Annotated in this window: 53 protein-coding genes (1 of these 53 cut by a window edge); 29 read left to right on the plus strand and 24 right to left on the minus strand. The window is 74.4% G+C overall.

Annotated elements, in window-relative coordinates; all coding sequences use genetic code 11:
* Positions 1–125: 125 nt before the first annotated feature.
* A complete protein-coding gene (locus ACFV4F_RS18195) occupies positions 126–902 on the minus strand; it encodes a glutamate racemase (protein WP_380503574.1) in 777 nt (258 codons plus the stop codon).
* A 57-nt stretch (positions 903–959) separates the two neighbouring features.
* Between ACFV4F_RS18195 and ACFV4F_RS18200 the strand changes: the two genes are divergently transcribed.
* Positions 960–2,111 carry a glycosyltransferase gene (locus tag ACFV4F_RS18200; protein ID WP_359970735.1) on the plus strand — a complete coding sequence of 384 codons (1,152 nt, stop codon included), beginning with the start codon at positions 960–962 and terminating at the stop codon, positions 2,109–2,111.
* Positions 2,112–2,452: 341 nt separating this feature from the next.
* Entirely contained in the window at positions 2,453–3,199 is a 747-nt protein-coding gene (locus ACFV4F_RS18205) for an SAM-dependent methyltransferase (protein WP_380503577.1), read from the plus strand.
* A gap of 18 nt (positions 3,200–3,217) precedes the next feature.
* On the opposite strand, the gene ACFV4F_RS18210 is transcribed toward ACFV4F_RS18205, so the two are convergent.
* From ACFV4F_RS18210 to ACFV4F_RS18220, 3 genes are all read right to left on the minus strand, one after another.
* A complete protein-coding gene (locus ACFV4F_RS18210; RefSeq protein WP_380445616.1) occupies positions 3,218–4,093 on the minus strand; it encodes an alpha/beta fold hydrolase in 876 nt (291 codons plus the stop codon).
* Positions 4,094–4,192: 99 nt separating this feature from the next.
* Positions 4,193–4,939: a thiol:disulfide interchange protein DsbA/DsbL gene (locus tag ACFV4F_RS18215; RefSeq protein ID WP_380503580.1), complete on the minus strand. Its 747-nt coding sequence runs from the start codon at positions 4,937–4,939 to the stop codon at positions 4,193–4,195.
* A gap of 186 nt (positions 4,940–5,125) precedes the next feature.
* On the minus strand, positions 5,126–6,535 hold the full coding sequence (locus tag ACFV4F_RS18220; protein ID WP_380503583.1) for a glycosyltransferase family 4 protein: 1,410 nt from the start codon (positions 6,533–6,535) through the stop codon (positions 5,126–5,128).
* Positions 6,536–6,870: 335 nt separating this feature from the next.
* Between ACFV4F_RS18220 and ACFV4F_RS18225 the strand changes: the two genes are divergently transcribed.
* The 6 genes from ACFV4F_RS18225 (at position 6,871) to ACFV4F_RS18250 (ending at position 15,239) form a co-directional block, all read left to right on the plus strand.
* Positions 6,871–8,007 carry a glycosyltransferase family 4 protein gene (locus ACFV4F_RS18225; RefSeq protein ID WP_380503586.1) on the plus strand — a complete coding sequence of 379 codons (1,137 nt, stop codon included), beginning with the start codon at positions 6,871–6,873 and terminating at the stop codon, positions 8,005–8,007.
* A gap of 318 nt (positions 8,008–8,325) precedes the next feature.
* Positions 8,326–8,775 (plus strand): large conductance mechanosensitive channel protein MscL, encoded by a 450-nt coding sequence (gene mscL, locus ACFV4F_RS18230; protein WP_380503589.1) that lies wholly within the window; start codon positions 8,326–8,328, stop codon positions 8,773–8,775.
* A gap of 436 nt (positions 8,776–9,211) precedes the next feature.
* The gene (locus tag ACFV4F_RS18235) at positions 9,212–10,006 is read left to right on the plus strand and encodes a DUF6643 family protein (RefSeq protein ID WP_380503592.1); all 795 of its coding nucleotides are present in this window, start codon (positions 9,212–9,214) and stop codon (positions 10,004–10,006) included.
* Positions 10,007–10,331: 325 nt separating this feature from the next.
* Complete coding sequence (locus ACFV4F_RS18240; RefSeq protein WP_380445624.1) at positions 10,332–11,225, plus strand: MOSC domain-containing protein; 894 nt, start codon at positions 10,332–10,334, stop codon at positions 11,223–11,225.
* A 280-nt stretch (positions 11,226–11,505) separates the two neighbouring features.
* The gene (locus ACFV4F_RS18245) at positions 11,506–13,968 is read left to right on the plus strand and encodes a right-handed parallel beta-helix repeat-containing protein (RefSeq protein WP_380503595.1); all 2,463 of its coding nucleotides are present in this window, start codon (positions 11,506–11,508) and stop codon (positions 13,966–13,968) included.
* 74 nt (positions 13,969–14,042) lie between these two features.
* Complete coding sequence (locus tag ACFV4F_RS18250; protein ID WP_380503597.1) at positions 14,043–15,239, plus strand: hypothetical protein; 1,197 nt, start codon at positions 14,043–14,045, stop codon at positions 15,237–15,239.
* Positions 15,240–15,346: 107 nt separating this feature from the next.
* On the opposite strand, the gene ACFV4F_RS18255 is transcribed toward ACFV4F_RS18250, so the two are convergent.
* Positions 15,347–16,501 (minus strand): PLP-dependent cysteine synthase family protein, encoded by a 1,155-nt coding sequence (locus tag ACFV4F_RS18255; protein ID WP_380503600.1) that lies wholly within the window; start codon positions 16,499–16,501, stop codon positions 15,347–15,349.
* 167 nt (positions 16,502–16,668) lie between these two features.
* Positions 16,669–17,946 (minus strand): ROK family protein, encoded by a 1,278-nt coding sequence (locus ACFV4F_RS18260; protein ID WP_380503603.1) that lies wholly within the window; start codon positions 17,944–17,946, stop codon positions 16,669–16,671.
* 17 nt (positions 17,947–17,963) lie between these two features.
* Here ACFV4F_RS18260 and ACFV4F_RS18265 point away from each other — a divergent pair, with 17 nt between their 5' ends.
* Positions 17,964–19,190, plus strand: coding sequence for an MFS transporter (locus ACFV4F_RS18265; protein WP_380503606.1), 1,227 nt, complete (start codon positions 17,964–17,966; stop codon positions 19,188–19,190).
* 129 nt (positions 19,191–19,319) lie between these two features.
* Complete coding sequence (locus tag ACFV4F_RS18270; protein ID WP_380503609.1) at positions 19,320–19,973, plus strand: HutD family protein; 654 nt, start codon at positions 19,320–19,322, stop codon at positions 19,971–19,973.
* Positions 19,974–20,005: 32 nt separating this feature from the next.
* On the opposite strand, the gene ACFV4F_RS18275 is transcribed toward ACFV4F_RS18270, so the two are convergent.
* A complete protein-coding gene (locus ACFV4F_RS18275) occupies positions 20,006–20,761 on the minus strand; it encodes an acyltransferase (RefSeq protein WP_380445632.1) in 756 nt (251 codons plus the stop codon).
* Between the two features lie 258 nt (positions 20,762–21,019).
* Between ACFV4F_RS18275 and ACFV4F_RS18280 the strand changes: the two genes are divergently transcribed.
* The gene (locus ACFV4F_RS18280; protein ID WP_380503612.1) at positions 21,020–21,814 is read left to right on the plus strand and encodes a maleylpyruvate isomerase family mycothiol-dependent enzyme; all 795 of its coding nucleotides are present in this window, start codon (positions 21,020–21,022) and stop codon (positions 21,812–21,814) included.
* A gap of 69 nt (positions 21,815–21,883) precedes the next feature.
* Here the strand turns inward: ACFV4F_RS18280 and ACFV4F_RS18285 are convergent, their stop codons facing one another.
* Positions 21,884–22,657, minus strand: coding sequence for an enoyl-CoA hydratase family protein (locus ACFV4F_RS18285; protein ID WP_380445634.1), 774 nt, complete (start codon positions 22,655–22,657; stop codon positions 21,884–21,886).
* 289 nt (positions 22,658–22,946) lie between these two features.
* Here ACFV4F_RS18285 and ACFV4F_RS18290 point away from each other — a divergent pair, with 289 nt between their 5' ends.
* The 5 genes from ACFV4F_RS18290 (at position 22,947) to ACFV4F_RS18310 (ending at position 28,322) form a co-directional block, all read left to right on the plus strand.
* Complete coding sequence (locus ACFV4F_RS18290; RefSeq protein WP_380503615.1) at positions 22,947–23,795, plus strand: ATP-grasp domain-containing protein; 849 nt, start codon at positions 22,947–22,949, stop codon at positions 23,793–23,795.
* A gap of 114 nt (positions 23,796–23,909) precedes the next feature.
* A complete protein-coding gene (locus ACFV4F_RS18295) occupies positions 23,910–24,317 on the plus strand; it encodes a RidA family protein (RefSeq protein WP_380445636.1) in 408 nt (135 codons plus the stop codon).
* Positions 24,318–24,623: 306 nt separating this feature from the next.
* On the plus strand, positions 24,624–26,927 hold the full coding sequence (locus tag ACFV4F_RS18300; protein ID WP_380503618.1) for a glycosyl hydrolase family 18 protein: 2,304 nt from the start codon (positions 24,624–24,626) through the stop codon (positions 26,925–26,927).
* A 247-nt stretch (positions 26,928–27,174) separates the two neighbouring features.
* Positions 27,175–27,390: a hypothetical protein gene (locus tag ACFV4F_RS18305; RefSeq protein ID WP_380445638.1), complete on the plus strand. Its 216-nt coding sequence runs from the start codon at positions 27,175–27,177 to the stop codon at positions 27,388–27,390.
* 197 nt (positions 27,391–27,587) lie between these two features.
* The gene (locus ACFV4F_RS18310; protein WP_380503621.1) at positions 27,588–28,322 is read left to right on the plus strand and encodes a hypothetical protein; all 735 of its coding nucleotides are present in this window, start codon (positions 27,588–27,590) and stop codon (positions 28,320–28,322) included.
* Positions 28,323–28,386: 64 nt separating this feature from the next.
* Here ACFV4F_RS18310 and ACFV4F_RS18315 read toward each other — a convergent pair whose 3' ends face one another.
* Positions 28,387–29,598: a geranylgeranyl reductase family protein gene (locus tag ACFV4F_RS18315; RefSeq protein ID WP_380498556.1), complete on the minus strand. Its 1,212-nt coding sequence runs from the start codon at positions 29,596–29,598 to the stop codon at positions 28,387–28,389.
* 376 nt (positions 29,599–29,974) lie between these two features.
* Here ACFV4F_RS18315 and ACFV4F_RS18320 point away from each other — a divergent pair, with 376 nt between their 5' ends.
* Entirely contained in the window at positions 29,975–31,339 is a 1,365-nt protein-coding gene (locus ACFV4F_RS18320; RefSeq protein ID WP_380503624.1) for a dipeptidase, read from the plus strand.
* Here ACFV4F_RS18320 and ACFV4F_RS18325 read toward each other — a convergent pair.
* The 8 genes from ACFV4F_RS18325 to ACFV4F_RS18360 all read right to left on the minus strand — a co-directional run bounded on the left by ACFV4F_RS18325 (position 31,290) and on the right by ACFV4F_RS18360 (position 40,743).
* Positions 31,290–32,303: a DUF4184 family protein gene (locus ACFV4F_RS18325; RefSeq protein WP_380503627.1), complete on the minus strand. Its 1,014-nt coding sequence runs from the start codon at positions 32,301–32,303 to the stop codon at positions 31,290–31,292. The genes ACFV4F_RS18320 and ACFV4F_RS18325 overlap by 50 nt on opposite strands.
* 174 nt (positions 32,304–32,477) lie before the next feature.
* The gene (locus tag ACFV4F_RS18330; protein WP_380503630.1) at positions 32,478–33,545 is read right to left on the minus strand and encodes an NUDIX domain-containing protein; all 1,068 of its coding nucleotides are present in this window, start codon (positions 33,543–33,545) and stop codon (positions 32,478–32,480) included.
* 557 nt (positions 33,546–34,102) lie between these two features.
* Positions 34,103–34,987, minus strand: coding sequence for a C40 family peptidase (locus ACFV4F_RS18335; RefSeq protein WP_380445644.1), 885 nt, complete (start codon positions 34,985–34,987; stop codon positions 34,103–34,105).
* Positions 34,988–35,213: 226 nt separating this feature from the next.
* Complete coding sequence (locus tag ACFV4F_RS18340) at positions 35,214–36,668, minus strand: acyl-CoA synthetase (protein ID WP_380503633.1); 1,455 nt, start codon at positions 36,666–36,668, stop codon at positions 35,214–35,216.
* Between the two features lie 213 nt (positions 36,669–36,881).
* Entirely contained in the window at positions 36,882–37,844 is a 963-nt protein-coding gene (locus ACFV4F_RS18345) for an electron transfer flavoprotein subunit alpha/FixB family protein (protein ID WP_380503636.1), read from the minus strand.
* A gap of 48 nt (positions 37,845–37,892) precedes the next feature.
* Entirely contained in the window at positions 37,893–38,678 is a 786-nt protein-coding gene (locus ACFV4F_RS18350) for an electron transfer flavoprotein subunit beta/FixA family protein (protein WP_380503639.1), read from the minus strand.
* Positions 38,679–38,873: 195 nt separating this feature from the next.
* Positions 38,874–39,719 (minus strand): family 1 encapsulin nanocompartment shell protein, encoded by an 846-nt coding sequence (locus ACFV4F_RS18355; protein ID WP_380437359.1) that lies wholly within the window; start codon positions 39,717–39,719, stop codon positions 38,874–38,876.
* Between the two features lie 16 nt (positions 39,720–39,735).
* Positions 39,736–40,743 carry a Dyp-type peroxidase gene (locus ACFV4F_RS18360; RefSeq protein ID WP_380503642.1) on the minus strand — a complete coding sequence of 336 codons (1,008 nt, stop codon included), beginning with the start codon at positions 40,741–40,743 and terminating at the stop codon, positions 39,736–39,738.
* Positions 40,744–41,009: 266 nt separating this feature from the next.
* Between ACFV4F_RS18360 and ACFV4F_RS18365 the strand changes: the two genes are divergently transcribed.
* Positions 41,010–41,771, plus strand: coding sequence for a PP2C family protein-serine/threonine phosphatase (locus tag ACFV4F_RS18365; RefSeq protein ID WP_380437363.1), 762 nt, complete (start codon positions 41,010–41,012; stop codon positions 41,769–41,771).
* Between the two features lie 72 nt (positions 41,772–41,843).
* Here ACFV4F_RS18365 and ACFV4F_RS18370 read toward each other — a convergent pair whose 3' ends face one another.
* Entirely contained in the window at positions 41,844–42,413 is a 570-nt protein-coding gene (locus tag ACFV4F_RS18370) for a DoxX family protein (protein WP_380437365.1), read from the minus strand.
* A gap of 185 nt (positions 42,414–42,598) precedes the next feature.
* Here ACFV4F_RS18370 and ACFV4F_RS18375 point away from each other — a divergent pair, with 185 nt between their 5' ends.
* Entirely contained in the window at positions 42,599–43,195 is a 597-nt protein-coding gene (locus ACFV4F_RS18375) for a TIGR03086 family metal-binding protein (protein ID WP_380503645.1), read from the plus strand.
* Between the two features lie 95 nt (positions 43,196–43,290).
* The gene (locus ACFV4F_RS18380) at positions 43,291–43,764 is read left to right on the plus strand and encodes a hemerythrin domain-containing protein (protein ID WP_380496940.1); all 474 of its coding nucleotides are present in this window, start codon (positions 43,291–43,293) and stop codon (positions 43,762–43,764) included.
* Here the strand turns inward: ACFV4F_RS18380 and ACFV4F_RS18385 are convergent.
* Positions 43,748–44,536: a VOC family protein gene (locus ACFV4F_RS18385; protein WP_380496938.1), complete on the minus strand. Its 789-nt coding sequence runs from the start codon at positions 44,534–44,536 to the stop codon at positions 43,748–43,750. The two genes, ACFV4F_RS18380 and ACFV4F_RS18385, sit on opposite strands and share 17 nt — an antisense overlap.
* Before the next feature lie 297 nt (positions 44,537–44,833).
* On the opposite strand from ACFV4F_RS18385, the gene ACFV4F_RS18390 reads away from it, so the two are divergent.
* From ACFV4F_RS18390 to ACFV4F_RS18400, 3 genes are all read left to right on the plus strand, one after another.
* Positions 44,834–45,517: a TetR/AcrR family transcriptional regulator gene (locus tag ACFV4F_RS18390; RefSeq protein ID WP_380496936.1), complete on the plus strand. Its 684-nt coding sequence runs from the start codon at positions 44,834–44,836 to the stop codon at positions 45,515–45,517.
* A 159-nt stretch (positions 45,518–45,676) separates the two neighbouring features.
* Positions 45,677–47,206: an MFS transporter gene (locus tag ACFV4F_RS18395; protein WP_380503648.1), complete on the plus strand. Its 1,530-nt coding sequence runs from the start codon at positions 45,677–45,679 to the stop codon at positions 47,204–47,206.
* A gap of 267 nt (positions 47,207–47,473) precedes the next feature.
* Positions 47,474–47,914, plus strand: coding sequence for a PPOX class F420-dependent oxidoreductase (locus tag ACFV4F_RS18400; RefSeq protein ID WP_380503651.1), 441 nt, complete (start codon positions 47,474–47,476; stop codon positions 47,912–47,914).
* A 277-nt stretch (positions 47,915–48,191) separates the two neighbouring features.
* On the opposite strand, the gene ACFV4F_RS18405 is transcribed toward ACFV4F_RS18400, so the two are convergent.
* Complete coding sequence (locus ACFV4F_RS18405; RefSeq protein WP_380437379.1) at positions 48,192–48,461, minus strand: DUF1876 domain-containing protein; 270 nt, start codon at positions 48,459–48,461, stop codon at positions 48,192–48,194.
* Positions 48,462–48,672: 211 nt separating this feature from the next.
* On the opposite strand from ACFV4F_RS18405, the gene ACFV4F_RS18410 reads away from it, so the two are divergent.
* The 4 genes from ACFV4F_RS18410 (at position 48,673) to ACFV4F_RS18425 (ending at position 51,480) form a co-directional block, all read left to right on the plus strand.
* On the plus strand, positions 48,673–49,548 hold the full coding sequence (locus tag ACFV4F_RS18410) for a YndJ family protein (RefSeq protein ID WP_380503654.1): 876 nt from the start codon (positions 48,673–48,675) through the stop codon (positions 49,546–49,548).
* Between the two features lie 13 nt (positions 49,549–49,561).
* Positions 49,562–50,071: a DUF1990 family protein gene (locus tag ACFV4F_RS18415; RefSeq protein ID WP_380503657.1), complete on the plus strand. Its 510-nt coding sequence runs from the start codon at positions 49,562–49,564 to the stop codon at positions 50,069–50,071.
* A gap of 100 nt (positions 50,072–50,171) precedes the next feature.
* The gene (locus ACFV4F_RS18420; RefSeq protein WP_380503677.1) at positions 50,172–50,792 is read left to right on the plus strand and encodes a hypothetical protein; all 621 of its coding nucleotides are present in this window, start codon (positions 50,172–50,174) and stop codon (positions 50,790–50,792) included.
* A gap of 25 nt (positions 50,793–50,817) precedes the next feature.
* Positions 50,818–51,480 carry a hypothetical protein gene (locus ACFV4F_RS18425; protein ID WP_380437385.1) on the plus strand — a complete coding sequence of 221 codons (663 nt, stop codon included), beginning with the start codon at positions 50,818–50,820 and terminating at the stop codon, positions 51,478–51,480.
* Between the two features lie 44 nt (positions 51,481–51,524).
* Here ACFV4F_RS18425 and ACFV4F_RS18430 read toward each other — a convergent pair whose 3' ends face one another.
* Genes ACFV4F_RS18430 through ACFV4F_RS18440 form a run of 3 tightly spaced genes read right to left on the minus strand, consistent with a single transcriptional unit; the run spans position 51,525 to position 53,485 of the window.
* On the minus strand, positions 51,525–52,256 hold the full coding sequence (locus ACFV4F_RS18430; RefSeq protein WP_380503660.1) for an anti-sigma factor family protein: 732 nt from the start codon (positions 52,254–52,256) through the stop codon (positions 51,525–51,527).
* Positions 52,253–52,825, minus strand: coding sequence for a sigma-70 family RNA polymerase sigma factor (locus ACFV4F_RS18435; RefSeq protein WP_380437389.1), 573 nt, complete (start codon positions 52,823–52,825; stop codon positions 52,253–52,255). Before ACFV4F_RS18435 ends, ACFV4F_RS18430 begins: the two co-directional genes overlap by 4 nt.
* A 33-nt stretch (positions 52,826–52,858) precedes the next feature.
* Entirely contained in the window at positions 52,859–53,485 is a 627-nt protein-coding gene (locus ACFV4F_RS18440) for a hypothetical protein (RefSeq protein ID WP_380503663.1), read from the minus strand.
* Positions 53,486–53,696: 211 nt separating this feature from the next.
* Between ACFV4F_RS18440 and ACFV4F_RS18445 the strand changes: the two genes are divergently transcribed.
* The gene (locus ACFV4F_RS18445) at positions 53,697–54,086 is read left to right on the plus strand and encodes a thioredoxin family protein (RefSeq protein WP_380437568.1); all 390 of its coding nucleotides are present in this window, start codon (positions 53,697–53,699) and stop codon (positions 54,084–54,086) included.
* Positions 54,087–54,094: 8 nt separating this feature from the next.
* Here the strand turns inward: ACFV4F_RS18445 and ACFV4F_RS18450 are convergent, their stop codons facing one another.
* The gene (locus ACFV4F_RS18450) at positions 54,095–55,060 is read right to left on the minus strand and encodes a helix-turn-helix transcriptional regulator (protein WP_380503680.1); all 966 of its coding nucleotides are present in this window, start codon (positions 55,058–55,060) and stop codon (positions 54,095–54,097) included.
* A gap of 308 nt (positions 55,061–55,368) precedes the next feature.
* On the opposite strand from ACFV4F_RS18450, the gene ACFV4F_RS18455 reads away from it, so the two are divergent.
* A protein-coding gene (locus tag ACFV4F_RS18455) for an alpha/beta fold hydrolase (protein WP_380503665.1) crosses the window boundary here: on the plus strand, positions 55,369–55,467 show its beginning. It continues 636 nt past the right edge of the window; the window shows 99 of its 735 coding nt (coding positions 1–99); the start codon lies at positions 55,369–55,371; the stop codon falls past the right edge of the window.

The following is a 55,467-nucleotide window of genomic DNA, read 5'->3' on the forward strand; positions in this document are numbered from 1 at the left end:
TTTTTTTTGTCCGCTCGCCCCGCCCGGAGGGCCCGCGCCGGCGGCGGGGGCCGCGCGCCGGTTTGCCTGCGCGGCCGTCCCCCCCCCCCCGCGGCCCCCGGGCCCTGGCGGGCCCGCGTGCGGAGCTACACCGCGAGGGTCGGGGCCACCAGCGCGCGCGACTCGGCGTAGAGGGCGGCGGCCGGCGGGAGGACGGTGGGGACCCCCGCGTGGAGGACCGTCGTCGTGCCCGTCCCGATGCGGCCCGGGTCCGCGACACGGCGCAGCGCCTGGGCCGCGACCGCGTCGGCGGAGCCGTAGAAGGTGAAGCCCGGGGCCACCGTGGCGGCGACGGCCGCGCGGATGCGGTCCTCGACCAGCTCGTAGTGGGTGCAGCCGAGGACGATCGCCGACGTGCCGGCGGGCGTCCGGGCGGCGGCGTCCGCGATCGCCGCGGTGATCGCGTCGTCGTCGCCGTGCTCGACCGCGTCCGCCAGCCCCGGGCAGGCGACCTCCGTCACGTCCGCCGTGCCCCCGAAGTCGCGGATCAGGCCGCGCTGGTAGGCGCTGCCCGTGGTGGCCGGGGTCGCCCAGATGGCGACCGGCCCGCCGAGCGCCGCCGCGGGCTTGATGGCCGGGACGGTGCCGATGACGGGCAGCTCCGGTTCGAGCTCGGCCCGCAGGGTGGCGAGCGCGTGGACGGAGGCGGTGTTGCAGGCGATCACGAGCGCGTCCGGCCCGAGCGCCGCCGCGGCCCGGGCGCAGCCGAGCGCGAGCTCGGTGATCTCTTCGGGCGTGTGCGGGCCCCACGGCATCGACGCGGGGTTCGACGACAGCACGAGGTCGACGTCCGGGCGCAGCTTCCGCAGCGCGGCGGCGGCGGCCAGCAGGCCGATTCCGGAGTCCATCAGTGCGATCTTCACGGGACGAGACTTTAGTCGATCCCCCCTTCCGGGCCCGTTCTGCGGCAGACTGCCGGAGTGACCGTCCTGCTGTGGATCGCCGCGTCCTCCCTGCTGGTCTGGCTCTGGCTGGCGTGCTGCCACGGGTCCTTCTGGCGCACCGACGTGCGGCTCCCGCCGCGCCGGCCCCCGGCGCGCTGGCCGCAGGCGGCCGTCGTGGTGCCGGCCCGGGACGAGGCGCGGGTGCTGCCGGTCAGCCTGCCGACGCTGCTGGCGCAGAAGTACCCGGGGCGCGCGCGGGTGATCCTGGTGGACGACCACAGCTCCGACGGCACCGGCGCCCTCGCCGCGGAGCTGCGGACGATGGACGGCCTGGAACTGACCGTCACCACCCCTCCCCCGTTGCCGCCCGGCTGGACGGGCAAGCTGTGGGCGCTGCGGCACGGCGTCGAACTGGCCGGCCCGGACGCGGAGTACCTCCTCCTGACGGACGCGGACATCGCGCACGGCCCGGACTCGCTCGCCGAGCTGGTGGCCGCGGCCGAGAGCAACGGGCTGGACCTCGTGTCCCAGATGGCCCGGCTGCGGGTCCAGACCGGCTGGGAACGGCTCATCGTGCCCGCGTTCGTGTACTTCTTCGCACAGCTGTACCCGTTCCGCCGGAGCAACCGCCCCGGCGGACGGACGGCGGCCGCGGCGGGCGGCTGCTCGCTGGTGCGGCGGGAGGCGCTGGAACGGGCGGGCGGCGTGGCCGCGATCCGGGGCGCGGTGATCGACGACGTGTCGCTGGCCCGCGCGGTGAAGGCGACGGGCGGGCGGACCTGGCTCGGCCTCGCCGGGGAGGTCGACAGCGTCCGGCCGTACCCACGACTGGAGCAGCTGTGGCGGATGGTCTCGCGGAGCGCGTACGCCCAGCTGCGGCACTCGCCGCTGCTCCTGCTCGGGACGGTGCTCGGGCTGGCGCTGGTGTACCTGGTCCCGCCGGTGGCGACGGTGACCGGCCTGCTCGCGGGGGCTCCGGCGGTCGCCGTGGCGGGCGGGGCGGCGTGGGCGCTGATGGCCGGCACGTACCTGCCGATGGTCCGGTACTACGGGCAGCCGGCTCCGGCCGTGCTGCTGCTCCCGTTCACGGCGGCGATGTACCTGCTGATGACGGTGGACTCGGCCGTCCAGCACTGGCGCGGGCGGGGAGCGGCCTGGAAGGGCCGGACGTACTCGCAGCAGGCCTGACACCCGGGCTCCGGGTTGGCGGGTTGGTGGGTGTCCGGGTTGGTGGGTGTCCGGGTTGGTGGGTGTCCGGGTTGGTGGGTGTCCGGGTTGGTGGGTGTCCGGGTTGGTGGGTGTCCGGGTTGGCGGGTGTCCGGGTTGGCGGGTGTCCGGGTTGGCGGGTGTCCGGGTTGGCGGGTGTCCGGGTTGGCGGGTGTCCGGGTTGGCGGGTGTCCGGCTCTGGGACCGGCGCGGGCTGACGTGGTTCGGCGCGGGAGCCGGGGCGGGAAGCCGGGCGGGGATCCGGCTGGGATTCCGCGCGTGATTCCGCGCGCGACCGGCTGTCGCGGATCCATACTGCTCGAATGGACCGTCAACGGCTCTCCCGTCTCGCCCATGCCCGCCACCCGGTCGCCGCGCCGCTCGCGGACGAGTCGGTGGCCCGACTGCTGGAGCGCGCCACCGGGCACGCCGAGGCCGGCCGGATGCTGGACCTCGGCTGCGGGGAGGGCGCCTGGCTGGTCCGAGCGCTGGCCGCGCGCCCGCGGTGGCGAGCGGTCGGGGTCGACCTCGACGCGGACGCGCTGACCCGGGCCCGGGAGACGGCGACCGCGCTGGGCGTGGTGCGACGGATCGGCCTCCACCACGTCGACGCACGGGAGTTCGACTCGGCGGAACCGTTCGACCTGGTCCTGAACGTCGGTGCGACGCACGCTTTCGGCGGGCTGCTGCCGGCATTGGCCGCCGTCCGCGATCAACTCGCGCCGGGCGGGCGGGTACTGGTCGGCGAGGCGTTCTGGGAGCGCGAGCCGTCCCGGGCCGCGCTGGAAGGGCTGGGCGCGGACCGGGACGACTACGCGGACCTGGCGACCACCACCGACCGCCTGATCGCCGAGGGCTGGACACCGGTGGACGGGCACGTCAGCAGCCAACAGGAGTGGGACGCCTACGAGTTCTCGTGGACGGGCACGCTCGCCGAGTGGGCGCTCGACCACCCGGACGACCCCGGCGCGGCCTCCGCCCGCGAGGCCGCCGACCGGCACCGCGCCGCATGGCTGCACGGCTACCGGGGCGTGCTCGGGTTCGTCACCTACCTGCTGCGGCGTGGCTGAACCCTCCTACCACGCAGGTCACTTCTGGGTGCGCGCGAGGAAGTCGTCGATCAGCGGGGCGATTTCGGGCAGCTTCTCCTCCAGCGCGAAGTGCCCGGTGTCGAGGACGTGCAGCTCGGCGCCGGGGAGATCGCGCAGGTAGGCGCGGGCGCCGGCCTCCGTGAAGAACAGGTCGTTGCGGCCCCAGACGATCAGCGCCGGCGGCTGGTCGGCGCGCAGCCACTCCTGCCAGACCGGGTAGAGCTCGACGTTGGAGTGGTAGTCCAGGGCGAGTTCGACCTGGATGTCCTTGCGGCCGGGCCGGTCGAGGAAGTGCTGGTCGAGCGTCCAACCGTCGGGGGCGACGAGGGTCGGGTCGCCGGTGCCGCCCTCGTACTGGCCGCGGGTGATCTCCAGGGTGAGGATCGCGCGGGCCCGTTCGCCGGCACCCTCGACGCCGTGCCGGTTGGCGATGAACTCCCGCGCCTGGTCGGAGAGTCCCTCCTCGTAGGCGTTGCCGTTCTGGACCACCAGACCGGTGATCCACTCGGGCCGGCGGGTCGCCAGGCGAAACCCGACGGGGGCGCCGAAGTCGAAGACGTACAGCGCGAAGCGGTCGAGGCCGAGCGCGAGGCAGAACCGCTCGACGACGTCGGCGAGGGTGTCGAAGCGGTAGTGGAAGGCGTCCGGCGCGGGGCTGTCGCTGTGGCCGAAGCCGGGGTAGTCGGGGGCTATCAGGCGGTAGCGGGTGCCGAGCGCGTCGAACAGGCGGGCGTACTGGTGCGACGCGGACGGGAAGCCGTGCAGCAGGAGGAGAACGGGGGCGTCGGCCGGGCCGGTCTCGCGGTAGAAGACGCGCAGGCCGTCGAGATCGACGTGGCGGTGGTGGACGTGCGGGATCGTCAGCTCGCTCATGCTAACCATTAAACAGCATTGAGATGGTTAGTTGGCAAGGGTGAGCTCACTGATTCCATGTCACTGACTCCACGTCACCGGCCCGACCGGGCCCGGGCATCAGTGCTTGCGCTGCTGCTCCTGCTGGACCAGGTAGTCCAGCACCTCGGGCATCGCGTCGACGCTGCCGGCCTTGCTCGGCGAGGTGCGGTACTCGCCCTGGACGACCACCGTGGGCAGCTCGTTGACGCCGTAGCGGACGAACTGCGCGGCCGCGTCGTCGACCGACCGCGCCACCTCGGCGGACCGGTAGGCCTCGCGGAACCGCTGCGGGTCGACGCCGTGGCGCGCGGCCCAGTCGGTGGCGGCGACCTCGGTGGTGAGGTCGGCCTTGTCGTTGTGCACCGAGCGGAACGCGCTCACCTGCAGTCTCTCGACCAGGCCGAGGCGCTCCAGCGTGTAGTACAGGCGCGCGTGGCCGCGCTGCACGGCCTCCTCCGGGCCGCCCTGCCAGATCGCGGGGATCCGCCGCAGGGCGACGTCCGAGCGGTGCTTGTCCGACCAGGCCTGGAGCGGCTGTTCGAGCTGCTGCGAGTGGCCGCAGTCGTACCAGAAGAACTCGACCGCCTCGGTGCGGGCGGACTCGCGCACCGGCTGCGGGTGGTCGAGCTTCACGTACTGGACGCCCTCGGCGGGCTGGCGGTGGACGGCCGCGCCGGCCTGGACGGGCGACGCGGCGATCCCGGCGGCGACCGCGAGCAGGACGGTGGACCTCAGCAGCGCCTTCGACTTCGCGGGCTTCACGGGCTTGACGGGCTTGAGGGGCTTCGCCGGCGCCTCGGGCTTCTCGGACTTCGCAGGATTCACATCGGGCAGTCTGGCCGTGACGGTTCGTTACCGGCGAGTCGTCGCAGGGCGGGTAGGGCCCGATTCGCCCGATCGGCGTACCGGGGCGTACGGGTGGTGACGTGCGACGGTGGACCGGCGACGGGCGACGGGCGACGGCGGACAACTAACAGATGACAGATGACAGATGTTGAAATCTGTCATCTGTCATCTGTTCGCCGTCACCCGTCTCGCCCGCCCCCGGCTCTCCGCCCACACCTCGGCGACCAGCCGCTGCCAGGCGTCCACGACCGCGCCGAGCTCGAAGTGCGCGAGCGCGTGCTCCCGGGCCGCCGCGCCGAGGCCCGCTCGGTTGCAGGCCAGCACCTTGGCCAGCGCCTCCGCGAGGGCGAGCGGATCCCCCGGGGCGACCAGCGCGCCGGTCGCCCCGTCCCGGACCACCTCCCGCACCCAGCCCACGTCCGTCGCCACCGCCGGCACCCCGGCCAGCGCCGCCTCGATGAGCGCGCCGGGCACGCCCTCGCTGTCACTCGTCAGCAGCACTGCGTCGGCGGCCCGGTAGAGCGGAACGGGGTCGGGCAGCGCACCGAGGAAGTGGGCCCGGGCCGCGGCCGGGTGCCGGGCCAGGACCTCCCGCAGCGGGCCGTCCCCGGCGACGGCGAGGCGGACGTCCGGCAGCCGGTCGAGCACGTCGAGCGCGAGGTCCAGCCGCTTCTCGGGCGCAATCGCGCCGATCCACGCCACCAGCAGGACGTCCACGGGCAGCCCGAGCGCGTGCCGGGCGGCCCGCCGCTCGTCCTTCCCCTCCGCGGGCGGATAACTCTCGGCTGCACGGGAGTTGGGGATCACCCGCACCTTTCCGTCGGGCAGCCGGAAGTGCTCCTCCAGGACGGTCCTGGCCTCGTCGGTGAGCGTGGTGACGGCCGCCGCCCGGTGCAGGAGGGTGCTGCCGCGGACCCGGCGCAGCGCCGTCCCCGTCCAGTAGCGGGGGTGGCCGACGGACACGTAGACGAACGGCGTGCGGGTCCCGGCCAGGGCGAGGGCGCAGGCGGCGAGGGTGTCGGAGCCGTGGGCGAGGACGACGTCGGCGGCGCGGGCGGCGGAGCGCAGGGCCAGCAGCGTGGAGGGACGCAGCCGGCCGGGGCCGAGGACGGTCGCGGTGCGCGCGCCGGGGGCGTCAGGCGCGAAGGGCGAGTGCTCCGAGTGCTGCGGGTACTGCGGGTACTGCCGGTACTGCGAGGGGAGCGACACGGGCGAGGACGTGGACGAGGACGTGGACGTTGCGCCCGGTTGGTCCGGCGCCAGGGGCTCGTGGGCCGCCGGCGACGTCTGCGGACGCGCCCCGGGCGGTATCGCCCGCGCCGCGGGGCCGTGGTCCGGCCCGCCGTCGGGCTGCTGCTCGATACGCTGCCCCGACCGCGAGCCCGGGGAGGAGCGTGAGCCGGGGTTCGGCGCGAGGGCCATCAAGGCGGAGGACTGGCCCCGCCGGCGCATCTCGTGGTGGAGGTCCCGGGCGAAGTTCTGGGCGCCGCTGCGGCGCGAATCGCTGATCAGGTGCAGGATGCGGGGACGGGTTTCGGCCGGGTCGGCCGACGTATCGCACGTGTCGTCGGGCATGGCAACGACCTTGGCACAGCGTCACGCGCGCGACAGCCCCTTCGCACCACCCGGTGGTGGTCCGTGCGCCCGCGCTGATACCCCCGGCGTGCGCTGGCAGCCCGCCGTCGTGCGCCGGATGCGACCGCTGTGCGCCCCGGTTCGCCCCACCGTTCGGCCCTGTTCCACCCCGGTCCGGCCCGTTCCCCGCCACACGGCGCCGGTCGGCACCGTGTGGCGTTCCCCTCGCGCGTAATCCCTGGCGGGCCGCGCGGGCCACCTGCGATGCTGATCGGCAGTCAGGGCGCGTCCGGCACGGGAGAACGGACGCACCCGGTGAAGGGCGGGGGTGGCCTGTGCACGTGCTTCAGGTGATCGACGACGTCAGCCGGCTCGGTGCGGCCGGGCGGGCCCTGCTCGCGATGACGCCCCAACTGGTGCGCGCGGGCGTCGGTTTGGACGTCGCTTACCTCCACGACGTGCCCGGCGGCTGTCAGGCCGAGCTCACCGAGGCGGGCGCCGCCGTGTTCGCCGTCGGCCGCCCGGGCCGGGCCGCCACCGCGGCCGCGCTGCACCGGCTGATCCGCGAGCGCCGCCCCGACCTCGTCCACACCACCCGCCACGCCGGGGCCCGGCGCTCCGACCTGCTCGCCCGCGCCGCCGCGCTGGCCGCCCGGACGCCGGTGGTCACCAGCCTGGCCGATCCGCCGTCCGGCGCGGCGGGGGCGGCCGGGCTCGGCCCGTCCCAGGCGCTGGACGCCGCGACCGCCCGGGGCACCCGCCGCTTCCACGCCCTCACCCGGTACGTCGCCGCGGCGACGGCGCAACGCCTCCGGGTGCCCCGCCGGCGGATAGACGTCGTCCCGCGCGGACGGGACCCGGAGTTGCTCGGCACCGCGACCCCCGAGCGCCGGGCCGCCGTGCGCGGGGCGCTGGCCCTGCCCGGGGACGTGCCCGTCGTGCTCGTCGCCGCCGGCCAGTACCACCGCAAGGGCCTGGACGTGCTGCTCGACGCCTGGCCGGTGATCCGGTGCGCGGAGCCGACGGCCGTCCTGTTGCTCGCGGGTGCCGAGGGCCCCGAGACGGCGCGGCTGCGCGCACTCGCCGACGCCGCCGGGAACGTCCGTTTCCTCGGGCCGCGCGAGGACGTCGCCGATCTGATGGCCGCCGCCGACGCGGTCGCGGTGCCCGCGCGGCGGGACGGCCAGGGCGGTGCGGCGATCGAGGCGATGGGCATCGGCACGCCCCTGGTCTGCACGGACCTGCCCGGTCTGCGCGAGACCGTCGGGTCCGGGGACTACGCCCGGCTCGTCCCGCCGGAGCGGCCGGCCGACCTCGCGGCGGCCATCGCCGACACGCTCACGGACCGGTCGGCGGCCCGCGCGCGGGCGACGGCGGCCCGGGCGCGCTTCCTCACCTCGTTCACACTGCACCAAGTGTCCGCCCAGATGGTCGAGTTCTACGAACGCTCACTGCGCGTGCGACCGGTGTGAGGGAGGGCGGAGCCCGGACCACGAGGTCACGCAGCCGCCCCCCGGTCAGCCGCGAACGGCACCGAACCGGACCGGACCGAACCCGCCGAACCGCACCACACCACACCGAACAACACCGGACGACACCGACCCCGCCGGATCGCCCCGTACGCGGAGCGCCCGGGCGCCGACTGCGTACGGCCTGCTCCCCTCCGAGGCCCGTTACGCGAATCGGGTGAACGCGGTTGGACCTCAGCCCCGACCGGTCGGCAGGATGTCCGGCCGGGGCGCCTCCGTGTACCCCATCTCCCCCTCCCCCGTACGGATTTGGAGTACTCGGTGTTCAAGGGATTCCGCAGCTTCCTGCTGCGCGGAAACGTGGTGGACCTCGCGGTCGGCATCGTGATCGGCGCGGCCTTCACCGCCGTCGTCACCGGGTTCGTCACCGCCTTCCTCACTCCGCTCATCGGGGTCGCGACCGGCGCCGTCGGCGACTTCACCCAGAAGACCTTCGACGTCGCGGGCACCCGCTTCCCCTACGGCGTCTTCGTCAACGCGCTGATCGGCTTCGTCCTGGTCGCCGCCGTCATCTACTTCGTCGTGGTGGTGCCGGTCGGCAAGCTGCAGGCCCGGTTCGAGGAGGGCAAGCCGGCGCCGGCCGCCAAGGTCGACTGCCCGGAGTGCCTGAGCGCGATCCCGGCCGCGGCGCGGCGCTGCTCGTTCTGCACCTCCGAGGTCACCGGCCACCCCGGCCTCCCGGCCCAGGCCCAGGCCCTGCAGTCACACTGACGAGGCACACCAGCTGAGCGCCCCGGCGGGCGCGCCGACCGGGCCCACTGCCCGGCCCGGCCTCGCACAAGTCGGGCCGCACGGGCGAGAAGTCGGCCCGCGCACACGCTGACGGGGACTTTATCCCCGAAACATTCACGAGCCCCCGTCGCACCCTCGGCGGGGGCTCGAACGCGCCCGCGCACGCCCCGTCCGTAAAAGTTTCTCCGCCAGGTACCCGGGCCGTCACCGGCCAGTCACCACAAGGCCCCGCAGGTCGTGCGTCCGGGCGCTGTTCGATCACTGACGGGGTGTCGAGGTTGTCCGGATCTGAACGCCGGTATGTCCGTTCTTCCTACTTTCGAAACCTTTGTGCGAGCGAAGACTGTGTAAACACTCGAACTGCTCCCCCTCCCGCTCTCCTCAGCAGGCGCATTGTGGGCTTACCGTATGCCCCATGACCTCGCCCCGCTCCTACGACGGAGTCGGCTACCCCTCTCCGTCCTTCTCCTCCGGCACGCCGATTTACGACAGCCTTGTCGCCGAACGCGGTGTCCCGCAGATCGCCCCCATCAATGTGCCGGCCGCCCTGCCGCCGGCCATGTCGTCCGGGTACGGATCAAGCCTCGGCCCGTCCTACGACAACCGCTACGGCGCCGGCTACGAGAGCGCCGCCTCCAACCTCCCCGCCCTGCCGCCGGCCCGCCTCGCCCTCGGTCCCGGCCCGAGCAGCGCCCCCTCCGCCAGCCCCGCCACGGCGTACATCCCGGCACAGTCCGCGCCGGCGTACGCCTCCGCGCCCCAGCCGCCCGTTCCCGGCTACGGCGGCCAGCAGGCGTACCAGCGTCCGCAGCCGTCGGCACCCGGCTTCGCCCAGACCGCGAGCGGCGGTTACCAGCCGTCCGGCGGCCAGAGCTTCGGCGGCCAGAACACCTTCGTCGGCGGCCAGGGCGGCCAGCAGTCGTTCGGTGCGCAGCCGATCGGCGGCCCGGGCGCGTTCGGGCCCGGCCAGCCGGGCCAGCAGCACGGCGGCCCGCAGAGCTTCGGCGGCCAGCAGTCGTTCAACGGCGCGGGCCAGGCCGGCCCCGGCTTCCCCGGCCAGGGCGACCAGTCCTTCGGCGGCGGCCAGCTGCGCCCGGCCATGGCCCCGGTCGCGCCGGTGCGCCCGATGCAGCCGCAGCGTCCGGGCCCGTACGGCGAGCCCGGTCAGTTCCAGCAGAACGGCTACCAGCCGCAGGGCCAGGGCTACTGAGCCACTGACCTCCCAGGGCCGAATCCCCACCCGGCCCGCACCCGCACCACCTGAGTACCACCCGGCGCCCCCTGAACGCCGGGCGAACGGAGAAACGGGTCATCCACGGACCGCCCGGAACGCCCCCCACGGCGTCCGGGCGGTCCGTGCGCGTTCAGGGGTCCGTGCGCCATCAGAGGTCCGTGCGCGTTCAGGGGGCACACACAAGGGGCGCGAAGGGGCGCACGCTTTGGCGGGTACGCGGACCGCCCGGCGCGCCCGCGGAAGTGCGCGCACGCACGGGGGGCGATCCGACCGGCGCGATCGCGGCTGGCAGGATGGAGGGATGCAGCTCTCCGGACTCCACGTCTACCCCGTCAAGTCCATGTACCGCGTGAGCCCCGACAGCGCCCCCGTCGAACCCTGGGGCCTCGCCGGAGACCGCCGCTGGATGCTCGCCGACCCCACCGGGCGCTTCGTCAGCCAGCGGGAGAACCCCGCCCTCGGCCAGATCCGCACCGGCCTCGGCCCGGACGGGACGCTCACCCTCACCGCCCCGGGCGGCGACCGGATCGAGATCGCCGCCCCCACCGTCGCGGCCGGCGACCCGCTCGCCGAGGTCGAGGTCTGGGGCACCCGCTTCCGCGCCGCCGAGGCGCCCAAGGAGGCGCACGAGTGGATCGCCGAGCACCTCGGCGAGTACCGCCTGGTGCACCTGGACGACCCGCACGCCCGGCCCGTCGACCCGGAGTACGGCGAGCCCGGCGACACCGTCTCGATGGCCGACGGGTTCCCGCTGCTGCTCGCCACCACCGCCTCGCTCGCCCGCCTCAACGAACTCGTGGCCGCCGCGCACCCCGACGGCCACGAGACGCTGCCGATGGAACGTTTCCGCCCCAACGTCGTGGTCGACGGCAGCGAACCGTGGGCCGAGGACGGCTGGCGCCGGATCCGGATCGGCGAGCTGACCTTCCGGGTCGTCAAGCCCTGCGGCCGCTGCGTCGTCACCACCACCGACCAGGAGAGCGGCGAGCGGCGCGGGCCCGAACCGCTGCGCACCCTCGCCAAGCACCACCGGCTGCGCAAGCAGGCCGCGTTCGGCATGAACCTCATCCCCGAGCGGCCGGCTTCCACCGGTCTCCCGGGACAGGGCGGCGACGTCCTCGGCACGCTGCGGCTCGGCGACGAGGTCGAGGTCCTGGAGGACGGCCGGCAGTGGCCGGTCGACTCCCGCGCCTGAGCTGAGCACCGCCGCACGCGCTCCCGCGCGCACCACGCGACCCACCGCCCCCACCGCGCAACTCCCACTCCGGAACCAGGAGTGTGTGCGCTCGTTGAAACCGGTGGGCGGAACATGTGGCGAAGACGGGATCCGCCGGTGCCCGCACGATCGCGGGCACCGGCCGGGCACCGGCCGTAGCACCCCCGCGAGCGCGCTACGGTGGGCGGACGGCCCGCGCACCGCAGCGCGCACGGCCCGATGATCGCCGGCTCGACGAAGGTGGGGACGACAGACCGTCATGGCTGAGCACAGGGTCCGGGTCACCCAGGACAGCGCATCCCGCTGGCGACGCCGCGCCGGCGAGTACGACACGCTCGCGGAGGCCCTCGCCGCCGCCGAACCGGGCGACACCGTGACCGTCCGCCCCGGCACCTTCCGCGAGAACGTGCTGCTCGACAAGCCCGTGACGATCGTCCCGGCGCAGGGCCCCGGCACCGTCCGCATCGACCCGCCCTCCGGCGTGCCACTGACCGTCACCGCCTCGGCCACCGTCCGCGACCTCGTCGTCGAGGGCGGCGACACCTCCGTCCCCGCCGTCCTCGTCACCGGCCCCGAGGCCGCCCCCTCCTTCAGCGGCTGCCGCGTGGAGAGCCGCTCCGCCAGCGGGTTCGAGATCACCGGCGGCGCCCGCCCCACCCTGCGCGGCTGCGTCGTCGCCAACCCCGGCGGCCTCGGCCTGCGGCTGCGCGGCGAAGGCACCGCCGCCGCGTTCGAGGACTGCGAGGTCGCCGCCGCCGCCCAGGCCGGACTCGCCGTCCTCGGCGGCGCCACCGCCGCCCTCGAACGCTGCCGCGTCCACCACACCGCCGGCGCCGGCGTCCTGCTTTCCGACCCCGGCAGCGCCGCCGAACTGACCGGCTGCGAGATCTACGAGATCCGCGGCAGCGGCGTCCAAGCCGAGGCCCACGCCGGCGGCCGGCTCGTCGACTGCGAGATCCACCGCGTCACCGGCAACGGCCTGACCCTCGACGGCGAGGCCGAACTCACCCTCACCGGCTGCCGCGTCCACGACCTGCCCGAGAACGGCGCCGACCTGCGCGGCCGCGCCCGGCTCACCCTCTCCCACAGCACCGTCCGCGACTTCGGGCGCGGCGCGCTCTCCGTCTGGGACCAGGGCACCGAGGCCGTCGCCGAGTCCAGCCAGATCCACGGCTCCACCGGCGAGTACCCGGCGCTGTGGGTCAGCGACGGCGCCCGGCTCACCCTCACCGACTGCGCCCTGCACGACCTGCCCGACGCGCTGTTCGTCCTCGACCGCGACTCCGCCGCCACCGCCGACCGCTGCTCGTTCAGCCGGATCCGCAGCTCGGCGGTCTCCGTCAGCGGCGGCGCCAAGGTGACACTGACCGCCTGCCGGGTCCAGGAGGCCGGCACCGGACTGTGGTTCCGCGACCACGGCAGCGGCGGCATCCTCACCGACTGCGAGATCTCCGACGTCGCCACCGGCGTCATCGTCACCAAGGGCGCCGACCCGGTGCTGCGCGACTGCACCGTCCGCGCCAGCACCGACGCCGGGGTGTACGTCTCGGCCCAGGGACGCGGCACCTTCGAGGACTGCCGGGTCTCGCACGGCAAGGGCTTCGGCTTCCACATCATCGACGGCTGCCGGAGCCAACTCCTGCGCTGCCGGGCTGAACAGAACGAGCGGGCCGGCTTCGAGTTCTCCGAACCGGGGCCGGTCGCCGAGGGCTGCACCTCCGACGACGTCGGGCCGGCCGCGGGCGCGGCGCCGGGGGCCGCCTTCGGGACGGCCCCCGGGTCCGCCTTCGGACCGGCCGCCGGCGCAACGGACCTACCCGCACCGCGCTCCGCCCAACTGACCACCGCCGTAGCGGCGTTGGCCCCGCCCACCGCCATGCCCGGGATCGCGCCGATCCCCGACTGCCGGCCCGCCGACGAAGCCCTCGCCGAACTCGACGCGCTCGTCGGCCTCGCCACCGTGAAGGAGGAGGTGCGCACCCTCATCGACCTGATCTCGGTCGGCCGGCGCCGCCGCCAGGCCGGGCTCAAGGCCCCCTCGCTGCGCCGGCACCTCGTCTTCACCGGCGCCCCCGGCACCGGCAAGACCACCGTCGCCCGCCTCTACGGCGAGATCCTCGCCTCCCTCGGCGTGCTCCAGCGCGGACACCTCGTCGAGGTCGCCCGCGTCGACCTCGTCGGCGAACACATCGGCTCCACCGCGATCCGCACCGCCGCCGCCTTCGACCGCGCGCGCGGCGGCGTCCTCTTCATCGACGAGGCGTACGCGCTCGCCCCCGAGGACGGCGCCCGCGACTTCGGCCGGGAGGCGATCGACACCCTGGTCAAGCTCATGGAGGACCACCGGGACGAGGTCGTCGTCATCGTCGCCGGCTACACCGCCGAGATGGAACGCTTCCTCTCCGCCAACCCCGGTGTCTCGTCCCGCTTCTCACGCACCATCAGCTTCGCCGACTACTCGGCGGACGAACTCCTCGACATCGCCCGCGCCCAGTGCGCCGAGCACGAGTACGCCCTCACCGAGGCCACCGAGGACGCGCTGCTGCACCACTTCGCCACGATCGAGCGCGGCCCCAACTTCGGCAACGGGCGCACCGCCCGGCAAGTCTTCGAGACGATGGTCGAACGGCACGCGATGCGCGTCGCCCAGCTGGCCGACCCGTCGACCGAGGAGCTCCAGATCCTCGTCCCGGCCGATCTTCCGGCAGCCCGCGCATCCTGACATTTCGTCACGTTTCTTGCCCCATGTACGTCATACTGCCGGACGGCACGACAGTCGGCGACGGGGGAAACACGATGACACACGGCAGGCGAATAGCCGCCTCGATCCTGTTGGTACTGGCCGGAGTTGCGGGCTGCTCGTCCGGGAACAACCCGGCCCTGGGCACCCAGGGCGGGAACGGCCGGCCGGCCCCGCCCGCCGCGACCAGTGCGGGAACCGCGGGCGGAGCGGGTGACACGGGCAACTCGGGTGCGGGAAGCGGCGACTTCTCGAAGAAGACGAACATGGTGGTGACCGCCGTCTGCACCAAGAACTCCAGCGGTGGCGCGGTCCAGGTCACCGGCTGGGACACGCGGGACTGGCATCCGCTGGCCGAGGCCCTCTTCGTCCTGCCGGCCCCCACCGTGATGACCAACGTGACGCACGAACTGTGCGAGCAGCACTCGCCGTACCAGGTCGCCGGTGAAGCCTCCAGCATCCGGGCGCTGTTCGACCGTGACTACACGCGGATGGCCGTCGCGATCAACGCGGGAGGTGAATCGCGGCACGTCGGCTACGTCGACCGGTCACGGAAGTTCACCGACCTGACGGGCGACGGGGGCTTCGGGATGACGCCGCGGGAGACGGACGCCGCGTTCTCCGCCGACGGTTCGACGATGTGGTTCACCTACGAGGCGACCAGCAGCGACGGGAGCGCGAGCGAGACGCACCTGGGCAGCCGTTCGGTGAGCGGGGACCACGCACTGGTGGACCACTGGCACGGCGAGTCCGGCACCGAGCCCTTCGTGATCCCGCCGCCGTCCGGCAAGGGGCCCGTGGCACTGGGCCGCAGCCGGTTCGACTCCCCCGACGGCCGCCGGATGACCGTCGGTGCCACGCTCTTCGACTCCGCGTCGGTGGGGCCCACGGTCAACGGCATGAGCGAGGAGAAGAAGGGGAAGCCCGCGGTCTGCGACCCGGTCGGCTGGACCGGACCCGACACGCTGCTCTGCGACAGCCAGGACGCCCGCAACCTCTACACCGCCGCTCCGGACGCGACGACTCCGGGCCAGAACCTGCTGCCCGCCAACGACCACGAGAACCACGGGCTGTTGATCTCGCCCGACAGCCACCGCTTCCTCTTCGCCTCCAGCGAGCCGGGATCCCCGCAGGTGTCCGTCTACCTCGCGAACACCGCGCAGGCCACACCTCCGGCCGCACCGACCAAGGTGCCGGCGCCGGACAGCCTCACCTCGGCCGGCTGGAACGCCCACTTCCCTGAGTGGCGGTAGAAGCGGGGAGGAACTCGCGGAAGCACGACAGCTGACAGATAACAGCTGACAGATAACAGATTTCGAAATCTGTTATCTGTCAGCTGTCAGCTGTTCGTCCTACCCCGTCACCCCGCCCAGGCCCCGCCCGCCAGGAACGACTCCAGGGCTGCCCGGTACGGCGCGATGTCGATCCGCTCGCCGGCCAGCCAGTCGTCGGAGTAGTACTTGTCCAGGTAACGGTCGCCCGGGTCGCAGATCAGGCTGACGACGCTGCCATGCCGACCGGCCGCCCGCATCTCGGCGACGATCTTCAGTGCGCTCCACAGCCCCGTCCCGGTGGAGGCCCCCGCCTTCTTCCCGAACACCTGCTCCAGCACCCGCACCGCCGCGATCGAGGCCGCGTCCGGCACCTTCATCATCCGGTCGATCGCGCCGGGCACGAAGCTCGGCTCCATCCGGGGCCGCCCGATGCCCTCGATCCGCGAACCGCTCGCGCACACCGCGTCCGGGTCGTGGTCCACCCAGCCGTCGAAGAAGCAGGAGTTCTCCGGGTCCGCGACGCAGATCCGGGTGTCGTACTGCATGTAGTGGACGTAGCGGGCGATGGTCGCCGAGGTGCCGCCCGTCCCCGCGGTCGCGACGACCCAGGCCGGCTCCGGGTGCGGCTCCAGCTGCAGCTGGGCGAAGACCGACTCGGCGATGTTGTTGTTGCCGCGCCAGTCGGTGGCGCGCTCGGCGTAGGTGAACTGGTCCATGTAGTGGCCACCGGTCTCCTCCGCGAGCCTCGCGGACGCCGCGTACACCTCGTCCGAGCGCTCCACCAGGTGGCACTCGCCGCCGTGGAACTCGATCAGGTCGATCTTGGCCTGACTGGTGCTCTTGGCCATCACCGCGATGAACGGCACCCCGACGAGCTGCGCGAAGTACGCCTCGGAGACGGCCGTGGAACCGCTGGACGCCTCGATCACCGGCTTGCCCGGGCGGATCCAGCCGTTGCAGAGCCCGTAGAGGAAGAGCGAGCGGGCGAGGCGGTGCTTCAGCGAGCCGGTCGGGTGGGTGGACTCGTCCTTGAGGTACAGGTCGATCCCCCACTCGGTCGGCAGCGGGAAGCGCAGCAGGTGGGTGTCGGCGGAGCGGTTGGCATCGGCCTGGACCTTGCGCACCGCCTCCTTGAGCCAGGCCCGGTAGTCCGCGTCGGAGCGGTCGACGTCGACGGTCGGCTCGATGCCGCGTCCGCCGCCCGGCGCGCTGCCCAGTTCGGCGCCCAGCTCGGTGCTCATGGTCACTCTCCTCGTCTTGACCCCCCTCTGCTCACTACGAGTGTATGACAGTCACAATAAGTAACGTTTTTCGGATCGCCAGCTTCCGCTTATCTCTGCCCGGCTCTCCCTGCCTCGGCCCCCATGCCCCGACCAGCCACCCGAGCCGCCGGCCCGTGGGACCGCTGTCAGCCCACCTGCACCGACTGCGGGTCCGCCAGGTACGGCCGCCACGCCAGTTCCGCCGCACCGGCGAGTGCGCTGTCCGCCAGCTCGGCGCCGACGATCGGCACCCGTCCGCTGCGCCCCCACAGACAACGCTGGGCGACGACCGCGCGCAGCCGCTCGGGCGCCGCCTCCAGCAGGTCGAGGTGGAGACCGCTGAGCACGACGCGGTCCGGGTTGAGGATGTTGGCGACGCCGGCCAGCCCGAGCCCGAGCCGGTCGATGACGTGCTCGACCGCGGCCCGCGCGCGCTCGTCGGTCGCCGCGGCCCGGCACAGGTCACGCGCCTGGTCGAGCACCGCGCGCCCCGGTACGGGGGTGAGCCCGGCGGCGGCGAGCAGCGCGTCGGGGTCCGTCTCCGCGTTGAGGCACCCGCGGTTGCCGCACACGCAGGGCCGGCCCTGCGGATCCACCGTGAGGTGGCCGACCTCCAGCGCGAGCCCGGCGCTGCCGGTGTGCAGCCGCCCGTCGATGACCAGCGCACCACCGACGCCGCTGTGCCCGGACGTGACCAGGAGCAGGTGACGGGCACCCCGCCCGGCGCCGTGGCGGTACTCGGCGAGCGCGGCGAGGTTGGCGTCGTTGGCGATGGCGGTGGGCAGCGGGTCGAGCGCGTGCGGGCCGTGGTCGGCGCGGCCGACCTCGACGTCGTACAGGTCCGCCACGGGCGTGCCGCTCGGCCAGGCGAAGTGCAGGGCGGCAAGCGCGGTGCCGTCCGGCTCGGTGACCGGGTTGGGCAGCGCGAGCGCCGCGCCGAGGCAGCGGCGGCCGGTGGAGCGGGCGAGCTCGGCGCCCGCCTGGGCGACGGCGCGCAGCATCCGGACCGGGTCGGTCGCGGCGGGCAGCGGCAGGTGGACCGGCGGGTCCAGCAGCCCGCCGAGCCCGGCCAGCGTGACGCTCAGCCCGTCCGTGTGGATCTGCCCCGCGATCACCACCGGGCCCTGCGGGTCGATCGCGAGCCGGTGCGACGGGCGCCCGCGCCCGCCACCCGCAGGACGGGAGTCGACCGTGATCAGGCCCAGCGCCTCCAGCTCGGCCGTGACGGCGCCGGCGGTCGCGCGCGTGACGTCCAGCGCCCGGGTGAGCGCGGAACGGGTCGGTGTCTGACCGGTGTGGATGAGCGAGAGCGCGGGGCCGAGCAGCGTCCGACCGCGATCGGGGGCGGCACGGCGGTGGGCGTCGCGCTGCGCCTCGGAGTCGGTCCCTGGGCCCGCTTTCGGACTTGATGATGAGAGCTGCACGACCCTATTGTGACTTTGTGCCGCTTCGAAACAAAATCCGTGCCTCTGCCCCCACCGACCGGAACTCCCACCAGTCTCGCAGCACACCCCCGCGAACGGACAGCCCCTGGAGTCCGGCGCGCCTCGCACTGACCGCGTTCTTCGCCGTCGACGGCTTCCTCTTCGCCACCTGGGTGGTCCGGATCCCGGACGTCCGCAGCCAGGTCAACGCCTCGCACAGCGCCCTCGGACTCGCCCTGCTCTGCCTGTCGATCGGCGCCGTCCTCACCATGCCGGTGGTCGGCCGGCTCTGCCTGCGGTACGGCTCGCGGCCGGTCACCGTCGGCTCGCTCGCCCTGCTCAGCCTCGCCGTGCCGCTGCCCGCACACACGCACTCGGTGGCCGCGCTCGGCGGTGTCCTGCTGCTGTTCGGCGCGGGATACGGCGGCGCGAACGTCGCCATGAACAGCGCGGCCGTCGACCTGGTCGCACAGCTCCGGCGGCCCGTCATGCCCAGCTTCCACGCCGGGTACAGCCTCGGCGGCCTGGTCGGCGCGGGCGTCGGCGGACTCCTCGCCGGCACCCTCAGCGCCTCCTGGACGCTCGCCCTCGGCGGGCTGCTCGGCCTCGTGATCACGGCGGCGGCGGGCGTCGTCCTGCTGCGCAGCCCGGACGCCCCGCAGGTCGCGGGCGGGAGCAGCGCGGACGAGACCGGTGGCGCCGGCCCGCGCGCCGGGCTGATCGTCGTCCTGCTCGGCCTCACCGCCCTGTGCACCGCGTACGGGGAGGGCGCGATCGCCGACTGGACGACGCTCCACCTCACCGACGACGTGCACGCGAGCGCCGGAACGGCCGCCGCGGGCTACGCGGCGTACGCGTTCGCGATGACCAGCGGGCGGGTCGGCGGCACCTGGCTGTCCATCAGGCTCGGGCAGACCCGGCTGATGCCCCTGGGCGGCCTGACCGCGGCGGCCGGCATGCTGGTCGCGGCGCTCGCACCGTCGGTGCCGCTCGCCATCGGCGGGTTCGTCCTGGTCGGCCTGGGCCTGGCCAACCTGTTCCCGCTCGCCATCGCCCGGGCGGGTTCGGCCGGCGGGCCGCAGGGCGTCGCGCTCGCGTCGACGCTCGGGTACGGCGGGATGCTGATCGGGCCGGTGGTCATCGGCTTCCTCGCCGACGCGGCCGGCCTCCCGCTCGCACTCACCACCGTGGCGGTCGCGGCGGCGGCAGGGGCGCTCCTGCCGCTGACGGTGCGGCGGCGCTGACGGCGGACGGCGGACAGATAACAGCTGACAGATTTCAACATCTGTTTTCTGTTATCTGTTTTCTGTCATCTGTTCACCGTCGCCCGTCCGCCGTTACCCGCCCCCACCCGCAGTGGCATGATGCCGCCCATGACGACCACCGGGCGGATCCAGACACTCCGGGCGAGCGAGCGCCCGGCCACGGCATGGCTCAACGGGGGCGGGGTGACCCGGGAGGTCGCCGGCTTCCCCGCCGGGGCCGCGCTGGACGGCTTCGAGTGGCGGGTCAGCCTGGCGGACGTCGCCACCGCCGGTCCGTTCTCCCCGTTCCCCGGCATCGACCGGGTGATCACCCTGGTCGAGGGCCCCGGCATGGTGCTCACGGTCGACGGAGCCGAGCACCGGATCGACGCGCCCTACCGGCCCTTCGCCTTCCCCGGCGACGCCAGCACGGACTGCCGCCTGCTCGCCGGCCCGGTGGTCGACTTCAACGTGATGACCCGTCGCGGAAGGGTCACCGCCGAGGTCGCCCTCGTGACCGCGCCCGCATCCGCCGACGTGCCGCCGGGCGGCTCCGTCCTCGTGGTCTGCCTCGCCGGCTCCACCACCATCGACGCCTCGACCGATGCCTCAGTCGACACCGCGACCGACACAACCACCGCGACCGCCACCGCCACCGCTGACGCCACCGACGACGCCACCGACCTCGCCCGGTACGACGCCGCCCTGCTCCGGCACCCCGGCCCGCTCCGGCTCCGGCCCGACGGCGTCACCGCCGTCATCACCTTCCGCCCCGCCGCCTGACGGCGCCGGACGTCAGGCGCCCGGCCCCACCCTCAGGCCGACTCACCCGGCAGGCGCAGGTCCCACCCCACCAGGGCACGCAGCTGTTCCGCCGTCACACCGTCCGGCACCGGCTGCGGCGGCTCGTGGCGCAGCGGCGGCTGCCAGCCGTCCTCGGGCGTCCAGCGCCGCACGACCTTGGCCGGCGCGCCCGCGACGACGCTGTGGTCGGGCACCTCGCCGCGCACCACCGCGCCCGCGGCCACGACCACGTTCCGGCCGATCCGGGCGCCCGGCAGGATCACCGCGCCGGTGCCGATCCAGCTGCCCGAGCCGATCTCGACGGGTTCGTTGCGCGGCCACTGCTTGCCGATCGGCAGGTCGGTGGCGCGGTACTCGTGCGCCTGGTCGGAGATGTAGACGCCGGGCCCGGTCCACACGTCGTCGCCGAGGACGATCGACTGGTGCCCGACGATGTGGCTGTCGCGGCCTATCACGCAGCCGCCGCCGATCCGCACGATCGGATCGGGCCCGAGGTCGAGGCCGGGCAGGAAGCCTGCGCTGATGGTGACCCGTTCGCCGATGATCGAGAACGGTCCGATCGTGATCCACTGCTCGTTGAACACCGCCCCGAGCGGGAACGCGAGCGTCGTCCCGTCCCCCAACTCGCCGAAGCGGTAGGGGCCCGGGTTCTGGTTGCTGACCGCGCCGGTCCGCTGCACCCAGCGCCAGCCCCGGTGCACGAGGCGTCCGGCTGCACGCCGGCCGCCGGCCCGGACGGCGGAGACGAGGGAACGGGTTTTCGGCATGCGCTCACGTTACCGGCCCGTAGGGTCCGTCCGGCCGCCGGGCGGCCAACATCACACCCGGCCCACACGCCACCCCCGCACCCCGACCCACACCCGCCGCACGTACGCCCCACACCCACACCCACACCCGCACCCGCACCCGCACCCACCGCACGCACGCCCCACACCCGCGTCGACCCTCAACCCCCGCAGCCCGCACGCACCTCCGCCCCCGATCACCCCGACCCGATGTCCGCCCGCCGTGGAACACTCCGGACCATGGACATCTCCGAGCACATCGACGCCCTGCGCCTCGAAGGCGCCCTGCTGGCCGACGCCGCCGCCCGCGCCGGCCTCACCGCCCCCGTCCCGACCTGCCCGGACTGGCAGGTCGCCGACCTCCTGCGGCACATCGGCACGGTCCACCGCTGGGCCGCCGCCCACCCCGCCCGGGGCCTGCGGGAACCGCTCGACCTGGACGGCGGGAGCGAGCCGGTCGGCCCGATGCCGTCCGACGCTGCGCTGCTCGACTGGTACCGCGAGGGCCACGCCGCCCTGGTGGACACCCTGGTGGCCGCGCCCGCCGACGTCGACTGCTGGTTCTTCCTCCCCGCGCCCAGCCCGCTGGCGTTCTGGGCCCGCCGCCAGGCGCACGAGACGGCCATCCACCGCCTCGACGCCGACGCGGCGGCCGGCACCGAGGGCCCGCGGGCGGACGCCGCGCTCGCGCTGGACGGCGTCGACGAGCTGCTGCGCGGGTTCCTCGTCCGCCCGCGCTCGAAGCTGCGCAGCGAGGAGCCCCGCACCGTCCTGGTCCGGGCCACCGACGGCCCCGGCGCCTGGCGGGTGACGATCAGCCAGGAGCCGGTGGTGACCGCCACCGCGGACGCGCCGAACGGCCCGGGCGAACCGGGAGCCCCGGCCGAGCCCGCGGACCTGACCATCGCCGGCCCGGCCCACGAGCTCTACCCGCTGCTCTGGAACCGTCTCCCGGCCGACCACTCCGGAGCCACCACGTACACCGGGGACGAGGACCTGCTGCGCCTGTGGCGCGAGACGGCCGGCATCGGCTGAGAACCGGTCCGGCCGCACAAAAGAACCGGATAACGGGAGATCGGGAGAACGGGGGGACGGCCCGCCGCGTCAGCGCACCCAGCGCGCGGGCCGCTTCTCCAGGAACGCCCGCATCCCCTCCTGCGCCTCCGCCGAGCCGAACAGCCGCGCCGACAGCTCCACCAGCTCGTCCGCGTCACGCTCGAAGGAGCGCACGACCTCGGCGTTCGCCAGCCGCTTGGACTCCGCGAGCCCCTGCGGCGAGCCCTGGCGCAGCGCGTCCAGCAGCTCCTTCAGCGCGGTGCCGGTGTCCTCGGCGGACGCCGTGGCGCGGGTGATCAGCCCGATCCGCGCGGCCTCGGCGGCGTCGAAGACCTCGCCGGTGAGGTAGTAGCGGGAGGCGGCGCGCGGGTCGAGCTTGGGGCGCAGCGGCAGGGAGATGACGGCGGGCGCGAGGCCGAGCCGGACCTCGGTGAACGCGAAGGTGGCGGCCGGTCCGGCGACGGCGAGGTCGGCCGCGCCGACCAGGCCGAGGCCGCCGGCCCGCACGTGCCCGTCGATCACGGCGATCACCGGCTTCGCGCAGTCCACGATCGCCCGCTGGAGCTCGACCAGGCCGCGCGGGCCGACCGTCGGGTCGGCGCCGGTGGCCTCGGACAGGTCCGCGCCCGCGCAGAACACCTTGCCGGTGTGCCCGAGCACCACCGCCCGGACGTCCGGGTCGGCCGCGGCGAGCGCCAGGCCGGCGTGCAGCTCGGCCATCAGGCGGGTGGAGAGCGCGTTGCGGTTGTGCGGCGAGTCGAGGGTCAAGGTGGTGACGGCGTCGGCGGTGGTGACGTGGACGAACGGCGCTTCGCTGGTCATCGGCGGGGCCTGCTTTCCGGCTGAGGGTGGGTCGGACCGCGGGCGCCCCCCCCGGGGGCCCCCGCCGGCGCCCCCCCGCGGAGGGCCCGCCCCCCCGCCCCCCGGCGCGGGGGGCGGGGGCGGGGCGGCGGGCGGGCGCCGGGGGGCGCGGGCGGGCCCCCCCCGGCCCCCCCCCCCCCCCCCCCCACGACTCTGGCACGCCCACCGGCCCCTCGGCCAGAGCCACCGGGGACGCAATGGGCGGAAAACCGGTGGTGGGCGCCACACCGCCGGCGGCACCATCGACGCCATGAGCACCATGAACGCCCCCGCATCCACGCCGCCCGGTGCCACGCCCGGGACCGGGGCCGCCGGCGCCGTCCTGCTCCTCGCGCCCCGGATCAACGAGACCGGCCTCCAGCTGCGCACCGCCGCCGGCCGCCGCGGCCTGCGCGCGTTCACGGCGACGTCCTGGCAGGCGCCGGGGGAACTGCTCGGTTCGACGGCACCCGTGCACGTGTACGGCGGGCCGCTGTTCGGCGACGCCGTCGGACGGGCGCTCGGGCTCGCGCTCCTGGAGCCGTCCGCCACCTGGCTCGGCGACCTGCCGCGCGAGCTGACCGGGCGCCGGGTGTCCTGCACGACGCTGGCCGAGGCGCGGGAGCTGCGCGGTCCCGCGTTCGTCAAGCCGCCGGCGGACAAGGTGTTCGCCGCCCGCGTCTACGAGGACGGTGCCGCGCTGCCCGGGCCCGAGGTGCTGGACGGCGACACGCCGGTGCAGGTGAGCGAGGTGGTGCGGTTCCGGCGCGAGTACCGGCTGTTCGTCCTGGACGGCACCGTCCGGGCCGCCTCCCGGTACGCGGTGGACGGGGAGCTGAGCGTCGCGCCGCTCGGCGCGGACGCGGGCGAGGTCCTCGCGTTCGCCGCCGACGTCCTCGCCGCCGACGGGCCCGGTCTGCCCAGCGCCGCCGTGGTGGACGTCGGCCCGACGGACAGAGGTTGGGCCGTGGTCGAGGCCAACGCGGCCTGGGCCAGCGGTGGTTACGCCGCCGACCCGGACGGCGTCCTGGACGTCGTGCTGCGCGCCGCCGGACCGCTCGCGCAACTCCCCGCCGCCGACCGCCCGTTCCTGCGCGACCTGCCCGAGATCGTGCGCTGATCCCTGGCGGGTCGCGCGTCCCGCAGCCGCCCCGCCCGCCCGTACGTCACGCTCCTCCGAGGAAAGGCGAAAGGCGCGTGCGGCAGCGTCCCGCCATGCGCCACGATGGCCCGCATGACCACCAACCAGCACCTCACCCACATCACCGAGCCGCCCGGCGTCGCCCCCGGCACCGGCTACACCCAGGTCGTCACCGGCACCGGCCGCCTGGTCCAGGTCTCCGGCCAGGTGGCCTTCGACGAGCACCGCAACCTCGTCGGCGTGGGCGACCCGAAGGCGCAGGCGCGCCAGGTGTTCGAGAACCTGCGCCGCTGCCTGGCCGCGGCCGGCGCCGGCTTCGACGACGTCGTGAAGTTCACCATCTTCGTCACCGACATCGCCTACCTGCCCGCCATCCGCGAGGCCCGCGACGAGCACGTGAACACCGCCAACCCGCCGGCCAGCTCCGCGGTGCAGGTCGCGGCGCTGTTCCTGCCCGAGGTGCTGATCGAGATCGAGGCGTTCGCCCTCGTCCAGGAGTAGGCCGCCACCAAGCCCCCGACACACCCCTGGGTTCCCGCCCACCAAGCCCCCGACACACCCCTGGTTCCCGCCGCCCGCGCCCACCGGACGGCGGGAACCTTGGCGAGGTCCGCCCCCACTCGCCCGCCCCCACCCGCGGCGCCGTCCACCAACCAACTCCCCAGTGGTTCAGACCTGTTGACGCATTGGTCCAGTCCTCCTACAGTGCCCATGCCCCGCCCCCACGGCGCGGGCACCGATCGCACACGGATCACCAGCACCGGTTCTACTCCACCCTGTCCAACCCCCACAGACACAGGGAGAACCATGTCCGCTCGATCCCGGGCGGGGCGCCCACGCGTGCGCAGCAGGCTGCTCGCGCTGCTCTCCGTCCTGCTCCTCCCCCTGGCCGCGCTCACCGCGCTGGCCACCCCGGCCCAGGCCACGGGCAGGCTGACCGCCGTCTTCACCACCGCCGACAACGGCTCGTGGTGGCAGGGCACATACGTCGTCCACAACGACAACGCGGCCGCCGTCACCGGCTGGACGCTGGAGTTCGACCTCCCGGCCGGTGTCACCATCGGCAACACCTACAACGGCACGGCCACCGTGAACGGCCGGCACGTCACGGCCACCAACGCGTTCTACAACGCGACCGTCCCCGCGCACGGCACCACCGAGCCGTACAGCTTCTGGTTCGTGGGCAGCGGCCCTGTCGCCACGCCCCTCAACTGTCGTGTCAACGGCGACAAGTGCGACGGCAGCGCCGATGTCCCGCCGTCCGCGCCCGGTACGCCGTCGGTCACCGAGTCGACGGCGCACACGCTCACGCTCGGCTGGCCGGCCGCGACCGCCGGGGACTTCCCGGTCGCCTCGTACGACGTGCTGAACGGCGCCACCGTCGTCGGCTCCGGCACCGCCACCAGTGCCGTGGTCACGGGCCTCACCCCGGCCACCACGTACACGCTCACCGTCCGCGCCAAGGACACCCGCGGCAACACGAGCGGGCCGAGCGCGCCCGTCACCGCCGCCACCTTCGACCCGTCGACCGACCCGAATCCGCCCACGACACCTGCCAACCTCCGCGCCACCGCGGTGAGTTCGTCCGACGTCACGCTCGCCTGGAACGCCTCGACCGACGGCGTCCGCGTCGCCGCGTACGACGTCTACCAGGGGGGCGCCCTCGCGGTGACGGTCGGCGGGAGCACGCTCACGGCCACCGTCGGCGGCCTCTCCCCGTCCACCGCCTACACGTTCACCGTCAAGGCCCGCAATCCGGGCGACGTCTCCTCGCCCGCGTCCGCACCGCTCGCCGTCACCACCTCCGACCTGGTCGGTGCCGGGAAGTACGCCCGCGTCGGCTACTTCGTCCAGTGGGGCATCTACGGCCGCCAGTACTTCGTCAAGAACCTCGACACCTCCGGCAGTGCAGCCAAGCTCGACGTGGTCAACTACGCCTTCGAGAACATCGATCCGACCAACCTGACCTGCCTGGCCGGCGTCACCAAGGGCACCACGTCCAACCCCCAGGACCCCGGCCAGGGGACGGGCGCGGGCGACGCCGACGCCGACTACGCCCGCCCGATGAGCGCCGACCAGTCGGTGGACGGCGTCGCCGACGACGGCTGGGGCAAACTCCGCGGCAACTTCAACCAGTTGAAGAAGCTCAAGGCCAAGTACCCGAACCTGAAGGTGGTCGTCTCGCTCGGCGGCTGGACGTACTCCACGTTCTTCTCGGACGTCGCCGCGAGCGACGCCTCCCGGCAGAAGTTCGTCCGGTCCTGCATCGACGTGTGGATCAAGGGCAACCTGCCCGCCTACAACGGCGCGGGCGGCCCCGGCACGGCGGCCGGGATCTTCGACGGCATCGACCTCGACTGGGAGTGGCCCGGCTCCGGCGACGGCCACGCGGGCAACCACTGGAGCGCCGACGACAAGACGAACCTGACCCTGCTGCTGGCCGAGTTCCGCAAGCAGCTCGACGCGCTGGGCGGCCCGCACCGGCTGCTCACCGCCTTCACCCCGGCCGACCCGGCGAAGATCGGCGCGGGCTGGGACCTCACGAAGATCTTCGACTCCCTCGACATCGCCAACGTCCAGGGCTACGACTTCCACGGCTCCGGCAGCGACAACTCGTGGGAGCCCAACCGCACCGGCCACCAGGCCAACCTCAACGCCGACCCCAAGGACCCGTACCCGTTCCACTTCAGCGTGGACGCGGCGGTCCAGGCCTACCTCGGGGCCGGCGTCAACCCGCGCAAGCTCACCATCGGCTTCCCGTTCTACGGCCGCGGCTGGCAGGGCGTGGCCGACGGCGGCGCGTCCGGCGCCTGGCAGTCCGCGAACGGGGCGGCGCCGGGCCAGTTCGCGGAGGAGGCCGGCACCCGCGGGTACGGCAACCTCATCACCAGCGTCCCGGACCTGACCGTCCACCACGACCCGCAGGCCGTCGCGACCTACGGCTACACGGGCGCCGGCGGCCAGTGGTGGACGTTCGACGACGCCTGGTCGATCGCCGGGAAGACGGCCTACCTCAAGTCCAAGAACCTCCTGGGCGGCATGATCTGGGAGATGTCCGGCGACACCCCGACCGGCACCCTGATGTCCGCGATCGACACCGGCCTCCAGTAGCCGGGCCGGCACCCTGCCGGGGCCGCGAGGGAACCGCCTCGCCAGGCCCCGGCACTTCCATGTCCGGGACAAATCAAATGAGTTGAGTCACCATCAGATGACGCACGTCTCACGACACCCGAGAGACAAGACGGGCGCGGCACGCTACGCTGAGACGGCGTCACCCCTCCCCACCCTGACCGGGCCCGGCACAGGGTCGGGCTCGCGGCCCCGGGTTTCCCGGAGCCGAACCTCCCGGGGAGGGACCATGGGAAAGCGCTCGTCGCCGCCCGGCGACCTGCGTGGCAAGGCCCGCACGGCGGGGATGCACCTACGTCGGGCGTACGAGGCCACGGGAACGTGGCTGCAGTCGCCCGCCGGAAGGTTCACGGTCCGGATCGCGGTCGATCTCCTGAAGCTGTACGTGCGCGTCAAGGGGATCGACACCGAACTGCCGTCCGGCACCGACCCCCTCGAGCGGTGAGATGACCACGGCCCCGCCCTGCAGATTGGACCCTCGGGGCGGGTTCGTGTTGCTCAACCAGCCACGATACGCGGTCCGCCATCGGCGCACCACGCCCAGCGCATTGTCGCTCGACCATCACGAGACAATGCGAGACGGCGAGACACCGCGAGACACTGCGAGACAGGACGGCGAACGGATCGGGGGAACGGCGGGCCATGGCCGAGGAAACGCAGGACGTCACACGGCGCGGCCGCCCGTGGGGCCCGATCCGGGGCGAGTCGCCCGAAGTCAGGGCGCTGGCAATGGAGCTGCGGTCATGGGTCGACAAGGCCGGCCTCTCGATCAGCGAACTCGCGCAGCGCCTGCCGCACGGCCGGGCGACGATCGCCCGCCGGCTCGCTGGTACCAATCTGGCGAGTGACTGGGACTTCGTCGTCGACCTCCTCAGGGCGACGACCGTGCCCGAGTCCGAGCTCCGCGCACGCCGGCGCGCAGGCGCGCGACAGCTCTGGGAGCGGGCTGCGCACAGCGCTACCCTCACCCGCCTCCCGGCCGAACAGGATCCGCCCATCGCCATCGCGACGCGCCTTCCTGCCGAGCAGGATCCGCCCTCCGAGGGCCAGTTCAGCAGTGGTGGCGGCGTTGTCATCTCCGGCACGGTCCACGGCGGCATCAACATCACGGCGCCCGAACCGGGCGAGGCCCTCGCGACCGTCCAACAGCAGCTGATCGCGGCCCAGGAACGCGTGATCGCCCTGATGGACGAGCTCATCGCCGTGCAGCAGCGGAACCGCGAACTCGCCGATCAACTTAGCCGGTCCCACGCCATGATCGAGTCCCTCCTCCGCTCCGTGAACGAGCAGGTAGAGGAGGAACCGTCCGCCGAGCGGCTGCGCGCCGGTATCGCCCGGACGCTCGACGCGCTCCCCTCCCCACGGGAACAGAGCTGAGGGCCGGCGCTCCCCTCCGAGGAATGCCGGCCCTCCCGCCCTACAGGAGCAACGCCCTGCGGGACTACCGCGAGGCGAGCGCCGACAGCCTGCGCGCCGCGCGGTACTGGCGCAGCACCTGGGCGAAGGTCGTGTGCCCCTGGGTCGTGCGGGCGAAGGCGCGCCAGGCGGCCGGCACCAGGCAGACCGCGGCGTGGAACAGGTACGGCCGGCGCTCGAAGGCCGCCAGCAGCTGCTTGCCCGCCCGCATCTCCACGCCCAGGCCCGCCTTGATGGCGAACGCGTAGTTGAGCGCCTCGCGCCGCACCCCGGCCGCGTCGCCCGCCTCGGCGACCTTCACGGCCCACTCGCCGGCCAGCCGGCCCGACCGCAGCGCGTACGAGATGCCCTCGCGGGTCCACGGCTCCAGCAGGCCGGCCGCGTCCCCGGCGACCAGCACCCGGCCGCGCGAGAGCGGCGAGTCCTCGGCCCGGCAGCGGGTCAGGTGGCCGGACTCGACGCTCGGCGTGAAGCCGGACAGGCCCAGCCGTCGGACGTAGTCGGCGAGGTACTGCTTCGTCCCCTCCCCGTCGCCGCGCGCCGAGATGACGCCGACGGTCAGGCTGCTCGACTCGGTCTTCGGGAAGACCCAGCCGTAACTGCCGGGCAGCGGGCCCCAGTCGAGGTGGATCCGGCCCGCCCAGTCGGCGGCGACCTGCGGCGGCACCGGGATCTCCGCCTCCAGGCCCAGGTCGATCTGGTCGAAGGTGACGCCCACGTGCCGGCCGATCCGGCTGGCGCTGCCGTCCGCGCCGACCACCGCGCGCGCCTCGAACCGGCGCCCGTCGGCGGCCGTCACCAGCGCCGTGCGGTGGTCCCCGCCGCGCTGTTCGACGCCGGTGACGGTCACACCGGTGACCAGCACGGCGCCCGCCTGCTTGGCCGCCTGCACCAGGCGCAGGTCGAACTCGTCGCGGTTGACCAGGCCGAACAGCATCCGCTTCGAACGCTGCGTCCGGGTGTACTGCCCCCGGTAGGCGAAGGTGACGGCGTGCACGCGGTCCTGGAGCGGCAGCCGGAAGTCCGGCGGCAAGCTGTCCCGGGAGGGGCCGATGATCCCGCCGCCGCAGGTCTTGTAGCGGGGGTGCTCGACCTTGTCGAGCAGCAGCACCCGGCGGCCCTGGACGGCGGCGGCGTGCGCGGCCGAGGCCCCGGCCGGTCCGGCGCCGACCACCACGACGTCCCAGACGCCGTCGACCGCGTCGAGCGCGTCGGCTGCGTCACGCGAGTCGACCACGTCGGCTGCGTCACCCGAGTCGAGCGTGTCGGGCCCCGGATCCGACGGACCGTCGGAAGGCCGGACGAGTCTCTCGGGCGCCTCGGACGCTTCCGACGCCTCGGACGCCGTCGGCAGTTCGGACGCCTCGGCGTCGAGCGGGCTGCGGGAATCGGAGCTTCCGGAGTCAGTCACGTCGAGCAATCCTATGCGTCCGCACCGGTCCCTGCCGAGCCGCACCACACCACGGCGACCACCCCGCACCACACCGCCGCACCCGCACCGCACCCTCACCCGCCCACCCTCGCCCGCCGCTCCGCCTATGATCGGCGGTACCCCAACCGCCCGTACCCGCCCGGACCATCCCTCGGGCGGCCCCGTCCCCGGAGCAGCCCCGATGTCACAGCCCCTGGCCGACGCCGTCCGGTCCCTGATGGACCGCGCCCGCACCGACCTCGCCGAGCTGGTCGCCTTCCCGTCGGTCGCCGACCCGCGCCAGTTCCCGGTCGAGGAGTGCGAGAAGGCCGCGCGCTGGACCGCCGAGGCGTTCGCCGCCGAGGGCCTGACCAACGTGCAGCTGATCGACACCCCGGACGGCACCCAGTCCGTCTACGCCGAGCTCCCCGGCCCCGAGGGCGCGCCGACGGTCCTGCTGTACTCGCACTACGACGTCCAGCCGCCGCTCGACGAGGACGCCTGGCTGAGCCCCGCCTTCGAACTGACCGAGCGTGACGGCCGCTGGTACGGCCGCGGCGCGGCCGACTGCAAGGGCAACATCCTGATGCACCTGACCGCCCTGCGCGCCCTGCGCCAGGTGTACGGGGACGCGTACCCGGTCGGCCTGAAGATCATCGTCGAGGGCTCGGAGGAGCAGGGCACCGGCGGCCTCCAGCAGTACGCCGAGGCGCACCCGGAGCTCCTCACCGCCGACGTCATCGTCATCGGCGACACCGGCAACTTCGCCCCCGGCCTGCCCACCGTCACCGCGTCGCTGCGCGGCATGACGGTCGTCGAGGTCTCCCTCACCACCCTCGCCGGCAACCTGCACTCCGGCGCCTTCGGCGGCGCCGCCCCGGACGCGCTGCAGTCCCTCGTGAAGGTGCTCGCCTCGCTGCACGACGAGAACGGCGACGTCGCCGTCGCCGGGCTGGCCACCGGCCAGACCTGGGAGGGCGTCCAGTACCCGGAGGAGCAGTTCCGCGCCGACGCCAAGGTGCTGGACGGCGTCGCCCTCACCGGTACCGGCTCCGTCGCCGACCGGCTCTGGGCCCGCCCGTCCGTCACCGTCCTCGGCATCGACGCCCCGCCGGTGATCGGCGCGACCTCGTCCGTGCAGGCCGCCGCCAAGGCGCTCGTGAGCCTGCGGGTGCCGCCGGGCACCGACTCGGCCGCCGCCCAGGACCTGCTGGTCGCCCACCTGGAGGCGCACGTGCCGCTCGGCGCGCACCTGACGGTCGAGCGCCAGGGCAACGGCGCGGCGTTCAGCGCCGACACCACCGGCCCGGCCTACGAGGCGATGGGCAAGGCCATGGCCGAGGCCTTCGGCACCCCGATGGTCGTCTCCGGCGAGGGCGGTTCGATCCCGCTCTGCGACACGCTGCGCACGCTGTACCCGCAGGCCGAGATCGTGCTGATCGGCGTGGAGGAGCCGACGACCCAGATCCACGCGGTCAACGAGAGCGTGGACCCGAAGGAGCTGGAGCTGATGGCCCTCAGCGAGGCCCTGTTCCTGCGTCACTACGCCGAACTGCGCTCCGCCTGACGAAGGTTGTGCCCGCCCCCGCGGCGGGCACGCGCCGCCCCGAGGACACACCGGACGACCCACCGGACGACCCATCGGACGATGCGCCGCCCGGTGCCCCCGGTGCCCCCGGTGCCCCCGGGGACGCACCGGGCACCGCGCCCGCCGCCCGGCCGGCGGCTGCTCCCAGTCGCCGGCCCCTGGCCGCCACCACGGCCGCGACGGCCGCCGCGTAACCGGCCGCACCCACCGCGAGCCCGGCCCCGGCGCCGAAGCAGAACTCCGGGATCAGGCCGCGGCGCAACGGGCTGATCCGGTGCGCCACCCCGGCCGCCGTCGCCAGGCCCAGCGCCACGACGGCGGCCCTCCGGCCCGTCGGCGAGAGCGCGACGGCGGGCCGCACCGGCTCGACGGCCCGCGCCGCGCGCACCGCCCAGCCGCCCACGGCCGCGAGCGCGAGGGCCGAACTCCCGTACTGCAGAGCCGAGTAGAGCGGCACACCGGCCACCTCCCGGTCGAGCACCGGCAGCAGCCGCACCCCCAACCGCCCCTCGTGGGTGAAGGCGTCCCACCCCACGTGCGTGGCCGCGCCGACCGCCGCCGACACCGCGAACCACCCCGCTCGTGCCGCCGCCTCCGGGCCGCCACGGCGCGCCACCGCCATCACGCCACCGCGCGGAACCGTCAGCGCCTCCGCCGCTCCCGCCCACCGCTCGGGCAGCAGCGCCACCAGCGGCCCCCGCAGAAGCCCGTGCCAGCCCGCCACCAGCGCGCCCGCGACCGCCACGTCCAGCGTCGGCACCGCCCACCACCGGTGCGTCAACCCGCCGTGCCCGTACACCCCGGGCAGCAGGGACTCGGCGAAGAACGGCACGTCGGGCGCCATCGACCCGGCGACCAGCGCCGACGCCACGAGCGGCCCGCGCTCCCCGGCGGCGCGCAGCAGGGGCAGGACGGCGGCGGGGTGGCTGAACGTGAACGGCATGCGCCCATCCTGCCCGCTCCCACCCCGGCCCGCCGACCGCCCACGCCCTACCGTTTGGAGCCGCTCCGCCGTTCCGGGGCACTCCGCCGCCCCGCGCCCCACTGCTCCGCCACCCCTCGCCCCTCGCCGCTCGCACCTCGCCCCTCGCCCCTCGCACCGGGCCCCGCGCACCGCCTACGCCGCGTCCGCCGCCCTGGCCAGCCCCGCCGCGACCCGCCGCCCCGCCTCCAGGTACCGCAGCTCCCCGCTGCGCCGGGCGTCCAGGGTCGCGGCCAGCCGCCGGTACCGACTCGGCGGCAGCAGGTCGGCGGCCTCGTCCAGCGTGACGAAGCGGCAGTTCCGCAGCTCCTCCCGCTGGAGCAGGAGCCCCTGCCGGGCGGTGGCGTCCAGCAGCCCGCCGTCGTACATGAGCCGCAGGCCGCCGCGGCGCGGCCCGGTGCGCGGCTCCCAGTCGACGGCGAGCAGCCGCAGGACGGCCGGGTCGAGCCGCAGGCCGAGTTCCTCGGCGGTCTCGCGCAGGGCGGCGTCGGTGGGGGCCTCGCCGCGTTCGACGACGCCGCCCGGGAAGTCCCAGTCGGGCTTGTAGACCGGATCGACGAGGAGCACGCGGTCCTGCTCGTCGAAGAACAGGACGGCGGAGGCGACGGTGTCCTCGGTCGGGTCGGGCGTCTGGACGATCGGACAGCGGGCGGCGCCGTCGCGGACGAGGTCGGCTATCCGTTCGGCGGTCTCGCGCGGCGTGAGCCCGCCGGTGTCGAGCGCGCGGGCGTCGCGCAGCAGCCAGCGCCGGGCGGCGCGGTAGCGCGGCAGGTGCTCCAGGCCCCACCGGCGGACCCGGTCGCTGGCCTCGGGGTCGCCCGGGCACGCGTCGCGCTGCTCGATGCGCTCCCGCAGGATCGTTTCTTCGGGATCCAGGACGACGTGGTGCACCGCGATGCCGTGCGAGGCCAGGTCGCCGAAGATCTCGTCCCGGTAGTCCTCTCTGAGCAGGGTCATCGGGACCACCAGGGGGCCCGGCACCTCGCCGAGCAGCGCGGCCGCCACCTCGGGGACGAGCCGGCGCCAGGCCGGCAGGTCCTGGAAGTCCGACACCGCCGACAGCCGGTCGGCCGGGAGCATCCCCCGCAGCCCGGCCCCCACCAGCTCGGGGTCGAACAGCGTGCTCCCGGGAAGCAGTTCCACCAACTCGCGGCAGGCGCTGGTCTTGCCCGCCCCGAACGTGCCATTGACCCAGACGATCACAACGTCCCCTGCCCCTCGACTTCCCCCGATGCCGTTCGCACCGGGCGGCGCCCCCGTCGTCGAACCAGCGCCACCCGTGGTGGTACCCCCGCCGCGCGGCTCCCCATACCTTCCCGCGCCCTCCACTGCGCCGCCCCGGCCTGCCCTGTGACAGCGGCATGTGCCCAGGCCAGGAGCCCGGGCGGCGGACGGCGCCGACCGTTCGCGCAGGCCTCCGTGCGCGCTTCGCACGCCTACGGCCCGCCCCCGCCGCGCCCCATCAAGCCGGCTCGCGCGCCGATACAACGGCGCTCACACAACGGCACACGCCCCACGCGCACCACCCCCGCGCACGACCGTACGCCCTCCGCGTCCCCGCCCGCGCACCGGATCCCCCGACACCTGCCGCCGACCCGCACCGCCACCGAGCCGAGACTTCACCGTGGTCGACACCACCGGCGCCCGCGGGGCCCTCCCCCGCCCGACGGACCTCTGACCCGGCACCTCCCGAGGTCAATGTCCTGACGCAGAAAGGGCGTTCGGGCCCGAACAGGTCCGAACGCCCTCCGCTCACACGGCTACGGACGCCCCATGTAGGCCGGGTAGTAGCCGCTGCTGATGCCCGAGATCCGGATGTTGGTCCCCGGCCGGGCCGCCTCGACGTACTGGTTGTTGCCCAGGTAGATCGCCACGTGCTGGATGCCCCGCCTCGTGCCGTCGGGCGACCAGAACAGCAGGTCGCCGCGGCGCAGCTGGCCCGCGTTGATCGGCGTGGTCGCCTCGTACTGGTCGTTGGCCACCCGCGGCAGGTCGATGCCGCCGCGCCGGAACGCCTGCTGCACCAGGCCGGAGCAGTCGTAGCCGTCCGGCCCGTTGCCCGCGATCTCGAAGGGCTTGCCGAGCTGCGCGAGCGCGAACTGGATCGCCGTCTCGACGTTCCGGTCCGCCGCGGGCGGCGCCGCGCTGGAGGAGGACGACGAGGACGAGCCCCCTCCCCCCGTGCGGTTGAGGTAGATGTCGTAGTGGGTGGTCCAGCGCCACTCGCCCTTGCTGTTCTTGAACCAGTACCGCGACCCGTCCCAGCCCTGCTTGATCCCCCCGTTGGACTTCGCGCCGGAAGTCGAGGACGACGTCTTGGCCGTCGAGCCGCCCCCGGTGCGCGCCTTGTAGACGCTGTAGTGCGTCGTCCAGCGCCACTCGCCCTTGCTGTTCTTGAACCAGTACCGCGACCCGTCCCAGCCGGCGTGGGCCGGCGCCGACTCGGCGGACGCGGGGGTCACGCCGGTGCCGAGGCCGATCACACCCGCGCCGGCGACGATCACGGCCACCATGCCTATCCCGCGGCGCACCCGCCCGGCCCGGGAGGGACGGGCCGCGGCCCTGCGGTCGGCGGTGGGGGTGGTGGCGTGCTGCCGGGTCGGCTCGTCGGAGGCATCCGGTGCGCCGGTGTTGACCGTGGTCATCCTGCTGACTTCCTTCACTGCTGCGGAAACGCGGAGTGGTCCGAGCCGTCGAACCGACCCCAAAGGGGACGGACCGGACGATTCGGTCCTGTCGCGTGTCACGTTAGGCACGCGTCCGCACCCGGCGCGCAGTGGAGTGAGCCAAAGGAAGGGTCACGAAGGGTGAGCACCGAACGGGGCATCAGGGTGAGCCCCCGTCACCGGAGCGGTTCCCGACGCCCCCTCATCACCGCTCGCCGGACTCCGCCAGCAGCTGCTTCTTGAGCACCTTTCCCATGGCGTTCCTTGGGAGTTCGGGCACCAGGACGACCCGCCGCGGGCGCTTGTGCACGGACAGCCGCTCGGCCACGAACGCCGTCAGCTGGTCCCCCGTCACCGGACCGTCCGCGATGACGTACGCGACGACGGCCTGCCCGAGGTCCTCGTCCGGCGCGCCGACCACCGCCGCGTCGGCGACGGCCGGGTGGTCGCGCAGCGCGGCCTCCACCTCGCCGGCGCCGATCCGGTAGCCGCCGCTCTTGATCAGGTCCACCGAGGCGCGGCCGACGATCCGGTGGAAGCCGTCCGGGCCGATCACCGCGACGTCGCCGGTGCGGAACCAGCCGTCCGCGGTCCACGCCTCGGCGTCGGCCTCCGGCCGGTTGAGGTAGCCGGAGAAGAGGGTCGGCCCGGCGACCTGCAGCTCGCCGACGGTCTCCCCGTCGGACGGCACGGGCGCGCCGTCCTCGCCGACCAGCCGGGTGCGGACGCCGTCCAGCGGCAGGCCGACGCTGCCGGGCCGGCGCTCGCCGTCGGCCCGGGTGCTGACGGTGATCAGCGACTCCGTCATCCCGTAGCGCTCGATGGGCGCGTGGCCGGTCAGCTCCGCGAGCCTCTCGAACACCGGGACGGGCAGCGGCGCGCTGCCCGAGACCAGCAGCCGGGCGCCGGCGAGGGCGGACGCGGCCTCCGGGTCCGCCGCCAGCCGGGACCAGACGGTCGGCACGCCGAAGTACAGGCTGCCACCGGCGGCCGCGTACCCGGCGGGAGTGGGCCGGCCGGTGTGGACGAGGCGGCTGCCGGTGCGCAGGGCGCCGAGCACGCCGAGCACCAGGCCGTGGACGTGGAAGAGCGGCAGGCCGTGGACGAGCGTTTCCCCGGCGGTCCACTGCCAGGCGGCGGCGAGCGCGTCCAGGTCGGCGGCGACGGCCTCGCGGCGGATCACCGCACCCTTCGGCGCGCCCGTGGTACCGGAGGTGTAGAGGACGAACCCGGCGGCATCCCCGGCCGGCTCGGCGTACGTCGTCGCGGAACGCGCCGCCGGATCGACCGGCAGCGCCTCGACGCCGCCCGCCGCGCCCGCCGCCGCGGCGCCCACCGCGATGTCCTCGACCGCGCTGTCCCCGATGGCGTGCGCCAGCAGCGCGGCCCCCGAGTCGCGCAGGATGTGCTCGCGCTCCTTCGGCCCGGAGTCGGGCGGCAGCGGCACCACGGGCACGCCCGCCAACAGGCCGCCGACCACGGCGGTGACGGTCTCGACGCTCGGCCGCGCCAGCACCGCGAGCGCGGGGGCACCGGCGACCCGGTCGGCCACGGCGGTCGCCGCGCCCAGCAGGTCCTCCCGCGAGAACGCGCGCCCGTCGATCCGCAGCGCGTCGGCGGAGTCCCCGAAGCCGCCCTGAAGTGCAGTCAGCAGTGCCATGCGTCCGTCCTCGCCTCTCCACAGGTGTCGCGCCGACTCTACGGGCCCGCCGCGAACGCCCGGGAACAGCGGGACGGGACCAACGGGACGGGAACAGCGGCCCGGGACCAGCAGGACGGGACCAGCGGCCCGTGAACAGCGGGGCGGCCCGGGAACGCCGGAGGGCGCGGCACCGAGCACCCGGCACCACGCCCTCCGTCCCCGCGGGGCGGATCAGCCCTTGCGGGCCTTCACCTCGGCGGTGAGCTGCGGCAGGACGGCGAACAGGTCGCCGACGACGCCGTAGTCGACCAGCTCGAAGATCGGGGCCTCGGGGTCCTTGTTGACGGCCACGATGGTCTTCGAGGTCTGCATGCCGGCCCGGTGCTGGATCGCGCCGGAGATGCCGTTGGCCACGTACAGCTGCGGCGAGACCTGCTTGCCGGTCTGGCCGACCTGGCTGGTGTGCGGGTACCAGCCGGCGTCGACGGCGGCGCGGGAGGCGCCGACGGCCGCGCCGAGCGAGTCGGCGAGCTCCTCGACGACGCCGAAGCCCTCGGCGGCACCGACGCCGCGGCCGCCGGAGACCACGATGGCGGCCTCGGTCAGCTCCGGGCGGCCGGTGGACACGCGCGGGGTGCGCGAGACGACCTTGGCGGCGTTGCCGGTGAACTCCACCGACACGTTCTCGACCGCGCCGGCGGCCGGGGCGGCCTCCGGGGCGACGGCGTTCGGCTTGACGGTGATGACCGGCGCGCCCTTGGTGACCGTGGACTTCACCTGGAAGGACGCGGCGAACACCGACTGGGTGGCGACCGGAGCGCCGTCGCCGGCCTCCAGGTCGACGGCGTCGGTGATGATGCCGGAGCCGATCCGCAGGGCGACGCGGGCGGCGATCTCCTTGCCCTCGCCGGAGGACGTGACCAGCACCGCGGCGGGCGACACGGTCTTGGCGATCTGGGCCAGGGCGTCCACCTTGGGGACGACCAGCTGGTCGGCGAACTCGGCGCCGTCGGCGACGTACACCTTCGCGGCGCCGAACTCGGCGGCCTTGGCGGCGATGTCGGCCGCGGCACCACCGGCACCGAGGACGACGGCCGACGGCTCGCCGATGCGGCGGGCCAGGGTCAGCAGCTCCAGGGCCGGCTTGCGGACGGCGCCGTCGGCGTGGTCGACCAGAACGAGAATCTCAGCCATTGCTCAATGTCTCCGTGTTTCGCTGGGGCGGGGTTTGGGGGGCGCGGCTCAGATGAACTTCTGGTCCGCGAGGAAGGCGGCGAGCTGCTTGCCGCCCTCGCCCTCGTCCTTGACGACCGTGCCCGCGGTGCGCGCCGGACGCGCCACCACCGAGTCGACCGCCGTCCACGCGCCCGCCAGACCGACCTCGTCCGCCTCGATGCCCAGGTCGTCCAGGTCCAGCGACTGCACCGGCTTCTTCTTCGCCGCCATGATGCCCTTGAACGACGGGTACCGGGCCTCGCCCGACTGGTCCGTCACCGACACGACCGCCGGCAGCGACGCCTCGACCAGCTCCGTCGCCGCGTCACCGTCACGACGGCCCCGCACCACGCCGCCCTCGACCGACACCTCCGACAGCAGCGTCACCTGCGGCACACCCAGACGCTCCGCCAGCAGCGCCGGCAGCACACCCATCGAACCGTCCGTCGACGCCATGCCACCGATCACCAGGTCGAACCCGGTCTTCTCCAGCGCCTTCGCCAGGACCGCCGACGTCCCGATCACGTCCGAACCGTGGATGTCGTCGTCGTTCACGTGCACGGCCTTGTCCGCACCCATCGACAGCGCCTTGCGCAGCGCGTCCTTCGCGTCGTCCGGCCCCACCGTCAGCACGGTCACCTCGGCGCCCTCGTTCGCCTCCGCGATCCGCAGCGCCTGCTCCACGCCGTACTCGTCCAGCTCCGACAGGAGGCCGTCCACGCCCTCCCGGTCGGTGGTGTGGTCGTCCGCGAAACGACGGTCACCCGTCGCGTCCGGCACGTGCTTCACACAGACGACGATCCTCAAGGTCATGAGCGGTTCTCCTGTCACGGGTGCACTGGATCCTTGGCCTCAGGTCATGCCGAGGGTACTGAGTGCCAATCCCGGCCCGGCCGCGCCATGCGCCCGCAAGCGCCACCTGGACCGGCATGCCGTGTCGGCTCTCTTCGACTGGCGTCAGAGGCTCCGGGACGACAATACGGCACTCAGTACCCCTCGTAAAGGAACTCAGTACCCTTCACGGTGGCCCGGGGCCCTCGGGCCGTCCTGCGGCGCCGGTCCGCCCAGGGCCACGGCGGCCTCGCCGGTGTGGACGCGGAAGGTGAGCGACTCCTGGAGGTACAGCCGGACGGAGTCGGCGTCGTGGGAGAGGTAGCCGACCGAGACGTCCTGGCCGAGGACGAGTTCGAAGTCGCCGCCGCGGGCGGAGAGCAGGAGGGCGCCCTCGATGGCGGGGGCCCAGATGATCTCGCCGTCCAGGAGCCGGGCGAGGTGGTTGTGGACGGGGTAGCCGTGGTCGCTGGTCTCGTTGACGGCGGTGAACGCGTCCGCGCCGAGGAGCAGCGAGTACGGGCCGCCGACGCCCGCGAGGCGCAGCGCCGTGAGGGCGCGGCTGACGGCGTTGGGGTAGTCGCGGACGTCGGCCGGGAGCGGGACGGGCGGGTTGGTGGCGGCGGCGCGGATGCCCTCGATGGCGGCGGCCCGGTAGCCCTCGAAGACGGCACGGTCCTCGGCGAGGGCGAGGGTGCGGGCGGCGTCCTTGACCGGCTGCCAGTCGGAGTCGCGGGCGCCGCGCTCGACGTCGTCGACGGCCTCGCGCGCGACGGTGAACGGGACGCGGAGCTCGACCACCGGCCGGGCCTCGCGGGCGTGGGCCAGGACGCCGTCGGCGGGCGGGTCGATCGCGGCGAGGTGGCCGGTGCCGACGGCGGCCAGCCCGGCGCCGTCGGGGCCGCGCAGATCGACGGCGCGGCGGCCGGCGACGTGCAGGGTGAAGGTCTGGCGGGCCTCCTCCTCGATCTCGGCCCAGGCGGCGGCGGAGACGGGGGCGAGGTCCCGGTGCAGGTTGTCCATGGTGCGAAGGTCCTTGTCAGGGGGTCCGCTTGAGGCTGCCGATGCCGAGCGAGCCGTCCCCCGGGACGGCGCCCGGCCCGGGCGGCGGGGGCGGAGGGGTGTCGAGGAAGTCGGCGGTCGGGACGAAGAACAGCGAGCCGGTGACGGCGGTGGAGAAGTCGAGCAGCCGGTCGGTGGTGCCGGGCGGGCGGCCGACGAACATGTTGCGCAGCATCTCCTCGGTCACCTCGGGGGTGCGCGCGTAGCCGATGAAGTAGGTGCCGTACTCGCCGCCGCGCTCGAAGGAGCCGAACGGCATGTTGAAGCGGACGATCTTCCGCTCCCCGCCGTCCGGCCCGGTGAGGACGGTGAGCGCGACGTGCGAGTCGGCGGGCTTGACGTCGTCGTCGAGCTCGATGTCGCCGAGCTTGGTGCGCCCGACCGCCCCCTCCTGCTCCTCGGTGCTCAGCGCGTTCCACTTGTCGAGGTCGTGCAGGTACTTCTGGACGACGACGTAGCTGCCGCCGGCGAAGCCCGGGTCCTCGTCGCCGACCAGCGCGGCGGTCTCGGCGGCGCGGCCCTCGGGGTTCTCGGTGCCGTCGACGAAGCCGAGCAGGTCGCGGTCGTCGAAGTACTGGAAGCCCTGGACGGAGTCGACGACGGCGGCCGCGCCCGCGAGGCGCTCGGTGAGCCGGGCGGCGAGCTCGAAGCACAGGTCCGTCCGCTCGGCCCGCACGTGCAGCAGGAGGTCGCCGGGGGTGGCCGGGGCGCGGTGGCGGGCGCCGGCCACCTCGCGGAACGGGTGCAGCCCGGCCGGCCTCGGGCCCGCGAAGAGCCGGTCCCAGGCGTCCGAGCCGATGCCGGTGACGCAGGTCAGACCACCCTCGGGGGCGCGGAAGCCGACCGAACGGCGCAGTCCGGCGAGGTCGGGCAGGAGGGCGCGGACGGTGTCCTCGCCGCCGGAGTGCACGGTGAGCACGAGGAAGACGGCCGCGCCGGTCAGCGGGGACAGGACGGCTTGCGGCTCGGGCGGCTCGGGCTGCATGGGGGGTTCCCTCCGAGGGACGTCAGGAAGGCGCCGTCAGGAAGGCGCGAATCTGATCATTCGTACGATTACACCGCAGAGCAGGAGGATCGGCGCGGGCGGCGCGCACCCGGGCGCGGGGCCGGGCGCGGGGCCGGTCGTCGAACCTTCGATCTGTCGCGGTTCCCGTGTCCCGCGCCCTGCTTCCGGCTTCCGCTTCCCGCTTTCGCGCCGGGCCGCGGGTCCCCCCGACAATGGGATGAGAGCTCCCGAAGGGCGGCGAACCGATGGCGCCGTACATCGCGGTGAGCGCGCTGAGCCACGAGGGCCTGGTGCGCGAGCACAACGAGGACAGCCTCACGATCGGACCGTGGACGCTCTGCGCCACGGTGACCACCAACCCGCAGACCCTGCTCTTCCCGTTCGGCCCGCCCTGCGTCGTCGCGGTCGCCGACGGCCTCGGCGGCCACCCCGGCGGCGAGGTGGCGAGCGCGCTGGTGGCCCGCCGGCTCGCCGCGGACGGTCCCGGGCTCGGCGACGAGGAGGCGGTCCGCGAGGAGCTCCAGGAGTGCAACCGCGCCGTCTACGCGGCCGCCGCCGAGGAGCCGGAGCTGGCCGCGATGGGCACGACGGTGGCCGGCCTGGTGCTGCTGCCCGAGCGGGCGGTGGCGTTCAACGTCGGCGACAGCCGGGTCTACCGGGTCACCGCGGACGGCCTGCGGCTGGTGAGCGTGGACGACAGCCCGCCGCTGCCGCCAGGCCGGCGCACCACCTCGATGGTCACCCAGACGCTGGGCGGCTCGCTCGGCCTGACCTTCGTCGAACCGCACGTGCGGACGGCCCCGCTCGCCGCCGGCGACCGCTACCTGGTGTGCAGCGACGGGCTGACCGACCCGGTGCCCGAGGAGGAACTCGCCGACCTGCTGGCCCGGACCGCAGGGGACTCGGACCGGTCGGACGGGAAGGCGGCGTTCGAGCTGTGGCGGGCCGCGATCGAGGCCGGCGGGCCGGACAACATCACGCTGGCGCTGGTGCGGATCGGCGGGTGACCGGGCGCGGAGCGAACGGCGAAGCCGTGGTGACGATACGTCACCACGGCTTCACTGCAAGGGAGTTGATGCCTACTTGCGGAGCAGCAGGATCGCGCCCGCGGTCACCAGTCCGACCACGACGGCGGCCGCGCCGTACGCCAGGCGGTGCGCCCGCACCACCGGCAGGAAGCGGTCCACGGCGTAGCGGCCGGGGCCGGTCAGGGCGAGCGCGGCGGCGCCGGCCGTGAGCAGCAGCTCGTACTCGTTGCCCTTCGGCAGGAAGAAGCCGCCGCCCCAGGTGACGGCTATCGCGTTGACCATCGTGCCGAGGATCGCGGCGCCGGCCAGCGGGGTGAGCAGGCCGATCGCGAGCGCGAGGCCGCCCGCCGTCTCGGTGAGGCCCGCGACGACGGCCATGGCGTTGCCCGCCGGGTAGCCGCTCGCGGTGAAGAACTGGCCGGTGCCGTCGATCCCGCCGCCGCCGAACCAGCCGAACAGCTTCTGGCTGCCGTGCGCGGCCATGGTCAGGCCGAGCACGAGGCGCAGGAGCAGGAGCCCGGCGTCGTAGGCGTGCGGGGAGGTCTCCGCCGGCCCGGAGGCCACCCGGTTCGAACGGGCGGAAGTGGTGGGGGCGGTCGTGCTCGGGCTGCTGCTCGGCATGCGCGTCTCCATCGATGGGGGGGTCGGTCGCGGGGCGGGTGTGGTGATGCGGCCGAGCTCGGACACCCCGCTTTGTTTAACGTTGAACCGGCCGCTCCTCGACCGTACCTTGGAGTTCGAATTTGAACAACTGACGGCGCGCCGACAACTCGCGGGCCCGGCCCTGCGCGGGGCAGGGTGGAGGCATGGCTGAAAGCGCGCACCACGAACTGGCCGCGATTCCCGGCACGCCCTACCCCGAGGCCCTCGCCGCCTTCGGCGAGCAGGTCCGGCTGATCGGCCCCGGCCAGTGGGACGCCCCCACCCCGTGCACCGACTGGTCCGTCCGCGACCTCGTCAACCACCTCACCGGCGAGCAACTGTGGATCCCCGAACTGCTGATGGGCGCCACCGTCGCGGAGGTCGGCGGCCGCTTCGACGGCGACGTCCTCGGCGACGACCCGGTCGCCGCGTGGACGGCCGCCGCCGACGCCGCCAGGCACGCCTTCGCCGTCCCCGGCGCCACCGGGCTCACCGTCCACCTGTCGTTCGGGGACGTCTCCGGGCAGTACTACCTGGACCAGGTCACCACCGACCTCGTCATCCACGCCTGGGACCTCGCCGAGGGCATCGGCCACCCGACCCGGCTGCCGGCCGGCCTCGTCGACTTCGCCCTCGCCGCGATCGGCGGCTACGGCGACCTGTCGGGCACCGGCGCGTTCGCCCCGCCCGTCCCCGTTCCGGACGACGCGGCCCCCCAGACCCGCCTGCTCGCCCTCACCGGGCGCCGCGACCACCCCTAGGAGGCCGATGACCTGCGGATTCGTCGTCCACGCCAGCCGATGCCGGACACTGGAGGTAGCCAGGGGGACGTTTCCGTGCGAGAGGCGGGCGTGCCATGCGCAGGCCGGACATCCTCGGCGAGTTCACCGCCGACCACCGGGCGGTCGCCGAGCTGCTCACCCGGATCGAGTCCGCGCCCGACGGCACCGCCGAGCGCACCGACCTGCTGGCGACGCTCACCGACCTGCTGTTCACCCACTGCGCCGCCGAGGAGGAGCACCTCTTCCCGGTCGTCCAGCACGACGTGCCCGACGGCGGGGCGCTGGTCTTCGGCTGCATCCACGACCACCTGGCGATCGGGCAGTACCTGTCCGACCTGCAGGGGCTCTCCCCCGGCGACCCCGCCTTCGCCACTCTCCTCGGCGGACTCGCCGACACCGTCCGGCGGCACCACGCGACCGAGGAGAAGCAGCTCTTCCCCGCCGCCCGCAAGGCCCTGCCCGCCGCGGCCCGCGCGGCGCTCGGCGAGCGGCTGCGGGCCGACCGCGAGGAGATCGCCGAGGCCGGCCCGGCTAGCCCTTCGGGCTGATCACCGCGAACCGGCCGCCCGCCGGGTCCTGGAGGCGGGCCACCCGCCCGTACGGGGAGTCGAAGGCGGGGCCGAGCGCCGAACCGCCCAGCTCTTCGGCCATCACGATCGCCCGGTCGGTGTCCTCGACGGAGAACGACACCTCCCAGTGCGGCGGCGCACCCGCCGGGCCGCCCGCCTGCTCCTTGGCGAGCGCCGCGACGCTGTGGCCCTCCGCCCGCAGCACCACCCGGTCGTGCTCCCAGCGCACGTCGAACCGCTCCGGGTCGCGGCCGTCCCAGCGGAACACCTCGCCGTAGAACAGGGCCGCGGCGAACGGGTCCGGGGTGCGCAGCTCGATCCAGACCGGGGCGCCCGGCAGGTCCAGCCGCCGGGCCCGGCCCGGCGGGCCCTCCCAGATGCCGAACGCGGCGCCGACCGGGTCCGCGGCGAACGCGATCCGCCCGACGTCGAAGGCCAGCGGCCCGACGGCCAGCGTGGCCCCGCGCTCGCGCACCGCGTCGGCGGCGGCGTCGGCGCTCTCCGTCCCGAAGTAGCTCGTCCACGCGACCGGGATCGCCCAGCCGCCGCCCGCGACACCCAGCCCGGCCACCGCCTCGCCGCCGACCACCGCGTGCACGTAGGGGCCGAAGCGGTCCGGCCCGGGCTCGAACTCCCAGCCCAGCAGCGGCCCGTAGAACGCCTGCGCGTCCCCCAGGTCCCGGGCCGTCAGGCTCACCCAGCACGGAACGGCCGCCACGCAGCGCACCCGGGCGGTCTCACCGCTGCCCATCGCGGACCTCCTCGCCACCACCCGGCCGCCGGGCCCCTCCCGACACCCGCGGCCCACCGGCCGCCCGGGACGCCCACAGCCTAGGCCGACGGACGTACCCCCGCCCGGCCCGACACGGCCGCGTTCAGCGAAGCGGGTCGCGAGGACCCCGTGCCGGAGCGCTCCCCGCCACTCCACCCTGACATGTGACGCAGGTCACATCGCAGGCTGAAATATCCGGGGACGGAATCCCCGTTTGGACTTTCGTAGGCAGAAGCGGGGAGAAGTTCCCCGGTATCCTGATGAGGAGCAGTCGTCGTGACCACCGCCGCCACCAAGCCGGCCCGTTCCGCGGAGAGCGTCCGGGCGCCCAAGTTGCGTGCCGATGCCACCCGGAACCGGGAGCGGATCGTGCTGGCGGCCCGGGACGCGTTCGTCGAGCACGGTGCCGAGGTGCCGCTGGACGAGATCGCGAAGCGGGCGGGGGTCGGCAACGCCACGCTGTACCGGAACTTCCCGGACCGCACGTCGCTGATCAAGGCCGTGGCGCTGCTCGTCAAGGGCCGCATCCTGGCCCTCGCCGAGACGGCGGCGGCCGAGGCGGACGCGGACGGCGGCACCGGCCCGTTCGACGCGCTCCAGCGGTTCGCGCACGCGACCGTCGAGGAGAAGGTCGGCGCGCTGTGCACGGTCTTCGGCACCCGGGTGGACCCGTTCGACCCGGACGTCGTCGAGATCCGCGACCGGATGCGCGCGGCCGTCGGCGGCCTGCTGGAGCGGGCCCGCGCGGCGGGCGAGCTGCGGCCGGACGTCGACCACGGCGACCTGTTCATCGCGATCGCCCAGCTCTCCCGTCCCCTGCCGAACACCTCCTGCCGGATGCTCGACGACTTCGTGCACCGGCACCTCCAGCTCTTCCTGGACGGCCTGCGGGCACCCGCCCGTTCGGTCCTGCCCGGCCGGCCCGCCACCTTCGAGGACTTCCAGGCCGCCCACCACTGATCCGTTCCGACCCCCAGAGCCCCACGCCCCCGACCGACCGGAGCCCTCCAGGCCGCGAGGCCTGACCCCGGCATGCCCGCGTACGGCGCCGACTCGCGCGCGCCGTAAGCCCGTCGACCCCTCTCCCGCCCCGCACGCACCCGTGAAGTGAGTACCGCCATGCCCGAAACCGACGCCCGCCCGGCGACGCTGCCCGATCCCAGGCGCTGGAAGGCGCTGATCTTCATCGGCCTCGCCCAGCTGATGGTCGTCCTCGACGCGACCATCGTGAACATCGCCCTGCCGTCCGCCCAGCGCGACCTCGGCATATCCGACGGCAACCGCCAGTGGGTCATCACCGCCTACGCGCTGGCCTTCGGCGGCCTCCTGCTGTTCGGCGGCCGGATCGCCGACCTGTGGGGCCGCAAGCGCACCTTCATCGTCGGCCTGACCGGCTTCGCCCTCGCCTCCGCACTCGGCGGCGCCGCGGCCAACACCGCGATGCTGCTCGGCGCCCGCGCCCTCCAGGGCGCGTTCGGCGCGCTGCTCGCACCCGCCGCGCTGTCCCTGCTCGCGGTGACCTTCACCGAGGCCAAGGAGCGCGCCAAGGCCTTCGGCATCTACGGCGCGATCGCCGGCGGCGGCGGCGCCATCGGTCTGATCCTCGGCGGCCTGCTCACCGAGTACATGAACTGGCGCTGGACCTTCTTCGTCAACATCCCGTTCGCGATCATCGCCGCCGCGGGCGCCGTCCTGGTGATCCGCGAGCCCGCCGAGGGCCGCAACCGCAACCGCCTGGACGTCCCGGGCGTGCTGCTGGTGACCACCGGCCTGGTCTCCCTGGTCTACGGCTTCACCCGCGCCGAGACGAGCGGCTGGACGGCCGGCAGCACGCTGGGCCTGTTCGTCGCCGCCGCCCTGCTGCTGACCGCGTTCGTCGTGGTCGAGCGCCGGGTGAAGGCCCCGCTGCTGCCGCTGCGCGTGGTGCTCGACCGCAACCGCGGCGGGGTCTACCTGTCGCTCGGCATGGCCGTGATCGGCATGTTCGGCCTGTTCCTGTTCCTGACCTACTACCTGCAGATCGTGCTGGGCTACAGCCCGGTCCTGACCGGCGTCGCGTTCCTGCCGATGGTGGCGGGCATGATCACCGGCTCGACCCAGATCGGCGCCCGGCTGATGACCCGGGTCCCGGCGCGCTTCCTGATGGCGCCCGGCTTCCTGGTCGCCTCGATCGGCATGCTGATCCTGACCCAGATCGGCCTGGACTCCTCCTACCCGGTCCACATCCTGCCCGGCCTGATCCTGATGGGCCTCGGCATGGGCACCGCGTTCATGCCGGCCATGAGCCTCGCCACGCACGGCGTGCAGCCGCGCGACGCGGGCGTGGCCTCGGCGATGGTCAACACCTCGCAGCAGGTCGGCGGCGCGATCGGCACCGCGCTGCTGAACACCATCGCGGCCAGCGCCACCACCGGCTGGCTGGCCTCGCACCTGACCGCCGCCGCCGCGGCCGACCCGGCCGCCGCCAAGGTGCTGCAGTTCCAGGGCATGGTGCACGGCTTCTCGACCGCGATCTGGGTGTCCTTCGGGATCCTGGTGGCGGCCTCGGCCGTGGCCTTCACCTTCGTCAACGCGGGCCGTCCCGGCGCGACGAGCGGCTCGGCCGCCGGTGCCGAGGAGGCCGTCGAGGTGCCGGTGCTGGCGCACTGACCCCCGGCCCCGACGGGCGGAACTCCGGGTGCGTACGCGGCCCGTCCGGTGTCTCACGGCACCGGGCGGGCCGTTCGCCGTTTTCCGGGCGGGCCGTTCGCCGTCCTTCTCGCCGTTCCGGGCCGACCGGGCGCCCGGTGCACCCGGGCAGCCCCCGCCCCCTCGAAGCGGCGGCCCCGATCGACGAGAATGACGGGTACCGCGAGATGTCCGCGGGCCGCCGTCACCGGTCCGGCCCCCGGTCCCCCACGCCAGAGGGAGGACATCGTGCACGACCGCACCGAGCAGCTCTCCGACAGCAGGTACCTGCTGCTCACCACGTTCGGCGACGACGGCAGCCGCCTGGAGTCGCAGATCTGGGTGGTCGCCGACGGCCCGGCCCTCGGGGTCTGGACGCCGGCCCACTCGGGCGCGGCCGAGCGGATCCGGCACCACCCCAGGGTGCTGGTCGGCCCCTGCGACGCCCACGGGCGCCCGACCGGCCGCCGGATCCCGGCCCGCGCGCGGGTCTGCGACGCGGACTCCACCGCGCGCTACCGCACCTCGCTGATCAACAAGTACGGCCTGACGGCGCTGCTCGTACTGGCCCGCAGCCGCTTCCGGGTCGGACTCGCGGGGACGGTCGGCATCCGGATCACGATCGACGACCTGGAGCGGCGGCTGGTCGGGCCGGAGTGGCAGCTGCCGACGACGTACTGCCCTAACTGAACCCGCGGCGGACACGCCTTCGGCCGCCCCCTCGCGAGGGCCCGGGTTCAGTCCCCCGCATCGGGCGCCCGGGCCAGGTCCCCGGGCTCGCAGGCCTCCCGGCCGGTCGCCACGTGCACGACCCGGACCGCCCGCTCGGGACCGCCCGGCACGACCCGCTGCTCGTGCCCGCACCGCGGACAGATCAGCGGGATGCGTGGCCGGTTCGGATCCCGTTCGCCTTCCCGGGGGTGCCCCCGCGCGTCTCCGCGGGGACCCGGGCCGCCGCCGGGGCCGGTCACGTCAGCGGGTGGGTCGGGATCGGGCTGACGTCCTGGATCTCGCCGTGGGCCTTGGTCAGGAGCTGCGACGCGAGGTCGTTGAGCGCCCGGGCCCCCGCGATCTCCTCGCCGACCCGCAGCTGTTCCGGGTCCGAGGGGTGGCGGCTGCTGTAGCCGTGGGCGCGCACCTCGCTGCCGTCGCTCAGCCGGAGCAGGGCGGCGGCGGTCGTCCGCGGGCCCTCCTCGCGGAACTCCATCTCGATGTGCCAACCGACCAGAGTCTGCATGGCGGATCACCTCCATCGGTTACTCCTCCAGAGTGCGCCGCACCCGGCGTCCGCACCAGGCCAGAGCGGTCCGCACCCGGCCGGAGCGGTCCGGAGCGATCCGGGGGGGGCGAGTTGAACACGTTCAAGTCGGCGGCGTAGAGTCGCGGCTGCGAGTAAGTTTGAACACGTTCAAGGAGGTGCCCGGTTGTCCGGGACGGGGATGTCAGGGATGGGGAGGGGCACGACCGAGCTGGTCGACCTGGTGATCCTGCTCGGCATGGGCGCGGTCGTCCCGCTCGGCCTCGGCCTGATCGGCGGACCCGGGCTCGCCCGCGTCCGCCGGCTCTGGCCGCTCGCCGCCGTCCCCGGGGCCCTGTCGCTCTGGCTCCCGCGCGGCGGGTTCGCGGCCGGGTGCGCCGTGCTGTACCTGCTCGGCACGCTCGCCGTCGCCGCCCACGCGCCGCTGCGGCTGGCCCGCACGCGTTCGCTCGCACCGCGCGAGATCGCCGTCCTGATGGCGCTCGCCACGCCCTCGGTGGCCGGGACGGCCCTGGTCGCCGAGCGCGCCGGGTACCCGCTGTTCGGCTTCGAGCCGCACGTCCTGGCCCTGACCGTCCCGCACTTCCACTTCGCCGGGTTCACCGCCGCCCTGGTCGCCGGGCTCGTCTGCCGGGCCGCCGCGCCGGACTCCGTGGCGGCCCGCGCCGCCGCGCTCAGCGTCCCGGCGGGCACGCTGCTGGTCCTCGCCGGCTACTTCCTCGGCGCCTGGATGCAGTTCGCCGGCGCCGTCGTCCTCACCACCGGCATGTGGCTCGTCGGCCTCCTCACCTGGCGCGAACTGCGCACTCGCACGGCCGACCCGGTCACCGCCCGCCTGCTCGCCGTGTCCTCGGCGGTCCTCGCGCTCACGATGCTGCTCGCCCTGTGGTGGGCCCTCGGCCAGGCGTCCGGGCTGCCCCACCCCACGCTCACCTGGATGGCCGCCACCCACGGCGTCGGCAACGCGCTGGGCTTCGCCCTGTGCTCGCTGCTCGCCTGGCGCCGGCTGCAGGCGGAGACACCACCGCCGCTGCGCACCGACCTCCCGCTCACCACCCACCGATGAACGAGGGCCACCCGTGGACGACCTCAGCTACCCCGGAGCCGGCGCCAGCTCGACCGGTCAACTACCCGACGGGTATAACCACTTGACGTACCGCGTGCGGATCGGCCACGGCCGGGCCGCCCTGGAGGTGGCCGGCGCCGCGATCCTCGGCTGGCGCATGCACCGCCTGGCCGGCGTGCGGATCGACGCGGACGCCGACGCCGCGCCCGGCCTCGCCGTGCGGTGCGCGATCGGCGTCGGCCCGCTGCGCGCGGGCGCCCCGAACCGGGTCCTGCGCACCGAGACCGGCCCGGACCGCTACGGCCTCACGTACGGCACCCGCAGCGGCCACCTGGCCAGCGGCGAGGAGACGTTCCGGGTGGAGCTGGGGCCGGACGGGGCGGTCTGGTTCACGGTCACCGCGTTCAGCCGCCCGGTGGCCCTGTACGCCCGCCTGGCCGGGCCCGTCCTGCCGCTCGCCCAGCAGGCCTTCGCCCGGCGGTGCGGGCGGGTGCTCGCGCACATCGCCGCCGACGCCGGGTGACGGTGCCCGGCCGTGGCCCGGCGGCGAAAAGCCGTGGCGCGGCCGCGAAAAGCCGTGGCACGGCGGGCCGCCGATTCGCCATCATGCCGGGGTGATCCTGATGCAGCCCGTGCTGGAAACCGCCGCCCTCCACGACTTCGACCTGTGGCCGATCGGCACGTCCACGCCCTACGGGTTCATCGTCGTGGACGGCCGGACGGCGCCCGCCGACGTCGGCACGGCGCTCGCGAGCATCGCCGACGGCACCACGCCCTGGGAGGGCGACGCCCCCGACCCGGACGACGCGGACGACCCTGTCGCCGCGTTCCTGTTCGGCCTGCTCAACAGCCCGTACCCGTACGCACCCGGCGGCTTCCGCGTCACCGACACCGCCACCGGGACGGTCTTCGACCCCGGCTGCTGCAACGGCCTCGAAGAGTGGCGCGAGTGGCTGGAGGTGCTCGACGGCGAGGGCACCGGCGGCTTCGGCCACGGCCCGACCCCGCTGGCCCAGCGCCTCGGCGACGTCGTCCGGCTGACCGTCGACATGGGCCTCAAGCAGGACAGCCCCGTCATCGAGGTGCCCGTCGACGAGCTCCGCACCCTGGTCGTGCGCGCCGAGCAGGACCTGCGCGACTTCGTCGGGCTCGCCGAGCGCTGGGCCGAGCGGTACCTCCCGGAGCACGCCGCCGGGATCGCCGCCGCGCTCGCGCGGATACCCGACCCGCTGACGGAGGACTGAACACCGAAAACCGAGGACCGAGGACGTGACCAGCTTCCACACCCACCGGGCCCTCGTGCACGACGCCCGGCTCCCTGTCCGGCGGCGGCACGCGGCGCTGCGCACGTGCGTCACCTGCTTCGCGCCGTACGGGTTCAGGGCGACCTACCACCACCTCACGCTGAGCGCCCGGATCCCGCGACGGCTGGAGGCGGATCCGGACGCGCTCGTCCGCGCGGTCGAGGAACTGCACGAGGCGCGGACACTGTGGCTCGCGCGGGCGGCGGAGTTCGCGGCGCAGCGCCGGGCGCAGAAGCGGGCCGGGCGCAGGTCCGTGCCGGCTCCGCGGCCGTGGTGGCTGCGGAGGTACGACAGCGTCGGGAACGAGGCCTGGTACGACGACCCGTTCCGCCATCCGGCGCTGCGGCTGCCCGACTACGTCCGCCGGCAGAACGCGCTGCTGGACGGTGCCGAGTTGCCCGGGTGCCCGGCCTGCGGGGACGAGGGGGCGGCGGTGGCGGTCCCGACCGGGCACGGCGCGGCCGAGGTGTGCCCGGCGTGCGCGCTGGTGCTCCGGCCGTGCGGTGCGTGCGGGCAGCGGCACCGGGAGCTCCTGCCGTCCGCGCCGCGCGCCTGGCGCGGGATCTGGCGGCGCTCGCACATGACCGACGAGGGCACGCCCAGCCCGCACTGGCCTCGGCGGGCCTGAACCGCCACCGGCCCGAACCGCGGCGGGCCTGGCGTGCGACGGGCTCAGGCCCGGTGGGCCGGGACGGAGACGAGCACGGCGCCGGTGCCCTGGACACGCACCTCGAAGTGGTCGATCTGGCCCGGCTGGAACGCGGTGCCCCCACCGGTGTGCAGCGTGTCCCCGCTGTCCGGCTCGCCGTAGCCGTCCGCCGGAACGTTCCAGGTGGTGACCGTCTGGCGCTCCCCACCGTGCGAGACCGCGACCAGGGTGCACGTCAACGGGCCCTGGACATTGGACAGTTGGAGACTCACCCGGCTGCCCCAGGTGACTCCGTCCACTCCGACGACGGCCTGGGCACCGGTCTGCGGGTCGGTCGCGGAGAACTGCTGCGCGACGGCGACCACCGCGGGCGTGGCGCTGCCGCTGACCACCGCAGCCGTGACCACCGGGCCCGCGGCCACCATCGCGCTCGCGGCCAGCGCCAGCACCAGCCGCCGCACCCGGCCCCGTCGCCGGCCGGCCGAGACCTCGGCGACCAGCCGGTCCAGGAGGGCGGGGTCGGGGCCCGGGGCCGGCCCGGCCGGATCGAGGCCGAGCGCCGCGGCCGAGGCCGCGTACTCGGCCAGCACGGGCTCGACCGGGCCGAGCTCCGCGACCTGCGCCGCGCACTGCGGGCACCCGGCCAGGTGCTCCTCGAACGCGGCGCGCTCGGCGGGCTCCAGCAGGCCGAGGACGTACGCGCCGGCGTCGACGTGGTCGGCTCCGCCGGGGGCGGGGTCGGGGCGGTCGGTCACGATGTCACTCCCCGTTCCTCCAGTGCGAGCCTGAGCGAGCGCAGTGCGTAGAACACCCGCGACCGGACGGTCCCGGCCGGGATGCCGAGTTCGGCGGCCGCCTCCTTGGCGGTGCGGCCCTTGAGATAGGTCTCGACGATGATCTCCCGGTGGGCGGGCGAGAGGTCGCCGAGGGCGTCCGCGATGGTCATCATCCGCAGGGCCCGGTCGAGTTCGTCGTCGGCGGGCATCAGCTCCAGCGGCGCGGCGTCCACCTCGCGGGGCCGGGCGAGGGCGCTGCGGTGGTCGTCGATAACGATCCGGCGCGCGACCGTGACCAGCCAGGGGCGCAGCGAGCGGGCCGCCGGGTCGAGCCGGTGGATGTTGCGCCAGGCCCGGACGAGCGTCTCCTGCACGACGTCCTCGGCGCGCTGGCGGTCGCCGGCGACCAGGTGGAGCACGAAGCCGTAGAGCGGACCGGCGTGCTCGCGGTACAGGGCGCGCATCAGCTCCTCGTCCGACGCCCCCGGCCCGCGTGCGGCGGCCTCACCGCGGGGGTGCTCCTCGGTCACCACTTCATCGTTGCGCACCCCTGCCTCCCGAGCGAGTCACGTCGTCACGGGTCAGTAGCCGCTGCTCGGCGCGGTGGGCTTCGGGGTCGCCGGGGCGCTCGGCATCGGGGTGGTGCCGGTCGCGACGCCCGCCTTGTCGCCGGTCGGGGTCAGCGCGTGCCAGATGCCGCCGAAGCCCTGGCCCATCGTGTCACCGGGCTTGGTGTCCGGTGCGTACCGGTAGACCGGCCAGCCGTTGACGGTGACCTGCTTGGTGCCGTCGTCGCGGGTGAAGGAGCCGACGAGCTTGCTGTCGATGCCCTTGACGGTGACGTTTCCGGTGGACTGCTCGGGCGGCCAGAGCGAGGAGCAGCCGGTGTTGCAGTACGAGTCCGGCGGGCTGCTCTCGTCCTTGTCGAAGCGGTAGAGCGTGAAGCCGGAGCCGTCGGTGATGATCGTCCCGAGCTTGGGGTCCGTCGCGGTCTGCAGGGTCGTGCCGCCGGCGGCCGGGGGCTGGCTCGGGGCCGGTGTGCCCGGGGCCGGTGTGCTCGGCGCGGCCGGCGCGCTCGGGGTGCTCGGGGTGCTGGGCTTGGCGCTCGAACCGGAGCCGGAGGACCCGCAGCCGGCCACGAGGGCGGTCACGGCGAGGCCGGAGGCGGCGAGCAGCGCGGCCCGCCGCGTGCGGGGGTTGCTGCGCATGGTGGGCTCCCGTGGTCGGGGGCGGAGTGGACACCCTTCTGTACGGACGGTGGCGGCGCGCTGCTCACCGGGGCGCCGCACCGGGGGAGGACGGTGGAAGAGAACGGTGGAAGTGGGCGGTGGAAGTGGGCGGTGGAATAGGCCGTGCCGGCGTGCCGTTGTGGCGTGCACAGGTCCGAACCGCCTCCTCCGGAAGGGAAGGAATCGCGAGATGAGCAACACGGTCGAGCTGACCAAGGAGAACTTCGACGACATCGTCCCCGGCCCCGAGGGCAAGGACTTCGTCTTCATCGACTTCTGGGCCGGGTGGTGCGGGCCGTGCCGCCAGTTCGCCCCGGTGTACGAGAAGGCCGCCGAGCGCCACCAGGACCTCGTGTTCGCCAAGGTGGACACCGAGGCCCAGCAGGAGCTGGCGTCCGCGTTCGGGATCCAGTCGATCCCGACGCTGGCGATCATCCGCGAGGGCGTGCTCGTCTTCTCGCAGGCCGGCGCGCTGCCGGAGGCGGTGTTCGAGGACCTGATCGGCCAGGCCAGGAAGCTGGACATGGCCGAGGTGAAGCGCAAGGTCGCCGAGGAGCAGGCGGCGCAGGGCACGGCGTGACCTGCTGATCAACTCCCGGGCGGGCCCGGGGAGTCGTCCTCCCCGGGCCCGCTCCACGCTGCCAGCCGGGCCGCCAGCGCCCGCACTTCGTCGCGCAGCGCGTCCGGCGTGCGGACGGTGAACGGGCGGCCGAGACCCGCGAGCAGCACGGCGACGCCGTCCAGGTTCTGCGCCCGGGCGCGCAGCAGCACGCGCCCCTCGGCCAGCTCGGTGACCGTCCCGACGGCGCGCGGCAGGCGCTTGCGCGCCTCTTCGAGCGTCATCCCGAGCTCCACCTCCACCCGGTGCGTCCACGGCACCCCCGCCAGCGACTCGACGACGCGCTGCACCGGGTCGACGTCGGCCGGCGGCTCGAACCCGGTCCCGCGCGGCTCGGCCCGGACGATCCGGTCCAGGCGGAACGTCCGCTCCTCGCCGCTGCGGTGGTCGAGCCCGGTGGTGTACCAGCGGCCCGAGTGGAAGACCAGGCCGTACGGGTCGAACTCCCGCTCGCTGGGCCGGTCCTCGCGGTCCCGGTAGACGAGCAGCACCCGACGCCGGCAGCGGGCCGCGTCGGCCAGCGTGAACAGTGCGGCGGCCGCCGGACCCGGCCCGGCGGCGGGCGCGGCGGTCAGGCCGAGGGTCTGCTCGACGGCGTCGATCCGCTCGCGCAGGGCGGGCGGCAGCACCCGCCGGATCTTCGCGAGCGCCGTCCCGGCGGCCCGCTCCCCCACCGTCAGGCCCGTGCTGCGCCCGGCCAGGAGGCCCAGCACGACGGAGGCGGCCTCGTCGGCGGTGAGCATGAGGGGAGGGAGGCGGTAGCCGGGCAGCAGGCGGTAGCCGCCGTAGCGGCCGCGGTCGGCGCGCACGGGAATGCCGAGGTCGGCCAGGCGGGCGGTGTAGCGGCGGACGGTGCGCTCGTCGACGTCCAGGCGGGCGGCGAGTTCGGCGGCGGTAAGGCCCGGGTGGTCCTGGAGCAGTTCGAGCAGGGCCAGGGCCTGTCGTCAGACTCCCGTCGTCCGCCCGTAGGGCGGGCCGGGCGGCGTTGGGGTGCGTGCATCGCAAGGCGGAGGAGGGAGGCGATGCGGAGCATCGGGCGACCGACGACAACGCGGCGAGGCGCGTGCCCCGGCGTCGCCCGGCAGGCGGGAGTCTGACGACAGGCCCTTGGTACGCGACTGACCGGGTGGTCCATCGGTTCCCCCGATCTTATCCGGGCGGGTTCTGTCCGGATTCGATCCTAGAGTCGTCGGCGACGGGGGCAGGCCCCCGGGTTCCCGCCGACGCGAAGGAGCGATCCACCATGAGCACGTTCGTACTGGTCCCCGGTTTCTGGCTCGGTGCCTGGGCGTGGGACGAGGTCGCGGCGCCGCTGCGCGCGGCCGGGCACGCGGTGTACGCG

It is taken from the genome of Kitasatospora sp. NPDC059722 (genome assembly GCF_042733235.1).
GTDB lineage: Bacteria > Actinomycetota > Actinomycetes > Streptomycetales > Streptomycetaceae > Kitasatospora.

Excerpts from the sequence above, each read along its gene's own strand:
- ACFV4F_RS18275 (WP_380445632.1), bottom strand. The coding sequence starts at position 20,761 with ATGCCGAAAACCCGTTCCCTCGTCTCCGCCGTCCGGGCCGGCGGCCGG.
- ACFV4F_RS18205 (WP_380503577.1), top strand. The coding sequence starts at position 2,453 with ATGGACCGTCAACGGCTCTCCCGTCTCGCCCATGCCCGCCACCCGGTC.
- ACFV4F_RS18355 (WP_380437359.1), bottom strand. The coding sequence starts at position 39,719 with ATGGACAACCTGCACCGGGACCTCGCCCCCGTCTCCGCCGCCGCCTGG.
- ACFV4F_RS18210 (WP_380445616.1), bottom strand. The coding sequence starts at position 4,093 with ATGAGCGAGCTGACGATCCCGCACGTCCACCACCGCCACGTCGATCTC.
- ACFV4F_RS18410 (WP_380503654.1), top strand. The coding sequence starts at position 48,673 with ATGGGGAGGGGCACGACCGAGCTGGTCGACCTGGTGATCCTGCTCGGC.
- ACFV4F_RS18360 (WP_380503642.1), bottom strand. The coding sequence starts at position 40,743 with ATGCAGCCCGAGCCGCCCGAGCCGCAAGCCGTCCTGTCCCCGCTGACC.
- ACFV4F_RS18395 (WP_380503648.1), top strand. The coding sequence starts at position 45,677 with ATGCCCGAAACCGACGCCCGCCCGGCGACGCTGCCCGATCCCAGGCGC.
- ACFV4F_RS18240 (WP_380445624.1), top strand. The coding sequence starts at position 10,332 with ATGCAGCTCTCCGGACTCCACGTCTACCCCGTCAAGTCCATGTACCGC.
- ACFV4F_RS18405 (WP_380437379.1), bottom strand. The coding sequence starts at position 48,461 with ATGCAGACTCTGGTCGGTTGGCACATCGAGATGGAGTTCCGCGAGGAG.
- ACFV4F_RS18380 (WP_380496940.1), top strand. The coding sequence starts at position 43,291 with ATGCGCAGGCCGGACATCCTCGGCGAGTTCACCGCCGACCACCGGGCG.
- ACFV4F_RS18325 (WP_380503627.1), bottom strand. The coding sequence starts at position 32,303 with ATGCCGTTCACGTTCAGCCACCCCGCCGCCGTCCTGCCCCTGCTGCGC.
- ACFV4F_RS18320 (WP_380503624.1), top strand. The coding sequence starts at position 29,975 with ATGTCACAGCCCCTGGCCGACGCCGTCCGGTCCCTGATGGACCGCGCC.
- ACFV4F_RS18250 (WP_380503597.1), top strand. The coding sequence starts at position 14,043 with ATGACACACGGCAGGCGAATAGCCGCCTCGATCCTGTTGGTACTGGCC.
- ACFV4F_RS18385 (WP_380496938.1), bottom strand. The coding sequence starts at position 44,536 with ATGGGCAGCGGTGAGACCGCCCGGGTGCGCTGCGTGGCGGCCGTTCCG.
- ACFV4F_RS18285 (WP_380445634.1), bottom strand. The coding sequence starts at position 22,657 with ATGACCAGCGAAGCGCCGTTCGTCCACGTCACCACCGCCGACGCCGTC.
- ACFV4F_RS18375 (WP_380503645.1), top strand. The coding sequence starts at position 42,599 with ATGGCTGAAAGCGCGCACCACGAACTGGCCGCGATTCCCGGCACGCCC.
- ACFV4F_RS18440 (WP_380503663.1), bottom strand. The coding sequence starts at position 53,485 with ATGCGCAGCAACCCCCGCACGCGGCGGGCCGCGCTGCTCGCCGCCTCC.
- ACFV4F_RS18305 (WP_380445638.1), top strand. The coding sequence starts at position 27,175 with ATGGGAAAGCGCTCGTCGCCGCCCGGCGACCTGCGTGGCAAGGCCCGC.
- ACFV4F_RS18345 (WP_380503636.1), bottom strand. The coding sequence starts at position 37,844 with ATGGCTGAGATTCTCGTTCTGGTCGACCACGCCGACGGCGCCGTCCGC.
- ACFV4F_RS18255 (WP_380503600.1), bottom strand. The coding sequence starts at position 16,501 with ATGAGCACCGAGCTGGGCGCCGAACTGGGCAGCGCGCCGGGCGGCGGA.
- ACFV4F_RS18370 (WP_380437365.1), bottom strand. The coding sequence starts at position 42,413 with ATGCCGAGCAGCAGCCCGAGCACGACCGCCCCCACCACTTCCGCCCGT.
- ACFV4F_RS18310 (WP_380503621.1), top strand. The coding sequence starts at position 27,588 with ATGGCCGAGGAAACGCAGGACGTCACACGGCGCGGCCGCCCGTGGGGC.
- ACFV4F_RS18290 (WP_380503615.1), top strand. The coding sequence starts at position 22,947 with ATGAGCACCATGAACGCCCCCGCATCCACGCCGCCCGGTGCCACGCCC.
- ACFV4F_RS18270 (WP_380503609.1), top strand. The coding sequence starts at position 19,320 with ATGACGACCACCGGGCGGATCCAGACACTCCGGGCGAGCGAGCGCCCG.
- ACFV4F_RS18300 (WP_380503618.1), top strand. The coding sequence starts at position 24,624 with ATGTCCGCTCGATCCCGGGCGGGGCGCCCACGCGTGCGCAGCAGGCTG.
- ACFV4F_RS18350 (WP_380503639.1), bottom strand. The coding sequence starts at position 38,678 with ATGACCTTGAGGATCGTCGTCTGTGTGAAGCACGTGCCGGACGCGACG.
- ACFV4F_RS18245 (WP_380503595.1), top strand. The coding sequence starts at position 11,506 with ATGGCTGAGCACAGGGTCCGGGTCACCCAGGACAGCGCATCCCGCTGG.
- ACFV4F_RS18335 (WP_380445644.1), bottom strand. The coding sequence starts at position 34,987 with ATGACCACGGTCAACACCGGCGCACCGGATGCCTCCGACGAGCCGACC.
- ACFV4F_RS18445 (WP_380437568.1), top strand. The coding sequence starts at position 53,697 with ATGAGCAACACGGTCGAGCTGACCAAGGAGAACTTCGACGACATCGTC.
- ACFV4F_RS18340 (WP_380503633.1), bottom strand. The coding sequence starts at position 36,668 with ATGGCACTGCTGACTGCACTTCAGGGCGGCTTCGGGGACTCCGCCGAC.
- ACFV4F_RS18365 (WP_380437363.1), top strand. The coding sequence starts at position 41,010 with ATGGCGCCGTACATCGCGGTGAGCGCGCTGAGCCACGAGGGCCTGGTG.
- ACFV4F_RS18295 (WP_380445636.1), top strand. The coding sequence starts at position 23,910 with ATGACCACCAACCAGCACCTCACCCACATCACCGAGCCGCCCGGCGTC.
- ACFV4F_RS18220 (WP_380503583.1), bottom strand. The coding sequence starts at position 6,535 with ATGCCCGACGACACGTGCGATACGTCGGCCGACCCGGCCGAAACCCGT.
- ACFV4F_RS18235 (WP_380503592.1), top strand. The coding sequence starts at position 9,212 with ATGACCTCGCCCCGCTCCTACGACGGAGTCGGCTACCCCTCTCCGTCC.
- ACFV4F_RS18420 (WP_380503677.1), top strand. The coding sequence starts at position 50,172 with ATGCAGCCCGTGCTGGAAACCGCCGCCCTCCACGACTTCGACCTGTGG.
- ACFV4F_RS18280 (WP_380503612.1), top strand. The coding sequence starts at position 21,020 with ATGGACATCTCCGAGCACATCGACGCCCTGCGCCTCGAAGGCGCCCTG.